Annotated in this window: 54 protein-coding genes and 4 tRNA genes; 2 read left to right on the forward strand and 56 right to left on the reverse strand. The window is 57.6% G+C overall.

Features of this window, described 5'->3' with window-relative positions:
* Positions 1-1,709: DUF5801 repeats-in-toxin domain-containing protein (locus ABM562_RS22185; protein ID WP_460423350.1), on the forward strand; the 1,709-nt coding region annotated here is incomplete at its 5' end.
* 154 nt (positions 1,710-1,863) lie between these two features.
* Here the strand turns inward: ABM562_RS22185 and ABM562_RS22190 are convergent.
* The 6 genes from ABM562_RS22190 to ABM562_RS22215 form a co-directional block, all read right to left on the reverse strand.
* Entirely contained in the window at positions 1,864-2,580 is a 717-nt protein-coding gene (locus tag ABM562_RS22190) for a LuxR C-terminal-related transcriptional regulator (protein ID WP_233674758.1), read from the reverse strand.
* Between the two features lie 488 nt (positions 2,581-3,068).
* A complete protein-coding gene (locus ABM562_RS22195; protein WP_460423352.1) occupies positions 3,069-4,463 on the reverse strand; it encodes a TolC family outer membrane protein in 1,395 nt (464 codons plus the stop codon).
* Positions 4,460-5,773 carry an HlyD family type I secretion periplasmic adaptor subunit gene (locus ABM562_RS22200; RefSeq protein ID WP_115085075.1) on the reverse strand — a complete coding sequence of 438 codons (1,314 nt, stop codon included), beginning with the start codon at positions 5,771-5,773 and terminating at the stop codon, positions 4,460-4,462. Before ABM562_RS22200 ends, ABM562_RS22195 begins: the two co-directional genes overlap by 4 nt.
* The gene (locus tag ABM562_RS22205; RefSeq protein WP_115085074.1) at positions 5,754-7,544 is read right to left on the reverse strand and encodes a type I secretion system permease/ATPase; all 1,791 of its coding nucleotides are present in this window, start codon (positions 7,542-7,544) and stop codon (positions 5,754-5,756) included. Before ABM562_RS22205 ends, ABM562_RS22200 begins: the two co-directional genes overlap by 20 nt.
* Positions 7,545-7,783: 239 nt before the next feature.
* A complete protein-coding gene (locus ABM562_RS22210; RefSeq protein WP_115085073.1) occupies positions 7,784-8,299 on the reverse strand; it encodes a single-stranded DNA-binding protein in 516 nt (171 codons plus the stop codon).
* A 9-nt stretch (positions 8,300-8,308) separates the two neighbouring features.
* On the reverse strand, positions 8,309-9,703 hold the full coding sequence (locus ABM562_RS22215) for an MFS transporter (RefSeq protein WP_115085072.1): 1,395 nt from the start codon (positions 9,701-9,703) through the stop codon (positions 8,309-8,311).
* 129 nt (positions 9,704-9,832) lie between these two features.
* Between ABM562_RS22215 and uvrA the strand changes: the two genes are divergently transcribed.
* Positions 9,833-12,667, forward strand: a complete 2,835-nt coding sequence (gene uvrA / locus ABM562_RS22220; protein ID WP_115085071.1) for an excinuclease ABC subunit UvrA — start codon at positions 9,833-9,835, stop codon at positions 12,665-12,667.
* A 133-nt stretch (positions 12,668-12,800) separates the two neighbouring features.
* Here uvrA and bfr read toward each other — a convergent pair whose 3' ends face one another.
* From bfr to birA, 50 genes are all read right to left on the reverse strand, one after another.
* Positions 12,801-13,265 carry a bacterioferritin gene (gene bfr / locus ABM562_RS22225; protein WP_045200027.1) on the reverse strand — a complete coding sequence of 155 codons (465 nt, stop codon included), beginning with the start codon at positions 13,263-13,265 and terminating at the stop codon, positions 12,801-12,803.
* A gap of 155 nt (positions 13,266-13,420) precedes the next feature.
* On the reverse strand, positions 13,421-14,869 hold the full coding sequence (locus ABM562_RS22230) for a catalase (protein WP_346617864.1): 1,449 nt from the start codon (positions 14,867-14,869) through the stop codon (positions 13,421-13,423).
* Positions 14,870-15,042: 173 nt separating this feature from the next.
* Positions 15,043-15,429, reverse strand: a complete 387-nt coding sequence (gene rplQ, locus ABM562_RS22235; protein ID WP_002555463.1) for a 50S ribosomal protein L17 — start codon at positions 15,427-15,429, stop codon at positions 15,043-15,045.
* Positions 15,430-15,472: 43 nt separating this feature from the next.
* Entirely contained in the window at positions 15,473-16,474 is a 1,002-nt protein-coding gene (locus ABM562_RS22240; RefSeq protein ID WP_003186012.1) for a DNA-directed RNA polymerase subunit alpha, read from the reverse strand.
* Between the two features lie 22 nt (positions 16,475-16,496).
* Positions 16,497-17,117: a 30S ribosomal protein S4 gene (gene rpsD / locus ABM562_RS22245; protein ID WP_010220321.1), complete on the reverse strand. Its 621-nt coding sequence runs from the start codon at positions 17,115-17,117 to the stop codon at positions 16,497-16,499.
* 15 nt (positions 17,118-17,132) lie between these two features.
* Positions 17,133-17,522, reverse strand: a complete 390-nt coding sequence (gene rpsK / locus ABM562_RS22250) for a 30S ribosomal protein S11 (protein ID WP_002555466.1) — start codon at positions 17,520-17,522, stop codon at positions 17,133-17,135.
* Positions 17,523-17,552: 30 nt separating this feature from the next.
* Entirely contained in the window at positions 17,553-17,909 is a 357-nt protein-coding gene (gene rpsM / locus ABM562_RS22255) for a 30S ribosomal protein S13 (protein ID WP_038998488.1), read from the reverse strand.
* 131 nt (positions 17,910-18,040) lie between these two features.
* A complete protein-coding gene (gene rpmJ / locus ABM562_RS22260) occupies positions 18,041-18,157 on the reverse strand; it encodes a 50S ribosomal protein L36 (protein WP_002555468.1) in 117 nt (38 codons plus the stop codon).
* A 28-nt stretch (positions 18,158-18,185) separates the two neighbouring features.
* A complete protein-coding gene (gene secY, locus ABM562_RS22265; protein WP_010220319.1) occupies positions 18,186-19,517 on the reverse strand; it encodes a preprotein translocase subunit SecY in 1,332 nt (443 codons plus the stop codon).
* Complete coding sequence (gene rplO, locus ABM562_RS22270; RefSeq protein ID WP_115085069.1) at positions 19,518-19,952, reverse strand: 50S ribosomal protein L15; 435 nt, start codon at positions 19,950-19,952, stop codon at positions 19,518-19,520.
* Between the two features lie 3 nt (positions 19,953-19,955).
* Positions 19,956-20,132, reverse strand: coding sequence for a 50S ribosomal protein L30 (rpmD, locus tag ABM562_RS22275; protein ID WP_010220317.1), 177 nt, complete (start codon positions 20,130-20,132; stop codon positions 19,956-19,958).
* A gap of 2 nt (positions 20,133-20,134) precedes the next feature.
* Positions 20,135-20,635, reverse strand: coding sequence for a 30S ribosomal protein S5 (rpsE, locus tag ABM562_RS22280; RefSeq protein WP_010220316.1), 501 nt, complete (start codon positions 20,633-20,635; stop codon positions 20,135-20,137).
* Positions 20,636-20,638: 3 nt separating this feature from the next.
* Positions 20,639-20,989: a 50S ribosomal protein L18 gene (gene rplR / locus ABM562_RS22285; RefSeq protein ID WP_009397496.1), complete on the reverse strand. Its 351-nt coding sequence runs from the start codon at positions 20,987-20,989 to the stop codon at positions 20,639-20,641.
* A 10-nt stretch (positions 20,990-20,999) separates the two neighbouring features.
* A complete protein-coding gene (rplF, locus tag ABM562_RS22290) occupies positions 21,000-21,533 on the reverse strand; it encodes a 50S ribosomal protein L6 (protein ID WP_010220314.1) in 534 nt (177 codons plus the stop codon).
* 12 nt (positions 21,534-21,545) lie between these two features.
* Positions 21,546-21,938, reverse strand: a complete 393-nt coding sequence (gene rpsH, locus ABM562_RS22295; protein WP_010220313.1) for a 30S ribosomal protein S8 — start codon at positions 21,936-21,938, stop codon at positions 21,546-21,548.
* 209 nt (positions 21,939-22,147) lie between these two features.
* Positions 22,148-22,453 (reverse strand): 30S ribosomal protein S14, encoded by a 306-nt coding sequence (gene rpsN, locus ABM562_RS22300; protein WP_038998487.1) that lies wholly within the window; start codon positions 22,451-22,453, stop codon positions 22,148-22,150.
* A gap of 13 nt (positions 22,454-22,466) precedes the next feature.
* On the reverse strand, positions 22,467-23,006 hold the full coding sequence (gene rplE, locus ABM562_RS22305) for a 50S ribosomal protein L5 (protein ID WP_010220311.1): 540 nt from the start codon (positions 23,004-23,006) through the stop codon (positions 22,467-22,469).
* Between the two features lie 20 nt (positions 23,007-23,026).
* The gene (gene rplX, locus ABM562_RS22310; protein WP_009397501.1) at positions 23,027-23,341 is read right to left on the reverse strand and encodes a 50S ribosomal protein L24; all 315 of its coding nucleotides are present in this window, start codon (positions 23,339-23,341) and stop codon (positions 23,027-23,029) included.
* Between the two features lie 11 nt (positions 23,342-23,352).
* Positions 23,353-23,721, reverse strand: a complete 369-nt coding sequence (rplN, locus tag ABM562_RS22315; RefSeq protein WP_002555479.1) for a 50S ribosomal protein L14 — start codon at positions 23,719-23,721, stop codon at positions 23,353-23,355.
* Between the two features lie 23 nt (positions 23,722-23,744).
* On the reverse strand, positions 23,745-24,011 hold the full coding sequence (gene rpsQ, locus ABM562_RS22320) for a 30S ribosomal protein S17 (protein ID WP_008374160.1): 267 nt from the start codon (positions 24,009-24,011) through the stop codon (positions 23,745-23,747).
* 2 nt (positions 24,012-24,013) lie between these two features.
* Positions 24,014-24,205, reverse strand: coding sequence for a 50S ribosomal protein L29 (rpmC, locus tag ABM562_RS22325; RefSeq protein ID WP_002555481.1), 192 nt, complete (start codon positions 24,203-24,205; stop codon positions 24,014-24,016).
* Entirely contained in the window at positions 24,205-24,618 is a 414-nt protein-coding gene (gene rplP, locus ABM562_RS22330; protein ID WP_003255479.1) for a 50S ribosomal protein L16, read from the reverse strand. Before rplP ends, rpmC begins: the two co-directional genes overlap by 1 nt.
* 12 nt (positions 24,619-24,630) lie before the next feature.
* The gene (gene rpsC, locus ABM562_RS22335) at positions 24,631-25,317 is read right to left on the reverse strand and encodes a 30S ribosomal protein S3 (protein ID WP_010220308.1); all 687 of its coding nucleotides are present in this window, start codon (positions 25,315-25,317) and stop codon (positions 24,631-24,633) included.
* 13 nt (positions 25,318-25,330) lie between these two features.
* Entirely contained in the window at positions 25,331-25,663 is a 333-nt protein-coding gene (gene rplV, locus ABM562_RS22340; RefSeq protein ID WP_003103908.1) for a 50S ribosomal protein L22, read from the reverse strand.
* A gap of 11 nt (positions 25,664-25,674) precedes the next feature.
* A complete protein-coding gene (gene rpsS, locus ABM562_RS22345; protein WP_002555486.1) occupies positions 25,675-25,950 on the reverse strand; it encodes a 30S ribosomal protein S19 in 276 nt (91 codons plus the stop codon).
* A 16-nt stretch (positions 25,951-25,966) separates the two neighbouring features.
* Positions 25,967-26,791 (reverse strand): 50S ribosomal protein L2, encoded by an 825-nt coding sequence (rplB, locus tag ABM562_RS22350; RefSeq protein ID WP_038606161.1) that lies wholly within the window; start codon positions 26,789-26,791, stop codon positions 25,967-25,969.
* Positions 26,792-26,805: 14 nt separating this feature from the next.
* Positions 26,806-27,105 (reverse strand): 50S ribosomal protein L23, encoded by a 300-nt coding sequence (gene rplW, locus ABM562_RS22355; protein WP_010220306.1) that lies wholly within the window; start codon positions 27,103-27,105, stop codon positions 26,806-26,808.
* On the reverse strand, positions 27,102-27,704 hold the full coding sequence (gene rplD, locus ABM562_RS22360) for a 50S ribosomal protein L4 (protein ID WP_010220305.1): 603 nt from the start codon (positions 27,702-27,704) through the stop codon (positions 27,102-27,104). The genes rplW and rplD overlap by 4 nt, the downstream gene beginning before the upstream one ends.
* 12 nt (positions 27,705-27,716) lie before the next feature.
* The gene (gene rplC / locus ABM562_RS22365) at positions 27,717-28,352 is read right to left on the reverse strand and encodes a 50S ribosomal protein L3 (protein ID WP_010220304.1); all 636 of its coding nucleotides are present in this window, start codon (positions 28,350-28,352) and stop codon (positions 27,717-27,719) included.
* 80 nt (positions 28,353-28,432) lie between these two features.
* Complete coding sequence (gene rpsJ, locus ABM562_RS22370) at positions 28,433-28,744, reverse strand: 30S ribosomal protein S10 (protein ID WP_003186070.1); 312 nt, start codon at positions 28,742-28,744, stop codon at positions 28,433-28,435.
* A gap of 142 nt (positions 28,745-28,886) precedes the next feature.
* Positions 28,887-30,080 carry an elongation factor Tu gene (gene tuf, locus ABM562_RS22375; protein WP_115085064.1) on the reverse strand — a complete coding sequence of 398 codons (1,194 nt, stop codon included), beginning with the start codon at positions 30,078-30,080 and terminating at the stop codon, positions 28,887-28,889.
* Between the two features lie 30 nt (positions 30,081-30,110).
* Entirely contained in the window at positions 30,111-32,258 is a 2,148-nt protein-coding gene (gene fusA, locus ABM562_RS22380) for an elongation factor G (protein WP_115085068.1), read from the reverse strand.
* A gap of 30 nt (positions 32,259-32,288) precedes the next feature.
* Entirely contained in the window at positions 32,289-32,759 is a 471-nt protein-coding gene (gene rpsG, locus ABM562_RS22385; protein ID WP_008089143.1) for a 30S ribosomal protein S7, read from the reverse strand.
* Between the two features lie 120 nt (positions 32,760-32,879).
* A complete protein-coding gene (gene rpsL / locus ABM562_RS22390; protein ID WP_003186084.1) occupies positions 32,880-33,251 on the reverse strand; it encodes a 30S ribosomal protein S12 in 372 nt (123 codons plus the stop codon).
* Between the two features lie 210 nt (positions 33,252-33,461).
* Complete coding sequence (gene rpoC / locus ABM562_RS22395; RefSeq protein WP_115085067.1) at positions 33,462-37,661, reverse strand: DNA-directed RNA polymerase subunit beta'; 4,200 nt, start codon at positions 37,659-37,661, stop codon at positions 33,462-33,464.
* A 64-nt stretch (positions 37,662-37,725) separates the two neighbouring features.
* Entirely contained in the window at positions 37,726-41,799 is a 4,074-nt protein-coding gene (rpoB, locus tag ABM562_RS22400; protein WP_115085066.1) for a DNA-directed RNA polymerase subunit beta, read from the reverse strand.
* Between the two features lie 219 nt (positions 41,800-42,018).
* Positions 42,019-42,384 (reverse strand): 50S ribosomal protein L7/L12, encoded by a 366-nt coding sequence (rplL, locus tag ABM562_RS22405; RefSeq protein ID WP_043861936.1) that lies wholly within the window; start codon positions 42,382-42,384, stop codon positions 42,019-42,021.
* A 78-nt stretch (positions 42,385-42,462) separates the two neighbouring features.
* Complete coding sequence (gene rplJ / locus ABM562_RS22410) at positions 42,463-42,963, reverse strand: 50S ribosomal protein L10 (RefSeq protein WP_045190247.1); 501 nt, start codon at positions 42,961-42,963, stop codon at positions 42,463-42,465.
* Between the two features lie 200 nt (positions 42,964-43,163).
* The gene (gene rplA / locus ABM562_RS22415; RefSeq protein WP_038606147.1) at positions 43,164-43,859 is read right to left on the reverse strand and encodes a 50S ribosomal protein L1; all 696 of its coding nucleotides are present in this window, start codon (positions 43,857-43,859) and stop codon (positions 43,164-43,166) included.
* A complete protein-coding gene (gene rplK / locus ABM562_RS22420) occupies positions 43,859-44,290 on the reverse strand; it encodes a 50S ribosomal protein L11 (RefSeq protein WP_115085065.1) in 432 nt (143 codons plus the stop codon). Before rplK ends, rplA begins: the two co-directional genes overlap by 1 nt.
* 119 nt (positions 44,291-44,409) lie before the next feature.
* Positions 44,410-44,943 carry a transcription termination/antitermination protein NusG gene (gene nusG, locus ABM562_RS22425; RefSeq protein WP_010220294.1) on the reverse strand — a complete coding sequence of 178 codons (534 nt, stop codon included), beginning with the start codon at positions 44,941-44,943 and terminating at the stop codon, positions 44,410-44,412.
* A gap of 9 nt (positions 44,944-44,952) precedes the next feature.
* Positions 44,953-45,321, reverse strand: a complete 369-nt coding sequence (secE, locus tag ABM562_RS22430) for a preprotein translocase subunit SecE (protein WP_045202238.1) — start codon at positions 45,319-45,321, stop codon at positions 44,953-44,955.
* Between the two features lie 45 nt (positions 45,322-45,366).
* Positions 45,367-45,442, reverse strand: a tRNA-Trp gene (locus tag ABM562_RS22435).
* A gap of 53 nt (positions 45,443-45,495) precedes the next feature.
* Positions 45,496-46,689, reverse strand: coding sequence for an elongation factor Tu (gene tuf, locus ABM562_RS22440; protein ID WP_115085064.1), 1,194 nt, complete (start codon positions 46,687-46,689; stop codon positions 45,496-45,498).
* Between the two features lie 86 nt (positions 46,690-46,775).
* Positions 46,776-46,851: transfer RNA gene (locus tag ABM562_RS22445), tRNA-Thr, on the reverse strand.
* Between the two features lie 26 nt (positions 46,852-46,877).
* Positions 46,878-46,951: transfer RNA gene (locus ABM562_RS22450), tRNA-Gly, on the reverse strand.
* Positions 46,952-46,975: 24 nt separating this feature from the next.
* Positions 46,976-47,059, reverse strand: a tRNA-Tyr gene (locus ABM562_RS22455).
* A gap of 152 nt (positions 47,060-47,211) precedes the next feature.
* Positions 47,212-47,640 carry a hypothetical protein gene (locus ABM562_RS22460; protein ID WP_115085063.1) on the reverse strand — a complete coding sequence of 143 codons (429 nt, stop codon included), beginning with the start codon at positions 47,638-47,640 and terminating at the stop codon, positions 47,212-47,214.
* 7 nt (positions 47,641-47,647) lie between these two features.
* The gene (locus ABM562_RS22465) at positions 47,648-48,394 is read right to left on the reverse strand and encodes a pantothenate kinase (RefSeq protein ID WP_115085062.1); all 747 of its coding nucleotides are present in this window, start codon (positions 48,392-48,394) and stop codon (positions 47,648-47,650) included.
* Positions 48,384-49,343 (reverse strand): bifunctional biotin--[acetyl-CoA-carboxylase] ligase/biotin operon repressor BirA, encoded by a 960-nt coding sequence (gene birA / locus ABM562_RS22470; RefSeq protein ID WP_115085061.1) that lies wholly within the window; start codon positions 49,341-49,343, stop codon positions 48,384-48,386. Before birA ends, ABM562_RS22465 begins: the two co-directional genes overlap by 11 nt.
* Between the last annotated feature and the right edge of the window lie 154 nt (positions 49,344-49,497).

The raw sequence follows: 49,497 nt of genomic DNA on the forward strand, positions 1-49,497 counted from the left end.
CCGGCACGTTGACCTATGCGCTGGGCGTGGTAGTCGGGGCCTCCGGGCTGACCGACTCCGCTACCGGTGAGGCGGTGAATCTATCGCTCAACGGCGGCGTGGTGGAAGGTCGCACGGCCACGACCAATCACCTGGTGTTCACCGTCAGCGTTGCCACCAACGGTGACGTCACCCTCGACCAACTGCGCGCCGTGATCCATCCCGACACGACCAATCCGGATGACTCCACCAGCCTTGCCTCAGACAACCTGGTCACCCTGACCGCAACCAAGACCGACAGGGACGGCGACAGCGTCCAGGCCACCCTCAATATCGGGCAGAACCTGGTTATCAAGGACGACGGCCCGGCACTCGCCTTTGGCAACCTGATCGGGACCGGTAGTGTCCTTGCGCAATACGGCTTCTGGAGCATGGCCGCCGGCGCTGATGGACTGGGGACGGCGGGTCTGGACATCTCGTTGGTCAATGGCCAGTTCACCCTTGTCAGGCCAGACAACACTACCACGACCGGGACCGGCACGCTCACCGAACTGGTGCCCTCGCCGGACGTCAATGGTGCGTACCAGTTCGCCGGGACGTTGACCGGCGACTTCGACAACAACGCAGCAACGGCGAACACCACCGTCGACTACACGCTGACCGCCTATGCCAATGGCAGCTATGCACTGGATCTGGTGCAAGGTTTTGCTTCGACGATCGTGCTCAGCAGTGCCGACGGCTCGCTCGGTGCCGGCGGCCCGGACCCCGTGCGCACCTTGTTGATTCCGGCGCAGGATCCGCCGACTATTCCTTCGCCATCTGAGGAGATTGTGTTCTTCGGTGTTAACGCGACCACTAGCGCAAGCGATATATTTTCTGCCATCACCCCGGGAGCGTCCGACCTCACCGAAGCACAGATAGAGGCTGGCGGGTTTGCATTCATCGGCAGCGCGAACATGAACGTCAGCACGTCCGGCATTGGCATTACCAACAACAATCTGGATGGAAACGGGACGGCAGGCATCAATGCCGGTGACGAGAGCTTCGTCATCAATCCCGAGACCCTGTTGACGGGCATGAAGATTTTCATCGACAACTCGGTCCAGGGGTACAACCCGGCAACGGAGGAGCTGTACTACACGATCTTCTACGATGACGGCACGACGTCAGGTTCGCCGACGAAAGTTCTTGCCGCCGATCTGACCTCGGAGGATGGAGGACAGACGTCCTTCGTCATCGAAAGATCGGACTCGAAGCTCATTGACGCGGTCCAGCTCACCATGGGCCTGGGCGTGATCAAAATACCGGTGATCCAGTTCATCCAGGAGAGCGAGAGCCTGGCCAGCGATATCAAGCTGACGTTCAATGCGACACTGACAGACAAGGACGGGGACACGGCGACCAGTGCATTCGACGCCAACCTGTTCGCCAACGACTCGGCCGAGGCAGAATTCGACTTCACCCTGGTCGGCACGGGCGGTGAGCGGGATGCCTTCAACATCGATCTGTCAGTCGCCGAGAACCAGTACCAGGTCATCGGCTTCGATGCGGGCCTCAGCCTGCGCGACACGCTGGTGCTCAACGGCGACCAGAGCGCCGTAGTCCAATCGATCAACAACAGTGGGGCAGACAGCATCGTGACGGTTGCCGAGTCTGGCGGACAGACAACGACCATCACCTTGGTCGGAGTCGATCCTCTCAATAGCGACATTGTGTTTGGCGGCGCCTGAGGCAGCGCAAGCGTGAAAGGATGCGAGGGTGGCGTGACAACCACCCTCGCATTGCTTGTGAAACTACGACAACGTTCTCGCCATCAACCAGGGACCTCGGGGGTGACCTGGCCCCCCCGAAGATCGCTCAGAGCGTGTTGTTTTGACATGAAGCTCAATCCCGCTCCCCCCGAATAGACTCGGGCGGTTCTTCGTTGTTGATGAGCCCGTGTTTCAGTGCATACATCAGCAAATCGATGCGATTGATCAGATCAAGCTTTTGATAGATGTTGCTGAGGTGATTGTGCACGGTGTGCTCGCTGATCCCCAGGCGCCCGGCGATGCTCACGTATTTGGCGGACGGGTCCCCCACGATGGCGCGAATCAGTTCCCTCTCGCGCAACGTCAGCCGCGCCTGTTTCGCCCGTTCCAGATTGCATCTCAAGGGGGTATGCACGCTCGCGGCATAGCCGGAAAGCCCACCGACCCAGGCCCTGTCCAGCCCACTGTTGTGATGATGGGCCTTGATGATGGCCTGGATAATCGATTCCGTCGGGTCTTCCGCCAACACGATGCCGCGTGCGCCCGCTTCTATCGCCTGGACAAAGGGGACGGCTTCGTACAGGCCTTTGAGCACCAGCACTTTCGTTTCAGCGCTGCGAGCCAACCCCGCGACGACCTCCAGCGGGTTCAGCGCATCCGGAAAGAAACTGAAAAGAATGACATTGGGATGCAACTGATCGGCAAGATCCAGCGCATTGGTATAGGTGCTGGCCTCACCGCTCACCTCCATCCGCGGCTTCCTGGCATTGATCAAGTCATGAAGCCCCTTGAGAACCAGGGGACGACAATCGACCAACATCACACGTATCGGCTTTCTGTGGTTAGGCATGATGTTCCTGCCTCCCATGAAAAACGATCTATGACCTGCATCCGTTGACCGTTCTGAGTCAACGACCCTGGGAGCACTTTTACCTGTGGCATCGAAAAGGGTTGCAGACGTTTTCCATCGCTGGAAGACGCCACCGAGACAATACAAATACAAATAACTATCAATAGCTTACGCACGATTCTGTGCTCCCTAGAGCCCTCTACTGAGTCTAGGTCAGCACAACGCGCCGCCTGTACAGCCACCCACCAGCCATTGACTCGAACCTTAGGCGAGTAGCCGGGTTGATGTTTCTGGGAGTTGGCCCTAGTCCTCGGAAATCAAGGTCTTAGGCGGGCCACAGGCGACCTGCAAGCAGCGTTTGACAGCGAGCAGAATCGTCAATTAACAGACGAATGGTGTGTAGTTACATGCCCTAAAAATGCACCTGTCAATTTCTCGTCCAAACCGCTTGGCGATTCATCCGCTGGAATGGCCAGGCACGCTTTCTACTAATAATCGGATCCAACGCCCGCTGCTTGGGACGGGCTGCCGGGGCTCAACCAGTTGTTCACACTGCCTACACTTTCGGCTGGTGGTTTTCCCGCCCAACGGTTGAGGGTAAACACATTGCTGAGGAACTCGTATTGCGTCTTGAGCAGGTCACGCCTGGCGCGGAATTCGTTGCGTACACTGGCCAGAACATCGACGGCATTGACCATTCCATAGGTCAACGCTTTCTCTGCCGCCACCCTGGAAAGTTTTGCCGAGTCCAGGGCCAGACGATTTGCGTCGATTTTCTCGCCGTTCGAATTGGCAGTCAGGTAAGCGCTGGTGATCTCCTTGACCACCCGGCGCCGGATCGCTTCCAGCTCCTGCTCGGCGGCCAACTGATCCTGGTAAAGCCCACGGACTCGCGCCGAAGTCGAGCCGCCGCTGTACAGCGGCACCTGAACGCCGACGCCAGCAACATAGCTGTCAGTTCGCGGCGCCAGGGAGTTGTTGTAGCCCTCGTTGGTTTCTTGTGCACTCAGGTTCAGGCTCACGGTCGGATAGTGCCCACCCTTGCCACTGCGCAACGCTGCACCCGCTGCTTCGACCCCACTTTCGCTGGCCTTGAGGGCCGGGTTTAGCGCTATACCCTCGCGGACCCAGTTTTCCAGACTCTGCGTCGAAACCCGTAGTTGTGCGTCATCGCGAATGCGGTTGAGCTTCTCTTTGACCGGCCGGCCGACGATCTCCGCCAGCGCCTCACGACTGATTCTGGCCTGGTTGCGGGCATCCACTTCCTGCGCCGCAAGTAAATCCACCCGGGCCTTGAGGTCGAGCTGATCCGTCACCAAAGCCATCTGCTTTTCGTACAACGCATTGACTCGATCCAGGCTCTTTTGCGTGGTTCGGCGTTCCGCCCGCACCAACTCCAGCTCATCCTCGGCTGCTAACGCCGTGAAGTAACGCCGCGCCAATTCCACAGCGGCCTCGGCCTGGGCATCCAGCGCTTGCGACTCCGACTGCCTGGCCAGGCTTTTGAATTTTTGGTAGTTCTCCCACGCGGCTTTGTTATAGAGATACTGACGCAGTACCAGGCTATAGCTTTCGCTATCGTAACTCTGCTGTACCAGGTCGTTTTCCTGGTGAATACGGTTCGATCCGGCATTGAGTGACAATTGCGGCAACAGCGCTCCCATGGCCTCGCGCTGATGTTCCTTGCCCGCCTGCGCTTGCGCAAAAGAGGCCAATACCTGCGGGTCCTCCAGGCGCGCTTCGCGATACAACTGCATGAGATCGGTGGAGAACGTAGAGGCGCTGACCCCGGCTGGCGCTTGTGCAGCGGGTTGCCCCAGGGCAGCCGCCACGGCAAGCATGCACACTCCCCCCAGAAGAACCGACGACATGCCCACGGTCATTCCTCGATCATTGATTGAGACATGACATCGCGGGCCGGCTGCATCAAGTACTGCAACAGCGTGCGTTGCCCGGTGATGATCAACACGTCCGCCGGCATCCCCGGCAACAACTTGCGCTCACCCAAGGTGCGCGCGCCCTTTTCGGTTACCCGGACCCGCGCCAGGTAATAGGCTGCCCCGGTCTTTTCATTGGTAAGCCGGTCAGCCGACACGCTGCTGACCTCACCTTCGATCACCGGGGTTGTCGAACTCTTGAACGCACCGAAACGGATATCGGCGCGCTTGCCGATGGCAATGCGATCAATATCCACTGGCGCCACCTGGGCCTCGATGACCAGTTCGGAAACCGATGGAACGATGTCCAGCAACGGCGTCGCTGGCCGCACTACCCCACCAATGGTGTGCACTGTCATGCCAATCACCATGCCCGCATCGGGCGCACGGATGACGATATGGTTGAGCCGGTCTTCCAGGGCCGAGGTTTTCTCTTGCAGGTCATATATCCGGGTCTGGACCTCAGCCAGTTGCTTGGCAACGTCGGCATTAAAATCCTTGTCGACTTGCAGAATCTGCAACTGCGTTTCGTTGATTTGCAGGCGCGTCCGGTTAATAGCGGAACGGTGATCCGCCACCTCCGACCTGAGCATCCCCAGCTTGCGCTCCTGTTCGAGCAGACGTTGTTTGTCGACGAACCCCTGATGCAGCAGATCGCTCAACTCTTTGATTTCACCACTGTAGGATTTCTCCAGGCCAACCTTGGCAGCAATCATCGACTCCAATCCCTTGATCTGTTGATTCAACTGGCCAATGCGCTCGCGCAGCACCGCTATCTGGCCCAGCCGCGAACCCTGCCGGGCATTGAAAACCTGAGTCTCGCCCTGGCGCGCTTCCTCTCCTCGCAGGCTGGCGAGATCGGCGATCTGCCCAAAGCCAATCACCGGGAGCGTGTCGCGCTCGGCGATAAGCCTTGCCTCCATGGCACTGGCCGCAACCAACTGGCCTCTGGCCATCTCGTACTCGAAGCGTAGCTGGGCATCATCGAGAACGATCAACGGGTCATCACGCTTGACGATGTCCCCGTCATGGGCCAGCACGTCTTTGACAATCCCGCCTTCAAGATGCTGGACCGTTTTGCGATAGGCCTGCACGGTGACCACCCCCGGCGCGTAAGCGGCTCCGTCGAGGGGTGCAATTGCCGCCCAGGTGCCGAACAGGCCAAAAGTAATCCCCACAATGCCAAGGCCCAGGCGGCGGATTTTTCGATCTGCTATGGGCAGGTCGGCGAAGCTTTCAATTTGACGGTTGGGCATCGTAGAGGTCATTGCCATTGCCCTTGCTGGTCTCGACCGGGGCTACGCTGGCACCTGCTGGTGCTGGCATGGCGGGCTTTTGTACCGGCGGTTGCTGCGCGTTGAGTTCGGCCAGCACATGGTCGCGTGGCCCATAGAGACTGATAACCCCGGCTCTCATCACCATGAGCCGGTCAAGTTGCGAGACGATGTTGGTTCGGTGAGTAATTACAAAGAGGGTCGCGCCGGTCTGCTTGAGCTGCTGGATGGCTGCAGCCAGGGCGCGATCGCCGACGTCGTCAAGATTGGAGTTGGGCTCGTCGAGAATAATCAGCCGCGGGTTGCCATACAGGGCGCGAGCCAGCCCGATGCGCTGGCGCTGCCCTCCCGACAGCATGACGCCCTCGCTGCCAATGATGGTGTCGTAGCCATCAGGCAACAGCAAAATCATTTCGTGAACGCCAGCCGTCCTGGCAGCTTGAATGACTTTCGCCGAATCGACCTCGGCGAAACGGGCAATGTTCTCGGCGACGCTGCCTTCGAACAGTTCAATATCCTGAGGCAAATAACCAATATGCGGGCCAAGCTCCTGTTTGTCCCAGGCACTGATGTCCGCGCCATCCAGCCGGACCACGCCCTGCTGGGGCGCCCATACACCCATCAGTGCTCTGGCCAGTGTCGACTTGCCCGAGGCGCTTGGACCGATGATTCCCACCACGCAACCGGCAGGTACGCTGAAACTGATATTTTTGATGATCGGAGTTTTCGAGCCAGGTGCCGCAACAATCAGATTCTCGACCTGCACGTGCCCCTGGGGCGCAGGTAAAGACAGACGCTCGGGTTGCGCTTGTTGTTTGTCGAGGATGTCGTTCAGACGGCTGTACTGCGAGCGCGCGGCAATAAAGCCTTTCCAGCCACCGATGATCAGATCGATTGGGGCCAGTGCACGCCCCAGCAGCACAGCTCCCGCGAACACCATACCTGCGCCCACCTGATGATCCACCGCCAGGTAGGCCCCCAGTCCCAGCACCAGTGATTGCACCAGGAGCCGGAACGACCGGGAAAGCGTGCTGAAAAGCGCGGCTCGATCACTGGCCAGGGACTGCAGCAACAGCACGCTCCTCTGCCGACGCCCCCACCGATCCATCAGGGTTTCAAGCATGCCCATGGACTCGATGACCTCGGCGTTGCGCAGGTTCTTGGTGGTGTAGAGCGTCGCGCCGATATGCTCCTTGTTGGCTTGGGCCAGTACCGGTCCGGTCAGCCTCTCATTGATAAATGCGAGCAGTAGCAACAACACGGCGCTGCCCGTCGCGACCCAACCAAACCAGGGGTGAAACGCGAACATCACCGCGATATAGATCGGCAACCAGGGAGCGTCGAAAAAGGCGAACAGACCGTTGCCGGAAAGAAACTGCCTCAAGCCCGTCAAGTCGTTGAGCGACTGCGCCGAAGCATCCATACCGCCACTTTCCAGAGCCCGCTTGAAACTGGCCTTATAAACCTGACGACTCAACAACACATCCAGCCGGGTACTGACCCGAATCATGATGCGCGAACGAACCCACTCCAGAGAGGCGAGCGTGATCAGCAGCCCAGTCATGATCAGCGTAAGCATGGCCAGGGTCGTCAGGCTTCCGCTAGCCATCACTCGGCCATATACCTGAAGCATATAGAAGGTAGGGACGAGCATTAACGCGTTAATGAAAAAACTAAAAAAACCAACAGAAACAAAGCTGTCTCTACAGGTTTTCAACGCGTGTTTCAGACTGTTTTCAGGTGTGCTTCGCATGGAAACCCCTGCTCGAAACCCCCATCCTGCTTGGAGCTTAGATCATGCCAAGGACCGCGTGTAGCAATTGGCCTGATCGTCTCAGGCAAGTCGCCTGCAGCAGGAAAAACCTGGCCTCAATAAGCACCGAGGGGCGTTAGCAGAATTGAGTCAACAGAAAACTTCCCCCCTGAAATGACAAAGCCCCCGCAATGCGGGGGCTTTCAGAAGAAACTTTACGGGAAAGTCTCTACGGCTGGTCAGAACGGAATATCGTCATCAAAGCTGTCGAAGTCCGGAGCCGGCTGCGGTGCGGCCTGCTGTGGTGCTGGACGCTGCTGTTGCGGCGCGGACTGCTGCGGACGCGGAGCCTGCTGGCGTGGCGCCTGGTTGTAGTTGTTGCCGCCTTGCGGGGCGCCGTCCTGATTCTGTGGACGGCCGCCGAGCAGCTGCATGGTGCCCTGCATGTCGACGACGATTTCAGTGGTGTAACGCTTGATGCCGTCTTTTTCCCACTCGCGGGTCTGCAGCTTGCCTTCGATGTAGACTTGCGAACCTTTGCGCAGGTATTCACCGGCGATCTCGGCAACCTTGCCGAACATCGAAACGCGGTGCCATTCGGTGCGCTCGACCTTCTGGCCGGTCTGCTTGTCGGTCCACTGCTCGCTGGTCGCCAGGCTCAGGTTGGTCACGGCGTTACCGTTGGGCAGGTAGCGGACTTCGGGATCCTGGCCGCAGGTACCGACCAGAATGACTTTGTTAACCCCACGGGCCATAACGTTCTCCTAGGCTTCGCACGCGGAGGAAGCCGGGTTTACCAGGCGTTCCAGGGTCGTGCGATCCAAAATTTGTGTATCAAGTTTGATATAGATGGCGGCTTCATCGGCCACCACCACTGCGTCGGTCACACCCGGTACGGCCATCAGCCGCTCGGTCAGCCCCGCTTCCCGTACCGCCTCGGCCGATAACGGCATGCGCAGGCTGGTCACGTACGGCGGTTCACGCATGCTCAGCGCCACGCCCCACCACAGGGCACACAACGCTGCGCAGCCAAGGAACACCGTGCTCAGGCCACCGTGCTGGAACAACCAGCCACCGAGAATTCCTCCCAGCGCGGCGCCAAGGAACTGGCTGGTGGAATACACCCCCATGGCCGTGCCCTTGCCGCCGGCGGGCGACACCTTGCTTACCAGTGAAGGCAAGGATGCCTCCAGCAGGTTGAAGGCGGTGAAGAATATCACGGTGCCGATCACCAGTTCGTGCAAGTTGTCTGCTGACAGCCAGAAGAATAGCTCGGTGAGCATCAACACACTGACCGCGCCCAGCAGGACACGTTTCATCTTGCGCTTTTTTTCGCCGTAGATGATGAACGGGATCATTGCAAAGAATGAAATCAGCAAGGCAATCAGGTACACCCACCAGTGCTCTTCCTTCGGCAGACCGCCACGCTCGACGAAGGCCAGCGGCAACGCGATGAAACTGGCCATCAGAATGGCATGCAGCACAAAGATGCCGACGTCCAGGCGCAGCAGGTCCGGGTGGCGCAGGGTCGGCATCAGCGCCTGCTTGGCGACCCCGGATTCGCGATGCTGCAGGGCGCCGTGGGACGGCGGCACCACAAAGGCAATGATCGCAATACCGACCACGGCCATGGCCGCCGTGGCCAGGAACAGCCCGGACAGGCCGAAGGCACGGGTTACCAGCGGGCCGACGACCATGGCCACGGCGAACGACAAGCCGATGCTCATGCCGATCATGGCCATGGCCTTGGTGCGGTGCTGTTCGCGGGTCAGGTCCGAGAGCAAGGCCATGACCGCGGCAGAAATCGCCCCGGCGCCTTGCAGGATGCGTCCGGCGATCACCCCCCAGATCGAGTCGGCCTGGGCCGCCAGCACGCTGCCCAGGGCAAAGATCACCAGCCCCAGATAAATCACCGGGCGGCGGCCGATGCGATCGGAAATCACCCCGAACGGAATCTGCAGGAAGGCCTGGGTCAGACCGTAGGCACCAATGGCCAGGCCGATCAATGCCGGAGTGGCACCGGCCAGGTCCATGCCATAGGTCGCCAGTACCGGCAGGACCATGAACATGCCCAGCATACGGAAGGCGAACACCAGGGCCAGGCCGCCTGCGGCGCGGGTCTCGCTGCCACTCATGCGTTCGCTGTGGGGATCGTGCATGGATAAACCTCGTGTGAACCGGCGGCGATTCTACCAGTCCCATCGCTTAACGGCATATACGCGACGCTTTGCCGCGTAATGGCATGGAGCCGTATACTCAACCGTTTATGCCCGCCGAGCGAGGCCGCAGTGGACAAGATCCTGATTCGTGGGGCACGAACCCACAACCTGAAGAACATCGACCTGACCCTGCCCCGGGACAAGTTGATCGTCATTACCGGCCTGTCCGGTTCCGGCAAGTCGTCCCTGGCCTTCGATACCCTGTACGCCGAAGGCCAGCGCCGCTATGTCGAATCGCTGTCGGCCTATGCCCGGCAGTTCCTGTCGATGATGGAAAAACCCGACGTCGACACCATCGAAGGTTTGTCGCCGGCGATTTCCATCGAGCAAAAGTCGACCTCGCACAACCCGCGTTCGACCGTCGGCACCATCACTGAAATCTACGACTACCTGCGTTTGCTTTACGCCCGCGTCGGCACCCCGCGCTGCCCGGACCATGACATCCCGCTGGAAGCACAGACCGTCAGCCAGATGGTCGACCTGGTGCTGGCCCAGCCAGAAGGCAGCAAGCTGATGCTGCTGGCGCCGGTGATTCGCGAGCGCAAGGGTGAACACCTGGCGGTCTTCGAAGAACTGCGCGCCCAGGGCTTTGTCCGTGCGCGGGTCAACGGCAAGCTGTTCGAACTCGATGAACTGCCGAAGCTGGACAAGCAGAAAAAGCACACCATCGAAGTGGTGGTCGACCGTTTCAAGGTTCGCGAAGACCTGCAACAGCGCCTGGCCGAGTCATTCGAAACCGCGCTGAAGCTGGCTGACGGCATCGCCCTGGTCGCCTCGATGGATGACGAGCCGTTCGAGGAGATGATCTTCTCCGCCCGCTTCGCCTGCCCGATCTGCGGCCATGCGATCAGCGAGCTGGAACCCAAGCTGTTCTCCTTCAACAATCCGGCCGGCGCCTGCCCGACCTGCGACGGCCTTGGGGTCAAACAGTTCTTTGACACCAAGCGCCTGGTCAATGGCGAGTTGACCCTGGCCGAAGGCGCGATCCGCGGCTGGGACCGGCGCAACGTCTACTACTTCCAGATGCTCGGCTCGCTGGCCGCGCATTATGACTTCAGCCTCGAAATCCCCTTCGGCGAACTGCCGGCCGAGCAGCAGAAAGTCATCCTCCACGGCAGCGGCAAGCAGAACGTCGACTTCAAGTACCTCAACGACCGTGGCGATATCGTCAAGCGCTCGCACCCGTTCGAAGGCATCGTGCCGAACCTGGAGCGGCGCTACCGCGAGACCGAATCGGCGACCGTGCGTGAAGAACTGGCCAAGTTCCTCAGCACCCAGCCCTGCCCGGATTGCCGCGGTACCCGCCTGCGTCGCGAGGCGCGGCATGTATGGGTCGGCGAGAAAACCCTGCCGGCGGTCACCTGCCTGCCGATCGGCGAAGCCAGCGGCTACTTCGGTGGCCTGAAACTGACCGGTCGACGTGGCGAAATTGCCGACAAGATTCTCAAGGAAATCTGCGAACGCCTGCAGTTTCTGGTCAACGTCGGCCTCGACTACCTGACCCTCGACCGCAGCGCTGACACTCTTTCGGGCGGCGAAGCCCAGCGTATCCGCCTGGCCAGCCAGATCGGCGCCGGCCTGGTCGGGGTGATGTACATCCTCGACGAACCGTCCATCGGCCTGCACCAGCGCGACAACGACCGTTTGCTCGGCACCCTCAATCACCTGCGCGACATCGGCAACACGGTGATCGTGGTCGAGCACGACGAGGACGCCATTCGCCTGGCCGACTACGTGGTGGACATCGGGCCGGGCGCCGGCGTGCACGGCGGCCAGATCGTCGCCGAAGGGACGCCGGCCGAGGTCATGGCCCATCCGGATTCGCTGACCGGCAAGTACCTGTCGGGCCGGGTCAAGATTGCCGTACCAGCCAAGCGTACTCCGCGTAACAAGAAGCTTTCGCTCAAGCTCAAGGGCGCGCGCGGCAACAACCTGCAGAACGTCGACCTGGACATCCCGATCGGCCTGCTGACTTGTGTGACTGGCGTGTCCGGTTCGGGCAAGTCGACGCTGATCAACAACACGCTGTTCCCGCTCAGTGCCACCGCCCTCAATGGCGCCAGCACCCTGGAAGCGGCGCCGCACGACAGCTGCGATGGCCTGCAGCACCTGGACAAGGTGGTCGACATTGACCAGAGCCCGATCGGCCGCACCCCGCGCTCGAACCCGGCGACCTACACCGGCCTGTTCACGCCGATCCGCGAACTGTTCTCCGGCGTCCCGGAGTCGCGCTCGCGCGGTTACGGCCCGGGGCGCTTCTCGTTCAACGTCAAGGGTGGGCGCTGCGAGGCCTGCCAGGGCGACGGCCTGATCAAGGTTGAGATGCACTTCCTGCCGGACATCTACGTGCCGTGCGATGTGTGCAAGAGCAAGCGCTACAACCGCGAAACCCTGGAGATCAAGTACAAGGGCAAGAACATCCACGAGGTCCTCGAAATGACCATCGAGGAAGCCCGCGAGTTCTTCGACGCGGTGCCGGCGCTGGCGCGCAAGCTGCAGACGCTGATGGATGTAGGTCTGTCCTACATCAAGCTCGGGCAGTCGGCGACCACGCTGTCAGGTGGCGAGGCGCAGCGGGTCAAGCTGTCACGCGAGCTGTCCAAGCGCGATACCGGCAAGACCCTGTACATCCTCGACGAGCCGACCACCGGCCTGCACTTTGCCGATATCCAGCAGTTGCTCGATGTACTGCACCGCCTGCGCGATCACGGCAACACTGTGGTAGTGATCGAGCACAACCTGGACGTGATCAAGACCGCCGACTGGATCGTCGACCTAGGCCCCGAGGGCGGCTCCAAGGGTGGGCAGATCATCGGCTTTGGTACGCCGGAAGACGTGGCCGAGATGAAGCAGTCGTACACCGGCTACTACCTCAAGCCGCTGCTTGAGCGGGATCGCGCCTGATGTAGGAGCGGCGGTGCGACTTGCCCCTCGATTGCGGTTTGTCTATCGCATCGCGGGGCAAGCCCGCTCCCACCAAGAGATCCCCAGATAACAAAAAGCCCCGCACTGGCGGGGCTTTTTTTGATCGGGAAAATTACATCTGCGATTGCAGGTAGTTTTCCAGGCCGATCGACTTGATCAGGCCCTGCTGCTTTTCCAGCCAGTAGGTGTGATCTTCTTCGGTATCGGCCAGCTGCAGGCGCAGGATGTCGCGGCTGATGTAGTCTTTGTGCAGCTCGCACAACTCGATGCCTTTGCACAGCGCAGCGCGCACCTTGTACTCAAGACGCAGGTCGGCGGCGATCATGTCCGGCACGGTGGTGCCAACGTCCAGGTCGTCAGGACGCATGCGCGGGGTGCCTTCCAGCATGAGGATACGACGCATCAGGGCATCGGCGTGTTGCGCCTCTTCTTCCATTTCGTGGTTGATACGCTCGTAGAGCTTGCTCAAGCCCCAGTCTTCGTACATCCGCGAGTGAATGAAATATTGGTCACGTGCCGCCAGTTCGCCCGTCAGCAACGTGTTGAGATAATCGATTACGTCCGGGTGACCTTGCATCGCCCTGCCTCTCCCTGTGTGAAAGACATAGTTTGAACCAGGATGACCGGAAGGTCACTGAGAATCGGGCATAAAAGTGCAAAAAAGCGGGCAAACGGTAGTGATATTCATTGAAAAACCGCCCAAATGAGGGCGGTTCTTCTTATCACTTCGACTTAGGCGAGATTCAGACCCAAAGCCTTGGCAATTCCTTCGCCATAGGCCGGATCGGCCTTGAAGAAGTGTTGCAGCTGGCGCTGAACCACGTCTTCAGACACCCCGGCCATGGCGCCGGCGATGTTGCTGATCAGCAGGGCCTTCTGCTCCGGATTCATCAGGCGGAACAGCGCCCCGGCGTGACTGTAGTAGTCGGTGTCTTCGCGGTGATCATAACGATCGGCGACACCGTTCAGGGCCAGTGAAGGCTCCGCGTACTGAGGAGCCTGCTTCGGCGCATTGGCGTAGCTGTTCGGCTCGTAGTTCGGTGCCGCACCGCCGTTGCTGCCAAAAGCCATCGAGCCATCACGCTGGTAGCTGTTCACCGGGCTACGTGGGGCGTTGACCGGCAGTTGCTGGTGGTTGGTCCCGACACGGTAGCGATGTGCGTCTGCGTAGGCGAATACGCGGCCCTGAAGCATGCGGTCCGGCGACAGGCCGACACCCGGAACCATGTTGCTCGGGCCGAACGCCGCTTGTTCGACTTCGGCAAAGTAGTTCAGCGGGTTGCGGTTGAGCTCCAGCTCGCCGATCTCGATCAACGGGTAGTCCTTCTGCGACCAGGTCTTGGTCACGTCGAACGGGTTTTCATCGCGGCTGGCCGCCTCTTCCTCGCTCATCACCTGAATGCACACGGCCCATTTCGGGAAGTCGCCACGCTCGATCGCTTCGAACAGGTCGCGTTGGGCGTAGTCCGGGTCGGTGCCAGCCAGGCGCGCGGCATCGGCGGGGGCCAGGTTCTTGATGCCCTGCCTGGTTTTGAAGTGCCATTTGACCCAGGTACGCTGGCCTTGAGCATTGATCAGGCTATAGGTGTGACTGCCGAAGCCGTGCATGTGACGGTAGCCGTCCGGGATCCCACGGTCTGAGAACAGGATGGTGACCTGGTGCAGCGCCTCGGGCGAATGCGACCAGAAGTCCCACATCATCTGCGCGCTTTTCAGGTTGCTTTGCGGCAGGCGCTTCTGGGTGTGGATAAAGTCGGGGAATTTCAGTGGGTCACGGATGAAGAACACTGGAGTGTTGTTGCCAACGATGTCCCAGTTGCCTTCTTCGGTGTAGAACTTCAGGGCGAAACCACGTGGGTCACGCTCGGTATCGGCCGAACCACGCTCGCCACCGACCGTGGAGAAGCGCAGGAAGGTTTCGGTCTGCTTGCCAACGCTGTTGAACAGCCTGGCGCAGCTGTACTGGGTGATATCGCGGGTGACGGTGAAGGTGCCATAGGCACCCGAGCCTTTGGCGTGTACGCGGCGCTCAGGGATGTTCTCGCGGTTGAAGTGCGCGAGTTTCTCGATCAGGTGGAAGTCATCCAGCAACAACGGGCCACGCGGGCCTGCCGAACGCGAATTCTGGTTGTCGGCCACCGGCGCGCCGCTGGCGGTGGTCAGTATTTTGTTCTGGCTCATGCTCTCTCTCCCTATCGGTCTTGAACGGCCGGCTAATCGGCTCGGGATGAGTATCGACCACAACTATGACAACAACAAATTCATTAACTGATTCATATCAATAGATTATTACAATACATGCAGACACAAAAAACCGGGCACTAGGCCCGGCTTCTTGTTACAGACTGTTCGCCTTACTCAGCAGCTTCAACCGAGCCACCGACAGGACGATCAACCAGCTCGACGTACGCCATAGGTGCGTTATCGCCAGCGCGGAAGCCGCACTTGAGGATACGCAGGTAGCCGCCCTGACGGGTGGCATAGCGCTTGCCCAGATCGTTGAACAGCTTACCGACGATTTCTTTCGAACGAGTACGGTCGAAAGCCAGACGACGGTTAGCAACGCTGTCTTCCTTGGCCAGGGTGATCAGCGGCTCGGCAACGCGGCGCAGTTCCTTGGCTTTTGGCAGAGTAGTTTTGATCAGCTCGTGCTCGAACAGCGACACCGCCATGTTTTGGAACATGGCCTTACGGTGAGAGCTGGTACGGCTCAGGTGACGTCCACTTTTACGATGACGCATGGGTTCATTCCTTACCAAACACTACGTTCGGTGATTACGACGATCAGGCAGTCGCCTTGTCGTCCTTCTTAAGACTTGCAGGCGGCCAGTTGTCGAGGCGCATGCCGAGGGACAGACCGCGGGAGGCCAGAACGTCCTTGATTTCAGTCAAGGATTTCTTGCCCAGGTTCGGAGTCTTCAACAGCTCTACTTCGGTACGCTGAATCAGGTCGCCGATGTAGTAGATGTTTTCCGCCTTAAGGCAGTTAGCCGAACGTACAGTCAGTTCCAGATCGTCAACCGGGCGAAGCAGGATCGGATCGATCTCGTCTTCCTGCTCGACAACCACTGGTTCACTGTCACCTTTGAGGTCGACGAACGCAGCCAGCTGCTGTTGCAGGATGGTTGCAGCGCGACGGATAGCCTCTTCAGGATCCAGAGTACCGTTGGTTTCCAGATCAATTACCAGCTTGTCCAGGTTGGTACGCTGCTCGACACGGGCGTTTTCCACCACGTATGCGATACGGCGAACCGGGCTGAACGAAGAGTCGAGCTGCAAGCGACCAATGCTGCGGCTTTCGTCTTCATCGCTCTGACGCGAATCGGCCGGTTCATAACCACGACCACGAGCTACGGTGAGCTTCATGTTCAAGGCGCCGTTGGACGCCAGGTTAGCGATTACGTGATCGGGGTTAACGATCTCGACATCATGATCCAGCTGAATATCGGCAGCGGTAACCACCCCCGAACCCTTCTTCGACAAGGTCAGCGTAACTTCGTCACGACCGTGCAGTTTGATAGCCAGGCCTTTCAGGTTCAACAGGATTTCAATGACATCTTCCTGTACACCTTCGATTGCCGAGTACTCATGGAGTACACCGTCAATCTCGGCCTCGACTACTGCACAGCCAGGCATGGAGGACAACAGGATGCGGCGCAGCGCGTTGCCCAGGGTATGGCCAAAGCCACGCTCGAGAGGCTCGAGCGTGATTTTAGCGCGGGTTGGACTGACGACCTGCACATCGATGTGGCGGGGCGTCAGGAACTCATTTACCGAAATCTGCATGGATGCACCTATTTTCTAGCCCTTACTTGGAGTAGAGCTCGACAATCAGGCTTTCGTTGATGTCGGCGGACAGGTCACTGCGAGCAGGAACGTTCTTGAAAACGCCCGACTTCTTGGCAGCATCCACATCTACCCACTCAACGCGGCCACGCTGGGCGCACAGTTCAAGGGCTTGAACAATGCGCAGCTGGTTCAGCGACTTCTCGCGAACCGCGACCACGTCACCCGGACGAACTTGGTAGGACGGAACGTTTACAGTCTTGCCGTTTACGCTGATCGCTTTGTGCGAAACCAGCTGACGGGATTCGGCACGAGTAGCGCCAAAGCCCATACGATAAACGACGTTATCCAGACGGCACTCGAGCAGTTGCAGCAGGTTCTCACCAGTAGCGCCCTTCTTGGAGGCCGCTTGCTTGTAGTAACCGCTGAATTGACGCTCGAGGACGCCGTAGATACGACGAACTTTTTGTTTCTCACGCAGCTGGGTGCCGTAGTCGGACTGACGACCGCGGCGCTGACCGTGGATACCTGGGGCTGCTTCGATGTTGCACTTCGATTCCAGAGCGCGAACGCCGCTCTTCAGGAACAGATCGGTGCCTTCACGACGAGACAGTTTGCATTTTGGACCAATGTAACGTGCCATTTATCTGTCTCCTGATTACACGCGGCGCTTCTTCGGCGGACGGCACCCGTTATGCGGGATTGGCGTCACGTCGGTGATGCTGGCGATCTTATAGCCACAGCCGTTCAGAGCACGAACAGCGGACTCACGACCTGGACCTGGACCCTTGACGTTGACGTCGAGGTTCTTCAGACCATATTCCAGCGCAGCTTGACCAGCACGTTCAGCAGCTACCTGAGCAGCGAACGGGGTGGACTTGCGGGAACCGCGGAAACCCGAACCGCCGGAGGTAGCCCAGGACAGAGCGTTACCTTGACGATCGGTGATGGTCACGATGGTGTTGTTAAAAGACGCATGGATGTGGGCGATGCCATCAACCACTGTCTTTTTGACTTTTTTACGAGGACGAGCAGCAGGTTTTGCCATTTCTAAATTCCTGTCGATTCGCTGGTGCGATTACTTGCGGATCGGCTTACGCGGGCCCTTACGGGTACGCGCGTTGGTCTTGGTACGCTGACCGCGTACTGGCAGACCCCGACGATGACGCAGGCCGCGGTAGCAACCCAGGTCCATCAACCGCTTGATTTTCATGTTGATGTCACGGCGCAGATCACCTTCGGTGATGTACTTCGCAACTTCAGTACGCAGCGATTCAACCTGCTCGTCGCTCAGATCCTTGATCTTTGCGGCTGGGTTGACCCCAGTGTCTGCACAGATTTTCTGTGCAGTAGTGCGACCAACACCATAGATGTAGGTCAGCGAGATAACAGTGTGCTTGTTATCTGGAATGTTGACGCCTGCAATACGGGCCATTCAGTGGGACTCCAATTGACAGCTACCTACGCCCCGGAAGCCAAGAAATAGGGCGCGAGATAATATCGCTGTAGAAACAAATAATCAACCCAGCAGCGCACTAGCTGCTGGGTTTGAAGCGCAGATCACAATCAGCCTTGGCGCTGCTTGTGACGTGGTTCCGCACTGCAAATTACTCGAACGACACCTTCGCGGCGAATAATTTTGCAGTTACGGCACAGCTTTTTCACCGATGCACGAACTTTCATCACCAACTCCTCGAACCTTAAGGGTCAATCAGCGCAGCAGACCGCTGCCACCGTAGCCTTTCAGGTTGGCTTTCTTCATCAGGGATTCGTACTGGTGCGAAACGAGGTGCGATTGTACTTGGGACATGAAGTCCATCACAACCACTACCACAATCAGCAACGAGGTCCCGCCAAGGTAGAACGGAACGTTTGCCGCGACCACCAGGAACTGGGGAAGCAGACACACGGCCGTCATATAAAGAGCACCGAACATGGTCAAGCGGGTCAGAACGCCATCAATGTAGCGCGCCGACTGCTCGCCCGGACGGATACCCGGAATAAAGGCACCGGACTTCTTCAGGTTTTCCGCTACGTCTTTCGGATTGAACATCAACGCCGTATAGAAGAAGCAGAAGAAAATAATCCCTGCACTAAACAGCAGAATATTCAACGGCTGACCAGGAGCGATCGACTGCGAGATGTCCTGCAACCAGCCCATACCTTCGGACTGACCGAACCAGGCACCCAGCGAAGCCGGGAACAGCAAGATGCTGCTCGCGAAAATGGCAGGAATTACGCCCGCCATGTTCACTTTCAACGGCAAGTGGCTGGTCTGCGCAGCGAAGACCTTGCGGCCCTGCTGACGCTTGGCGTAGTGAACGGCGATACGACGCTGACCACGCTCAATGAACACCACGAAACCGATAATCGCTACTGCCAGCAAACCGATAGCGACCAGGGCGAAAATATTGATATCGCCTGTGCGTGCAGACTCGAAAGACTGCCCGATTGCTCTCGGAAGACCGGCGACGATACCTGCGAAGATCAACATCGAGATACCGTTGCCTACACCGCGCTCGGTGATCTGCTCGCCCAGCCACATCATGAACATCGCGCCGGCCACGAAAGTGGACACCGCAACGAAATGGAAGCCAAAGTCAGCAGAAAACGCCACGCCCTGACCGGCCAGACCAATGGACATGCCAATGGCCTGGACCAGCGCCAGGATAACGGTGCCGTAGCGGGTGTACTGGCTGATCTTGCGACGGCCAGCTTCACCTTCCTTCTTCAACTGCTCCAGCTGCGGGCTAACGGCGGTCATCAGCTGCATGATGATCGATGCCGAAATGTACGGCATGATCCCCAGTGCAAAGATGCTCATCCGTTCCAGCGCGCCGCCGGAAAACATGTTGAACAAGCTAAGAATGGTCCCCTCATTCTGTCGAAACAGTTCCGCCAGCCGGTCCGGGTTGATACCTGGAACTGGGATGTGTGCGCCTATCCGGTAGACGATGATCGCCAGGAACAGAAAACGCAGACGAGCCCAGAGTTCAGACATCCCGCCTTTGCCGAGCGAAGAGAGAGCACCTTGCTTAGCCATTTATTCCTCGAACTTGCCGCCAGCTGCTTCGATAGCCGCACGCGCACCTTTGGTGGCTGCGATACCCTTGATGGTGACCGCGCGAGTAACTTCGCCGGACAGCATGATTTTCACACGCTGTACGCTTTGGTTAATCACGTTGGCATCCTTCAAGGATTGCACGGTGACAACGTCGCCTTCCACTTTGGCCAGCTCGGACAGACGCACTTCTGCGCGGTCCATGGCTTTCAGGGAAACGAAGCCGAATTTCGGCAGACGACGGTGCAGCGGCTGTTGACCGCCTTCAAAGCCTGGAGCAATGGTGCCACCGGAACGGGAGGTTTGACCTTTGTGGCCGCGGCCACCAGTCTTACCCAAACCGCTACCGATACCACGGCCCGGACGATGCTTCTCGCGACGGGAACCCGGCGCTGGACTCAGATCATTGAGTTTCATCGATTAACCCTCGACGCGCAGCATGTAGTAAGCCTTGTTGATCATCCCGCGATTCTCGGGAGTATCCAGGACTTCTACAGTGTGACCGATGCGGCGCAGACCCAGACCCTTAACACACAGTTTGTGGTTAGGGAGACGGCCGGCGGTGCTTTTGATCAGCGTTACTTTAACGGTAGCCATGATCAGCGGATCTCCTCAACGCTCTTGCCGCGCTTGGCAGCAATGGACTCAGGAGATTGCATAGCCTTCAGACCCTTGAAAGTGGCATGAACCACGTTCACTGGGTTGGTCGAGCCATAGCACTTGGCCAGGACGTTCTGAACGCCAGCAACTTCCAGGACGGCACGCATTGCGCCACCGGCGATGATACCGGTACCTTCCGAGGCAGGCTGCATGTACACCTTCGACGCGCCATGGGCGGACTTGGTGGCGTACTGCAGAGTAGTGCCGTTCAGGTCTACCTGAATCATGTTGCGACGAGCAGCTTCCATGGCTTTCTGGATCGCAGCAGGTACTTCGCGCGACTTGCCACGGCCGAAGCCAACACGACCTTTACCATCACCAACCACGGTCAACGCGGTGAAAGTGAAGATACGGCCGCCTTTGACGGTTTTAGCAACGCGGTTAACTTGAACCAGCTTCTCGATGTAGCCTTCGTCGCGCTTTTGATCGTTATTTGCCATAACTTAGAACTCCAGCCCGCCTTCACGAGCAGCATCAGCCAGCGCTTTGACGCGGCCATGGTACTTGAAGCCGGAACGGTCAAAGGCAACTTGAGATACACCGGCGGCTTTCGCGCGCTCAGCTACCAGCTTGCCAACCTTAGTGGCCGCGTCGATGTTGCCGGTGGCACCATCACGCAGTTCTTTGTCCAAGGTCGAGGCACTGGCCAAAACCTTGCTGCCGTCGGCCGAAATGACCTGGGCGTAGATGTGCTGCGAGGAGCGGAACACGCAGAGACGCACGACTTCGAGTTCGTGCATTTTCAGGCGTGCTTTGCGAGCGCGACGCAGTCGAGTAACTTTTTTGTCGGTCATTTGCTAGGCCCTACTTCTTCTTGGCTTCTTTACGACGGACGACTTCGTCCGCGTAACGCACACCCTTGCCTTTGTACGGCTCTGGTGGACGGAAGTCGCGGATTTCAGCGGCCACCTGACCTACCAGCTGCTTGTCGATACCCTTGATCAGGATATCGGTCTGGCTTGGGGTCTCTGCGGTGATACCGGCCGGCAGTTCGTAATCCACTGGATGCGAGAAGCCGAGTGCCAGGTTCAGCACGGTGCCTTTGGCTTGTGCTTTGTAACCAACACCGACCAGCTGGAGCTTGCGCTCGAAGCCTTGGCTTACGCCCTGGACCATGTTGTTCACCAGGGCGCGGGTAGTACCGGCCATAGCGCGAGTTTGTTGATCGCCATTGCGAGCAGCGAAACGCAGCTCACCAGCTTCTTCAACAATTTCAACCGACGAGTGAACGTTCAGTTCGAGAGTGCCCTTGGCACCCTTCACCGAAAGCTGTTGGCCGACGAATTTGACTTCGACACCGGCTGGCAGCTTAACGGGGTTCTTAGCGACGCGAGACATGCTTATCCCCCCTTAGAACACTGTGCAGAGAACTTCGCCGCCGACACCGGCAGCGCGCGCAGCACGATCAGTCATCACACCTTTGTTGGTGGAGACGATAGACACGCCCAGACCGCCACGTACTTTCGGCAGTTCTTCGACGGACTTGTACTGACGCAGGCCTGGACGACTTACGCGCTTGACTTCCTCGATGACCGGACGGCCTTCGAAGTATTTCAGCTCGATGGAAAGCGATGGTTTTACTTCGCTGCTGACTTGGTAGCCAGCGATGTAACCTTCGTCTTTCAGAACTTTGGCTACCGCAACCTTCAGAGTCGACGAAGGCATGCTTACGACGGACTTTTCAGCCATCTGGGCATTACGGATGCGAGTTAGCATGTCCGCTAACGGGTCCTGCATACTCATGGGCTAGACGCTCCTGATACAAGAAAAATTAGCCTCTCGGCTACTACAGTCCCCTGAAATCGCCGGGCGTAAAAACCCGGGCTCAGGAGAGCCGGTCATTCTAGACAGTTCCCAGAAACGAAACAAGCCCCAGAAGGGGCTTGTTTCGTTGCAAGGTCACCGGTGGTCGGAAGATTGCTCCCCCGCCACCTGGACGCTGCCGGTACGTCTTACCAGCTGGCTTTAACCAGACCTGGAACGTCACCGCGCATTGCTGCTTCACGCAGCTTGTTACGGCCGAGGCCGAACTTGCGGTAAACGCCGTGTGGACGACCGGTGATGCGGCAACGGTTACGCAGGCGCGCAGCGCTAGCGTCACGTGGTTGCTTCTGCAGAGCTACGACGGCGGCAAAACGCTCTTCTGGAGTTGCTTCCAGGTTCACGATGGTCGCTTTCAGCTCGGCACGCTTCTTGGCGTACTTGGCAACGGTGAGCTGACGCTTCAGCTCACGGTTCTTCATGCTCTTCTTGGCCATTTTCCTACTCCAATCAGTTGCGGAACGGGAATTTGAAAGCACGCATCAGAGCGCGGCCTTCATCATCGTTCTTGGCAGTGGTGGTCAGGGTAATGTCCAGACCGCGCAGAGCATCGATCTTGTCGTAGTCGATTTCCGGGAAGATGATCTGCTCTTTCACGCCCATGCTGTAGTTGCCACGACCATCGAAGGACTTGGCATTCAGGCCGCGGAAGTCGCGAACCCGAGGCAGGGAGATCGCCAGCAGGCGGTCCAGGAATTCGTACATACGATCACGGCGCAGGGTAACTTTAACGCCGATCGGCCAGCCTTCACGGACTTTGAAGCCCGCGATGGATTTCCGAGCGAAAGTCACAACGGCTTTCTGACCGGTGATCTTCTCCAGGTCAGCAACAGCGTGTTCGATGACTTTTTTGTCGCCGACAGCTTCGCCCAGACCCATGTTCAGGGTGATCTTGGTAACGCGCGGAACTTCCATCACGTTCGCCAGCTTAAGTTCTTCCTTAAGCTTGGGAGCAATCTCGTTCCGGTAAATCTCTTTCAGTCGTGCCATGGTCTTCTACCTAGCAGTGTTCAAGCATCAACCGCTTTTTGGGTCGACTTGAAGACACGAATTTTTTTGCCGTCTTCTACTTTGAAACCAACGCGGTCAGCCTTGTTGGTTTCGCCGTTGAAAATGGCGACGTTGGAAGCGTGCAGTGGCGCTTCTTTCTCGACGATACCGCCCTGTACGCCCGACATCGGGTTAGGCTTGGTATGACGCTTCACCAGGTTGATCCCACCAACGACCAGACGGTCGTCAGCGAGAACCTTGAGCACCTTACCGCGCTTACCTTTGTCTTTGCCGGCGATCACGATGATCTCGTCGTCACGACGAATCTTTTGCATGTCGGATCTCCTTACAGCACTTCTGGGGCGAGCGAGACGATCTTCATGAACTTCTCAGTACGAAGTTCACGGGTCACTGGCCCAAAGATACGGGTGCCGATCGGCTCTTGCTTGTTGTTCAGCAGAACAGCAGCATTGCCATCAAAGCGGATGATGGAGCCGTCAGCACGACGGACACCGTGGCGAGTGCGGACTACAACAGCAGTCATCACTTGGCCTTTCTTCACTTTACCGCGAGGAATTGCTTCCTTGACGGTTACCTTGATGATGTCACCGATGCCGGCGTAACGGCGGTGCGAACCGCCGAGAACCTTGATGCACATGACGCGACGAGCGCCGCTGTTATCGGCCACATCGAGCATGGATTGAGTCTGAATCATAAAATTTCTCCGACCCTTAGCCCTTAGACTTCAACAGCGCGTTCGAGAACTTCAACCAGTGCCCAGGACTTGGTCTTGGCCAGCGGACGGGTCTCGCGGATGGAGACCTTGTCGCCGATATGGCACTGGTTGGTTTCGTCGTGCGCGTGCAGCTTAGTCGAACGCTTAACGTATTTACCGTAGATCGGGTGCTTTACGCGACGCTCGATCAGTACGGTGATGGTTTTGTCCATCTTGTCGCTGACGACACGGCCAGTCAGCGTACGGACGGTTTTTTCAGCTTCAGCCATGATCACTTACCTGCCTGCTGGTTGAGCACAGTTTTCACGCGAGCGATGTCACGCTTAACTTGCGAGAGCAGGTGCGACTGCCCCAACTGGCCAGTTGCTTTCTGCATACGCAGATTGAACTGGTCGCGCAGCAAGCCGAGCAGTTGCTCGTTCAGCTGCTGTGCTGATTTTTCACGAAGTTCATTCGCTTTCATCACATCACCGTCCGCTTAACAAAGGAGGTGGCGAGAGGCAGCTTTGCAGCCGCCAGGGCGAAAGCCTCACGCGCCAACTCTTCAGAAACACCCTCGATCTCGTACAGGACTTTGCCTGGCTGGATCTGGGCAACCCAGTACTCCACGGAACCTTTACCTTTACCCATCCGCACTTCGAGAGGCTTCTTGGAGATCGGCTTGTCCGGGAACACACGGATCCAGATTTTACCGCCACGTTTTACGTGACGGGTCAGAGCACGACGTGCCGACTCAATCTGGCGGGCGGTGAGACGACCGCGAGCAACAGCTTTCAGAGCAAATTCGCCGAAGCTGACTTTGCTACCGCGCAGTGCCAGACCACGGTTGTGGCCAGTCATCTGCTTGCGGAATTTTGTACGCTTTGGTTGCAACATTTGGCGTACCCCTTACTTAGCAGCTTTTTTACGAGGCGCTGGTGCTTGTGGTTTCAGTTCTTCTTGGCGACCACCAATTACTTCGCCTTTGAAAATCCAAACCTTCACACCGATCACACCGTAAGTGGTGTGAGCTTCGTAGGTGGCATAGTCGATATCGGCACGCAGGGTGTGCAGCGGCACACGACCTTCGCGATACCATTCAGTACGTGCGATTTCAGCACCGCCGAGACGACCGCTCACTTGGATCTTGATGCCTTTGGCACCAATGCGCATGGCGTTCTGTACGGCGCGCTTCATGGCGCGACGGAACATCACACGACGCTCCAGCTGCTGAGCTACGCTCTGAGCTACCAGCATACCGTCGAGTTCCGGCTTGCGGATCTCTTCGATGTTGATGTGCACAGGCACACCCATTTGCTTGGTCAGGTCCTGACGCAGTTTCTCAACATCTTCACCTTTCTTCCCGATAACGATACCTGGACGAGCGGTGTGGATGGTGATGCGTGCAGTTTGGGCCGGACGATGGATATCGATACGGCTAACGGACGCGCTTTTTAGTTTGTCTTGGAGGTACTCACGCACATTCAGATCTGCGAGCAAATAGTCCGCATAAGTCCGACCGTCTGCGTACCAGACGGAGGTGTGCTCCTTGACGATTCCCAGGCGAATGCCAGTGGGATGTACTTTCTGACCCATCTGATCGACTCCGTTACTTGTCCGCAACCTTGACAGTGATATGGCAAGACCGCTTGACGATGCGATCAGCGCGGCCTTTGGCACGCGGCATGATGCGCTTCAGCGAACGCCCTTCGTTGACGAAAACGGTGGAGACCTTCAGGTCATCAACGTCTGCGCCTTCGTTATGCTCGGCGTTGGCTACGGCCGACTCGAGGACTTTCTTCATGATTTCAGCGGCTTTTTTGCTGCTGAAAGCCAACAGGTTGAGCGCTTCGCCCACCTTCTTCCCGCGGATCTGGTCGGCGACCAAGCGGGCTTTCTGGGCGGAGATTCGAGCGCCCGACAACTTAGCGGCTACTTCCATTTCCTTACCCCTTAACGCTTGGCTTTCTTGTCAGCCACGTGCCCACGATAAGTGCGGGTACCGGCAAACTCGCCCAGTTTATGGCCGACCATGTCTTCGTTCACGAGAACTGGGACGTGTTGGCGACCGTTGTGTACCGCGATGGTCAGACCGACCATTTGTGGCAGGATCATGGAACGGCGCGACCAGGTCTTAACTGGTTTGCGATCGTTCTTTTCCGCCGCCACTTCGATCTTCTTCAGTAGGTGAAGATCGATAAAAGGACCTTTTTTCAGAGAACGTGGCACTGTCGTATCCCTCTATTTACTTGCGACGACGGACGATCATGTTGTCGGTACGCTTATTACCACGAGTCTTCGCGCCCTTAGTCGGGAAGCCCCATGGCGATACCGGATGACGACCACCGGAGGTACGACCTTCACCACCACCATGTGGGTGGTCAACCGGGTTCATGGCAACACCACGAACGGTTGGGCGAACGCCACGCCAGCGTTTGGCACCGGCTTTACCCAGCGAACGCAGGCTGTGCTCGGAGTTCGAGACTTCACCCAGGGTCGCACGGCATTCAGCCAGGACTTTACGCATTTCACCAGAGCGCAGACGCAGGGTCACATAGACACCTTCGCGAGCGATCAGCTGAGCCGAAGCACCAGCGGAACGAGCGATCTGTGCACCTTTGCCCGGCTTCAGTTCGATGCCGTGAATGGTGCTACCCACTGGGATGTTGCGCAGTTGCAGGGAGTTGCCTGGCTTGATTGGAGCCAGAGCGCCTGCGATCAGCTGGTCGCCAGCAGCAACGCCTTTAGGGGCGATGATGTAGCGGCGCTCGCCGTCTGCGTAGCACAGCAGTGCGATGTGAGCAGTACGGTTTGGATCGTATTCGATACGCTCGACAGTGGCGACGATGCCATCTTTGTCGTTGCGACGGAAATCGACCATACGGTAATGCTGCTTATGACCACCACCTACGTGACGAGTAGTGATACGGCCATTGTTGTTACGACCACCAGACTTCGATTTCTTCTCGAGCAGCGGTGCGTGAGGAGCGCCTTTATGCAGCTCCTTGTTGACCACCTTGACCACGAAACGGCGGCCAGGGGAAGTCGGTTTGCATTTAACGATTGCCATGATGCACCCCTTCCTTACTCAGCACTGCTGCTGAAATCGAGATCTTGGCCTGGCTGAAGCGAAACGATCGCTTTCTTCCAGTCATTGCGCTTGCCCAGACCACGTGCGGTACGCTTGGTTTTACCCAGAACGTTTACAGTCGACACGTTTTCGACTTTTACGCCGAACAGGCCTTCGACAGCTTTCTTGATTTCCAGCTTGGTTGCGTCAGTAGCAACCTTGAATACGAACTGGCCTTTTTTCTCAGCCAGAACGGTAGCCTTCTCGGAAACATGCGGGCCAAGGAGGACTTTAAATACGCGTTCCTGGTTCATCCCAGCAGCTCCTCGAATTTCTTCACGGCCGACACAGTGATCAACACTTTGTCGTATGCGATCAGACTGACCGGATCGGAACCCTGTACGTCACGTACGTCGACGTGCGGCAGGTTACGAGCAGCCAGGTACAGGTTCTGATCAACAGCGTCCGAAACGATCAGTACGTCGCTCAGACCCATGCCGTTCAGCTTGTTCAGCAGATCTTTGGTTTTCGGTGCTTCAACAGCGAAGTCCTGAACCACGACCAGACGGTCGGTACGCACCAGCTCAGCGAGGATGGAACGCATTGCTGCGCGGTACATCTTCTTGTTGAGCTTCTGCGAGTGATCCTGAGGACGAGCTGCGAAAGTGGTACCACCGCCACGCCAGATTGGGCTACGGATAGTACCGGCACGAGCACGGCCAGTGCCTTTCTGACGCCATGGGCGCTTACCGCCACCAGCAACGTCGGAACGGGTTTTCTGCTGCTTGGTGCCTTGACGGCCGCCGGCCATATAGGCCACGACTGCTTGGTGTACCAGCGTCTCGTTGAATTCGCCGCCGAAAGTCAGTTCGGAAACTTCGATCGCTTGAGCGTCATTTACATTTAGTTGCATGTCAGCTTCCCCTTAACCGCGAGCCTTGGCAGCCGGACGCACAACCAGATCGCTGCCAGTTGCGCCTGGAACGGCACCCTTGACCAGCAACAGATTGCGTTCAGCGTCGACGCGCACTACTTCGAGGGACTGAACGGTCACGCGCTCGGCGCCCATGTGACCGGACATTTTCTTGCCCTTGAATACACGACCAGGAGTCTGGCACTGGCCGATAGAGCCCGGGACGCGGTGGGAGACGGAGTTACCGTGGGTGTTATCTTGACCGCGGAAATTCCAACGCTTGATGGTACCGGCAAAGCCTTTACCCTTGGACTGGCCGGTAACGTCTACCAGCTGACCTGCAGCGAAGATTTCAGCGTTGATCGAATCACCGGCCTGGAACTCACCTTCTTCAAGGCGGAATTCCCAGACACCGCGACCCGCGGCAACGTTCGCCTTGGCGAAGTGACCAGCTTGAGCAGCAGTCACACGCGAAGCGCGACGCTCACCGACAGTGACTTGCACTGCACGATAGCCATCGGTTTCTTCAGTTTTGAACTGGGTGACGCGATTCGGCTCGATCTCAATGACCGTGACCGGAATGGAGACACCTTCTTCGGTGAAAATACGGGTCATACCGCATTTACGACCGACTACACCAATAGTCATGTTGTAAACCTCATGAGTGTACGGGGCTTTCACCCGCTATGGCCGCCCATTTCAGAGCGTTACACGACTAAGACCGTGTCTTAGCCGAGGCTGATCTGCACTTCCACACCGGCCGCAAGATCAAGCTTCATAAGAGCATCAACGGTTTTATCCGTTGGCTGGACGATGTCCAGAACGCGCTTATGAGTACGGATCTCGTACTGGTCACGCGCGTCTTTGTTGACGTGCGGGGAGACCAGAACGGTGAACCGCTCTTTACGGGTAGGCAGTGGAATTGGACCACGCACTTGAGCACCAGTACGTTTCGCGGTTTCCACGATTTCCTGGGTGGATTGGTCGATCAGGCGATGGTCAAAAGCCTTCAACCTGATACGGATTTGCTGATTTTGCATTGGATTTCAGACTCCAGGCTGCTATTCCCACCGGGCGCACTACGCCCGTTAAAAGGAGGCGTGATTCTATAGAGGGCCCCACTGAGTGTCAACCCAATAAAAAAGCCCCCGCTGAGCGGGGGCCTTTTTAAGCGATCAACGATTACTCGATGATTTTGGCTACGACGCCGGCGCCGACGGTACGACCGCCTTCACGGATAGCGAAACGCAGACCGTCTTCCATCGCGATGGTCTTGATCAGGGTAACAGTCATTTGAATGTTGTCACCTGGCATTACCATTTCAACGCCTTCTGGCAGCTCGCAGTTACCAGTCACGTCAGTAGTACGGAAGTAGAACTGTGGACGGTAGCCTTTGAAGAACGGAGTATGACGGCCGCCTTCTTCCTTGCTCAGAACGTAAACTTCTGCGGTGAACTTGGTGTGCGGCTTGACCGAACCTGGCTTGACCAGAACCTGGCCACGCTCAACGTCGTCACGCTTGGTGCCGCGCAGCAGCACGCCGCAGTTCTCGCCAGCACGACCTTCGTCCAGCAGCTTGCGGAACATCTCAACACCGGTGCAGGTGGTGGTGGTGGTGTCACGCAGACCAACGATTTCCAAGGCGTCTTGAACGCGGACGATACCACGCTCGATACGACCGGTAACAACGGTACCACGACCCGAGATCGAGAATACGTCTTCGATTGGCATCAGGAACGGCTTGTCGATAGCGCGCTCAGGCTCTGGGATGTAGGCATCCAGAGTCTCAACCAGCTTCTTGACAGCGGTGGTGCCCATTTCGTTGTCGTCTTTGCCTTCCAGCGCCATACGAGCCGAACCGATGATGATCGGAGTGTCGTCGCCCGGGAAGTCATAGGTGGACAGCAGGTCGCGAACTTCCATCTCGACCAGTTCCAGCAGCTCAGCGTCGTCTACCAGGTCAGCCTTGTTCAGGAAGACCACGATGTACGGAACGCCAACCTGACGGGACAGCAGGATGTGCTCACGGGTTTGTGGCATCGGACCATCGGCGGCCGAGCAAACCAGGATCGCGCCGTCCATCTGGGCAGCACCGGTGATCATGTTCTTCACGTAGTCAGCGTGACCTGGGCAGTCGACGTGAGCGTAGTGACGAATCTTCGAGTTGTACTCGACGTGCGCGGTGTTGATGGTGATACCGCGAGCTTTCTCTTCTGGAGCGCTGTCGATCTTGTCGAAGTCAACAACGGCCGAACCGAAAACTTCGGAGCAGACGCGAGTCAGAGCTGCGGTCAGAGTGGTTTTACCGTGGTCAACGTGACCGATGGTGCCAACGTTGACGTGCGGAAGGGAACGATCAAATTTTTCTTTAGCCACGACAGTGAACCTCTTGCCTAAAGGGCTGGATTAGCCTTGTTTTTTAACGAGTGCTTCGACGATATTCGACGGAGCTTCGGCGTATTTGGAGAATTCCATGGAGTAGCTCGCGCGACCCTGAGACATGGAACGAACGTCGGTCGCATAACCGAACATTTCTCCGAGCGGAACTTCAGCACGGACAACCTTGCCGGACACCGAATCTTCCATACCCTGGATCAGACCACGACGACGGTTCAGGTCACCCATCACGTCACCCATGTAGTCCTCAGGGGTCACAACTTCTACCTTCATGATCGGCTCAAGCACTTTACCGCCGCCTTTGGCAGCCAGTTGCTTGGTCGCCATGGAGGCCGCCACCTTGAACGCCATCTCGTTGGAGTCGACGTCGTGGTAGGAACCATCAAACACGGTTGCCTTCAGGCCGATCAGCGGATAGCCGGCAACAATGCCGTTCTTCATCTGCTCTTCGATACCCTTCTGGATCGCCGGGATGTATTCCTTAGGAACCACACCACCTACAACCTCGTTGGTGAATTCCAGGCCTTCGGTGATGTTGCCTTGTGCGTCCACTGTTGGCTGCGAGAAGCGAATCCAGCAGTGACCGAACTGACCGCGACCACCGGACTGACGAACGAACTTACCTTCGATCTCGACGTTGTCCTTGGTGATCTGCTCGCGGTACGAAACCTGCGGCTTACCGATGTTGGCTTCGACGTTGAACTCGCGCTTCATGCGGTCAACGAGGATGTCCAGGTGAAGCTCGCCCATACCGGAGATGATGGTCTGGCCGGTTTCTTCGTCGGTCTTGACGCGGAACGACGGGTCTTCCTGAGCCAGCTTGCCCAGTGCGATACCCATCTTTTCCTGGTCTTGCTTGGTCTTCGGCTCAACAGCAACCGAGATCACAGGCTCCGGGAAGTCCATACGCTCGAGGATGATCGGCTTGTCGGCGTTGCACAGGGTGTCACCAGTGGTGACGTCCTTCATGCCGATCAGAGCAGCGATGTCGCCTGCCAGTACTTCTTTGATCTCTTCACGCTGGTTGGCGTGCATCTGCACCATACGACCAACGCGCTCTTTCTTGCCCTTGACCGAGTTGATCACGGAGTCGCCAGACTGCAGCATGCCCGAGTAAACGCGCACGAAAGTCAGGGTACCCACGAACGGGTCGGTAGCAATCTTGAACGCCAGAGCCGAGAACGGCTCGTTGTCGTCGGCGTGACGCTCGTCGTAGTCAGCCTCGACCAGCTCGTCCTTCGGCTTCTCGATCAGGTCAGGGTGAATACCCTTGATCGCAGGAATCTCGGTCGGAGCAGGCAGGAAGTCGATAACGGCGTCGAGAACCAGGGGAACACCCTTGTTCTTGAACGACGAACCGCAGACGGCCGGAACGATCTCGCTGGCCAGGGTGCGCGCACGCAGACCGGCTTTGATCTCTTCGACCGACAGCTCACCTTCTTCAAGGTACTTGTTCATCAGCTCTTCGTTGGCTTCGGCAGCAGCTTCTACCATGTTCGCGCGCCATTCTTCGGCCAGCTCGAGCATGTCCGCAGGAATCTCTTCCTCACGGTAGGTAGTGCCTTTGTCGTCGTCGTTCCAGTAGATAGCCTTCATCTTGATCAGGTCGACCTGACCCTGGAAGTTATCTTCCGAACCGATGGCCAGCTGAACAGGAACCGGGGTGTGACCCAGACGGTTCTTGATCTGACCTACGACGCGCAGGAAGTTGGCGCCAGCACGGTCCATCTTGTTCACGTAAACAACACGTGGAACGCCGTATTTGTTGGCTTGACGCCATACGGTTTCGGACTGAGGCTCAACACCGGAGGTGCCGCAGAAAACAACGACCGCGCCGTCGAGTACGCGCAGCGAACGTTCTACTTCAATGGTGAAGTCAACGTGGCCGGGGGTATCGATGACGTTTACGCGATAGTTGTCATACTGACCTTTGGAGCCCTTCCAGAAGGTGGTGACAGCAGCGGAGGTAATGGTAATACCCCGCTCCTGCTCCTGCACCATCCAGTCGGTGGTCGCGGCGCCGTCATGCACCTCGCCCATCTTGTGGCTCAGGCCTGTGTAGAACAGGATCCGCTCGGTAGTGGTAGTTTTGCCCGCGTCAACGTGCGCGCAAATACCAATGTTACGGTAGCGGTTGATTGGTGTAGTACGAGCCATAGAGCCCTCGCAAAAATAGTGATGCCTGAATTAGAAGCGGTAGTGCGAGAACGCTTTGTTGGCTTCGGCCATACGGTGTACGTCTTCACGCTTCTTGACTGCAGCACCCTTGCCTTCAGCAGCATCCAGCAGCTCGCCGGCCAGGCGCAGAGCCATGGACTTCTCGCCACGCTTGCGGGCGTAGTCTACCAACCAGCGCATTGCCAGGGCGTTACGACGGGATGGACGAACTTCAACAGGAACCTGGTAAGTGGCACCGCCAACACGGCGCGACTTAACTTCGACCAGCGGAGCGATGGCGTCGAGAGCTTTCTCGAAGATTTCCAGGGGATCGCTGTTCTTGCGTTCTTTGACCTTGTCCAGCGCACCGTAAACGATACGCTCGGCAACGGCCTTCTTGCCGCTTTCCATCACGTGGTTCATGAACTTGGCGAGGATCTGGCTTCCGTATTTTGGATCGTCCAGAATCTCACGCTTGGCTGCTACACGACGTCTTGGCATTGATAAGCCCTCAAACGGTCTTCAGGTTAGCCCGGGACAGTGCCCCCTAAGGGTGCGTGCCCGACCTTACTCTTATCGACTCAATAAAATGAATAACTGCAAACTGCTGCAAACGGCCGATTACTTCGGACGCTTGGTACCGTACTTCGAACGACCTTGGTTACGACCTTTGACGCCGGAGGTATCCAGGGAGCCGCGAACGGTGTGGTAACGAACACCTGGCAAGTCTTTTACACGGCCGCCACGAATCAGGACGACGCTGTGCTCTTGCAGGTTGTGGCCTTCACCGCCGATGTACGAGGAAACCTCGAAACCGTTGGTCAGACGCACACGGCAAACTTTACGCAGTGCCGAGTTAGGTTTTTTCGGCGTGGTGGTGTACACACGGGTGCACACGCCACGACGTTGCGGGCAGTTCTGCAGCGCAGGAACGTCGGATTTCTCGACGATACGCTTACGCGGCTGACGTACCAGCTGGTTGATAGTTGCCATCTACTAGCTCCACTGTTGTCTTGCGACGCTATTGTCTTGCAAGAAAAGCAAAAATTGGCAGGACGGAGTCCCACCAAATTTAGGGGTACAAGAGTCTAAAGAGGATCTTGCCCCCAGTCAAGACAAGGCCCCGGCCCTCCCCTTCCGGTCATCGGCAACAAATTATGTCGCCGATGACCAAAACAGGTTTGCCGGGGCCCTATCCTACTTTCAGTTACCGCTGGAATTCAGCGCTTCGGTCAGTGCGGCTTCCACCTCACTGGCACTTACGCGCAGCGGTTTGTCGGCATCACGGCGACGCTTGCGCTCGCTGTGGTAGGCCAGACCGGTACCGGCCGGGATCAGACGACCCACGACCACGTTTTCTTTCAGGCCGCGCAGGTAATCGCGCTTGCCGGTTACCGCCGCTTCGGTCAGTACTCGAGTGGTTTCCTGGAAGGAAGCCGCCGAGATGAACGATTCGGTGGACAGCGAGGCCTTGGTGATACCCAGCAGTACGCGAGTGAACTTGGAGACAAACTTGTCTTCCGCGCCAAGGCGCTCGTTCTCTACCAGTACATGGGTCAGTTCCATCTGGTCGCCCTTGATGAAGCTGGAGTCACCCGACTCGGCAATCTCGACCTTGCGCAGCATCTGACGCAGGATGGTTTCGATGTGCTTGTCGTTGATCTTAACGCCTTGCAGACGGTAAACGTCCTGAATCTCGTTGACGATGTACTTGGCCAGCGCGCTGACACCCAGCAGACGCAGGATGTCGTGCGGATCGCTCGGACCGTCGGAGATAACTTCGCCGCGGTTCACTTGCTCGCCTTCGAAGACGTTCAGGTGACGCCACTTTGGAATCAGCTCTTCGTACGGATCGCTACCGTCGTTCGGGGTGATGACCAGACGGCGCTTGCCCTTGGTCTCTTTACCGAAGGCGATGGTGCCGCTGACTTCAGCCAGAATCGAGGCTTCTTTCGGACGACGGGCTTCGAACAAGTCGGCAACCCGCGGCAGACCACCGGTGATGTCACGGGTCTTCGACGTTTCTTGCGGGATACGCGCGATAACGTCACCGACGCCGATCTGGGCACCGTCAGCCACACCGACCAGGGCGTTGGCCGGCAGGAAGTACTGAGCCGGTACGTCGGTACCTGGCAGCAGCAGATCCTTGCCATTGGCGTCGACCATCTTGATTGCAGGACGGATTTCCTTGCCTGCAGCCGGACGGTCTTTGACGTCCAGAACTTCAATGTTGGTCAAACCAGTCAATTCGTCAGTCTGACGCTTGATGGTGATGCCTTCTTCCATGCCCACGAAGGTCACGGTACCTTTCATCTCGGTAACGATCGGGTGGGTGTGCGGGTCCCACTTGGCGACGATTGCGCCAGCGTCGACCTTGTCGCCTTCCTTCACCGAAATGACCGCACCGTAAGGCAGCTTGTAACGCTCGCGCTCACGACCGAATTCGTCGGCAATCGCCAACTCACCGGAACGCGATACGGCGACCAGGTTACGGTCGGCACGCTCAACGTGCTTCAGGTTATGCAGGCGAACCATACCGCCGTTCTTCACCTGGACGCTGTCGGCAGCCGAGGTCCGGCTTGCAGCACCACCGATGTGGAATGTACGCATGGTCAGCTGGGTACCCGGCTCACCGATCGACTGGGCAGCGATAACGCCGACCGCTTCACCGATGTTCACCTGGTGACCACGCGCCAGGTCACGACCGTAGCACTTGGCGCAGATGCCGTAGCGGGTTTCGCAGCTGATCGGCGAACGCACGATTACTTCGTCGATGCTGTTCAGCTCGATGAACTCGACCCACTTCTCGTCGACCAGGGTACCGGCCGGAACGATAACGTCGTCGGTGCCTGGCTTGAACACGTCACGGGCGATAACACGACCCAGTACACGCTCACCCAGCGGCTCTACAACGTCGCCGCCTTCAATGTGCGGCGTCATCAGCAGGCCTTGCTCGGTGCCGCAGTCGATCTCGGTCACGACCAGATCCTGGGCAACGTCTACCAGACGACGAGTCAGGTAACCGGAGTTCGCGGTTTTCAACGCGGTATCCGCAAGACCCTTACGAGCACCGTGAGTCGAGATGAAGTACTGGAGTACGCTCAGACCTTCACGGAAGTTCGCGGTGATCGGCGTCTCGATGATCGAGCCGTCCGGCTTGGCCATCAGACCACGCATACCGGCCAGCTGACGAATCTGAGCTGCCGAACCCCGGGCACCGGAGTCAGCCATCATGTACATCGAGTTGAAGGACTCTTGCTCGACTTCGTCGCCATTGCGGTCGATGACCTTCTCTTTCGAGAGGTTGGCCATCATCGCCTTGGAAACTTCGTCGTTCGCCTTGGACCACAAGTCGATGACTTTGTTGTACTTCTCGCCCTGGGTTACCAGGCCGGAGGCGTACTGGCTCTCGATCTCTTTCACTTCGTCGGTGGCAGCACCGATGATGCGGGCTTTTTCATCCGGGATAACGAAGTCGTTAACACCGATGGAAACGCCGGAGATGGTCGAGTAGGCAAAACCGGTATACATCAGCTGGTCAGCGAAGATCACGGTCTCTTTCAGACCAACCACGCGGTAGCACTGGTTGATCAGCTTGGAGATCGCCTTTTTCTTCATTGGCTGGTTGACCACGTCGTACGACAGACCTGGTGGAACAACCTGGAACAGCAGTGCACGGCCGACAGTGGTGTCGACGATACGGGTGTTCTTGACGCTGCCGCCATCACGATCGTTTACGGTTTCGTTGATACGAACCTTGATCTTGGCGTGCAGGGCAGCTTCGCCGGCGCGGAATACCCGGTCGACTTCCTGCAGGTCAGCGAATACGCGACCTTCGCCCTTGGCGTTGATGGCTTCACGGGTCATGTAGTACAGACCCAGTACAACGTCCTGCGACGGAACGATGATTGGCTCACCGTTGGCTGGCGACAGGATGTTGTTGGTCGACATCATCAGCGCGCGCGCTTCGAGCTGGGCTTCCAGCGTCAGCGGCACGTGAACGGCCATCTGGTCACCGTCGAAGTCGGCGTTGTACGCAGCACAGACCAACGGGTGCAGCTGGATAGCCTTACCTTCGATCAGTACCGGTTCAAACGCCTGGATGCCCAGACGGTGAAGGGTCGGTGCACGGTTGAGCAGTACGGGGTGTTCGCGAATCACTTCGGCGAGAACGTCCCAAACCTCTGGCAGCTCACGCTCGACCATTTTCTTGGCGGCCTTGATGGTGGTCGCCAGACCACGCATTTCCAGCTTGCCGAAAATGAACGGCTTGAACAGCTCGAGAGCCATCTTCTTCGGCAGACCGCATTGGTGCAGACGCAGGGTCGGACCTACGGTAATTACCGAACGGCCGGAGTAGTCAACACGCTTACCGAGCAAGTTCTGACGGAAACGACCTTGCTTACCCTTGATCATGTCGGCCAGGGACTTCAGAGGACGCTTGTTCGAGCCGGTGATGGCACGACCGCGACGGCCGTTATCCAGCAAGGCGTCGACCGCCTCCTGCAGCATGCGCTTTTCGTTGCGCACGATGATGTCCGGCGCGGACAGGTCGAGCAGGCGCTTCAGACGGTTGTTACGGTTGATCACCCGACGATACAGGTCGTTCAGGTCGGAAGTCGCGAAGCGACCGCCATCCAGCGGAACCAATGGACGCAGGTCTGGCGGCAGAACCGGCAGAACGGTCAGGACCATCCACTCAGGCAGGTTGCCCGAGCCCTGGAAGGCCTCCATCAGTTTCAGACGCTTGGACAGCTTCTTGATCTTGGTTTCCGAGTTGGTCTGCGGAATCTCTTCGCGCAGGCGACCGATCTCGTGCTCCAGGTCGATAGCGTGCAGCAGCTCGCGGACAGCCTCGGCACCCATGCGGGCGTCGAAGTCGTCACCGAACTCTTCCAGCGCTTCGAAGTACTGCTCGTCGTTGAGCAGCTGGCCTTTTTCCAGGGTGGTCATGCCCGGGTCGATAACGACATAGCTCTCGAAGTAGAGAACGCGCTCGATATCACGCAGGGTCATGTCCATCAGCAGGCCGATACGCGACGGCAGCGATTTCAGGAACCAGATGTGGGCAACCGGCGAAGCCAGTTCGATGTGCGCCATGCGCTCACGACGAACCTTGGCCAGGGCGACTTCAACGCCGCACTTCTCGCAGATCACGCCGCGGTGTTTCAGGCGCTTGTACTTACCGCACAGGCACTCGTAGTCCTTGACTGGGCCAAAGATCTTGGCGCAGAACAGGCCGTCACGCTCAGGCTTGAACGTACGGTAGTTGATGGTTTCCGGTTTTTTAACTTCACCGAACGACCACGAACGGATCATCTCAGGCGAGGCCAATCCGATACGGATGGCGTCGAACTCTTCGACTTGACCCTGGTTTTTCAGCAAATTCAGTAGGTCTTTCAAGGCCTTTCCTCCTGGCGGAGCAGGGAGCGGGCTTTTCAGCCACGCTCCCGATTCGCGTCACGTGTTATTCGGTTTCCAGATCGATATCGATACCGAGCGAACGAATCTCTTTGATCAACACGTTGAAGGACTCGGGCATGCCCGGCTCCATACGGTGATCGCCGTCCACGATGTTTTTGTACATCTTGGTCCGACCGTTCACATCGTCCGACTTCACTGTGAGCATTTCTTGCAGGGTGTATGCCGCGCCGTATGCTTCCAGCGCCCACACTTCCATCTCCCCGAAACGCTGACCACCGAACTGCGCCTTACCACCCAGCGGCTGCTGGGTAACCAGGCTGTAAGAACCAGTGGAACGCGCGTGCATCTTGTCGTCCACCAAGTGGTTCAGCTTGAGCATGTACATGTAACCAACGGTCACATGACGCTCGAACTTGTTACCAGTACGACCGTCGAACAGCTGCATCTGACCGCTTTCTGGCATGTCTGCCAGTTTCAGCATGGCCTTGATCTCGCTTTCCTTGGCACCGTCGAAGACTGGAGTGGCCATTGGCACACCGCCTTTGAGGTTCTTCGCCAGGTCCAGGATCTCCTGGTCGGAGAAAGTCTCCAGCTCTTCCTGACGACCACCGATCTCGTTGTAGATCTCGGTGAGGAACTTGCGCAGCTCGATGACCTTGCGCTGCTCTTCGAGCATGCGGTTGATCTTCTCGCCCAGACCTTTGGCCGCCAGGCCCAGGTGGGTTTCGAGGATCTGACCAACGTTCATACGCGATGGTACACCCAGCGGGTTGAGTACCACGTCGACCGGAGTACCGTTGGCGTCGTGCGGCATGTCTTCGACCGGCATGATCACCGAGACCACACCTTTGTTACCGTGACGACCGGCCATCTTGTCGCCCGGCTGGATGCGACGACGGATTGCCAGGTAGACCTTGACGATCTTCAGTACGCCCGGTGCCAGGTCATCGCCCTGCTGCAGCTTGCGCTTCTTGTCTTCGAACTTGTCGTCCAGCAGACGGCGACGATCAACGATGTAGGCCTGGGCCTTCTCGAGCTGCTCGTTCAGCGCGTCTTCGGCCATGCGCAGTTTGAACCACTGGCCGTGCTCCAGACCGTCCAGGACTTCGTTGGTGATCACAGTGCCTTTCTTCAGGCCTGCACCACCGTCGACAACCTGGCCGTTCAGGGCCGAACGCAGACGCTCGAAGGTTGCGCCTTCGACGATGCGGAACTCTTCGTTGAGGTCCTTGCGGATCTCGTCCAGCTGCATCTTCTCGATGGACAGCGCACGGCTGTCGCGCTCGACGCCATCACGGGTGAAGACCTGTACGTCGATGACAGTACCTTTGGTGCCGGTAGGCACGCGCAGGGAGGTGTCTTTAACGTCGCTGGCCTTCTCACCGAAGATCGCGCGCAGCAGTTTTTCTTCCGGAGTCAGCTGGGTTTCGCCTTTTGGCGTGACCTTGCCGACCAGGATGTCGCCAGCGCCAACTTCAGCACCAACATAGACGATACCGGCTTCGTCCAGCTTGTTCAGCGCAGCTTCACCGACGTTCGGGATGTCCGCGGTGATTTCCTCTGGGCCAAGCTTGGTGTCACGGGCCACACAGGTCAGTTCCTGGATGTGGATCGTGGTGAAGCGGTCTTCCTGAACCACACGCTCGGACAGGCAGATGGAGTCTTCGAAGTTGAAGCCGTTCCACGCCATGAACGCGATGCGCATGTTCTGACCCAGTGCCAGTTCACCCATATCGGTGGACGGGCCGTCGGCCATGATGTCGCCACGCTGAACCGCGTCACCCTTGTTCACCAGCGGACGCTGGTTGATGCAGGTGTTCTGGTTCGAACGGGTGTACTTGGTCAGGTTGTAGATGTCGACACCGGCTTCACCGGTTTCAACTTCGTCATCGGCAACGCGAACAACGATACGGCTGGCATCGACGGAGTCGATCACGCCACCACGACGGGCCACGACGCAAACGCCGGAGTCACGGGCAACGTTGCGCTCCATGCCGGTACCGACCAGCGGCTTGTCGGCGCGCAGGGTTGGTACAGCCTGACGCTGCATGTTCGAACCCATCAACGCACGGTTGGCGTCGTCGTGCTCGAGGAACGGAATCAGCGACGCTGCAACCGAAACTACCTGCTTCGGCGAAACGTCCATCAGGGTGACGTCTTCCGGCGCCTTGACGGTGAATTCGTTCAGGTGACGAACAGCTACCAGCTCGTCGATCAGGTGCTTCTTCTCGTTCATCGTGGCCGAAGCCTGGGCGATGACGTGATCAGCTTCTTCGATCGCCGACAGGAACACGATGTCGTCGGTAACCACGCCTTCTTTCACCACGCGGTACGGGCTTTCCAGGAAGCCGTACTGGTTGGTGCGAGCGTACGCAGCCAGGGAGTTGATCAGACCGATGTTCGGACCTTCAGGGGTCTCGATCGGGCACACACGGCCGTAGTGGGTCGGGTGTACGTCACGGACTTCGAAGCCTGCGCGCTCACGGGTCAGACCACCAGGGCCGAGTGCGGAGACACGACGCTTGTGGGTGATCTCGGACAGCGGGTTGTTCTGGTCCATGAACTGCGAGAGCTGGCTGGAGCCGAAGAACTCTTTCACCGCCGCCGCAACCGGCTTGGCGTTGATCAGGTCCTGAGGCATCAGGCCTTCGCTTTCAGCCATCGACAGACGCTCTTTGACCGCGCGCTCTACACGCACCAGGCCAACGCGGAACTGGTTCTCGGCCATCTCGCCGACACAACGGACGCGACGGTTACCCAGATGGTCGATGTCGTCGACGATACCTTTGCCGTTACGGATGTCGACCAGGGTCTTGAGGACCTCGACGATATCTTCCTTGCTCAGCACGCCCGAACCTTCGATCTCGGTACGACCGATACGACGGTTGAACTTCATGCGGCCAACGGCCGACAGGTCGTAACGTTCGGCGCTGAAGAACAGGTTGTTGAACAGGGTCTCGGCGGCATCCTTGGTTGGCGGCTCGCCAGGACGCATCATGCGATAGATCTCGACCAGCGCTTCCAGTTGGTTGCTGGTGGAGTCGATCTTCAGGGTATCCGAGATGAACGGACCGCAGTCGATGTCGTTGGTGTACAGGGTCTCGATGCGAACAACCTGAGCCTTGGCGATCTTCACCAGGGCGTCGGTGGTCAGCTCGGTGTTGCACTCAGCCAGGATCTCGCCGGTAGCCGGGTGCACGATCGCCTTGGCGGTAGTGCGGCCCAGGACGTATTCCAGCGGAACGTCCAGCTGCTTGACGCCAGCTTTTTCCAGCTGGTTGATGTGGCGAGCGGTGATACGACGACCTTGCTCGACAATGACCTTGCCGGTTTCGTCATGAATATCCATGACCGCAACTTCACCACGCAGGCGCTGAGGCACCAGCTCCAGGCTGAGCTTCTCGCCCGACACGTGGAACACGTTGGTGGTGTAGAAAGCATCCAGCACTTCTTCAGTGCTGTAGCCCAGCGCGCGCAGCAGAACCGACGCAGGCAGTTTACGACGACGGTCGATACGGACGAATACACAGTCTTTCGGATCGAACTCGAAGTCCAGCCACGAACCGCGGTAAGGAATGATCCGCGCCGAGTACAGCAGTTTGCCAGAGCTGTGCGTCTTGCCGCGGTCGTGATCGAAGAACACGCCCGGCGAACGGTGCAGCTGGGAAACGATAACACGCTCGGTACCGTTGATTACGAAGGTACCGTTTTCAGTCATCAGGGGAATTTCACCCATGTAGACTTCTTGCTCTTTGATGTCCTTGATCGCTTTGTTCGACGACTCTTTGTCGAAAATGATCAGGCGGACTTTTACCCGCAGCGGAACCGCATAGGTCACGCCACGCAGTACGCATTCTTTGACATCAAAAGCCGGTTCGCCCAGACGATAGCCAACGTACTCCAGGGCAGCATTGCCGGAGTAGCTGATGATCGGGAAAACCGATTTGAAGGCCGCATGCAGGCCCACGTCGCGGAACTGATCTTTGGTCGCTCCCGCTTGCAAGAATTCACGATACGAATCCAGCTGGATGGCCAGGAGGTAAGGCACATCCATGACGTCCGGCAACTTGCTAAAGTCCTTGCGGATACGTTTTTTCTCAGTGTATGAGTAAGCCATCAGCGTTCCCCAGCTTGGTCACCTGCTTGTTTGGCTTCTCCCGACGGGAGCAGCCAGAAAATCGTGCAAACCCCATGGTTTGCGCCACCATCATTGGTGGTTGCAGCTCGTTATCGGCGCCGACCTGGTCAGCTGCCAATAACGGAAAAAGGCCGGTGGCAAGAGCCACCAGCCATCAGCCTTTCGCTTATCGCTCGGGCTGGAGACGCACAGTCGAAATTACTTCAGTTCGACGGTAGCGCCTGCTGCTTCCAGGTCAGCTTTAGCTTTGTCAGCGGCTTCTTTCGAAACGCCTTCAGCAACAACCTGAGGAGCGGTATCAACCTTTTCCTTGGCTTCTTTCAGGCCCAGGCCGGTCAGTTCACGAACAGCCTTGATCACGTTTACTTTCTTGTCGCCAGCGGCAACCAGAACAACGTTGAACTCGGTTTGTTCTTCAACAACGGCAGCGGCAGCAGCTGGGCCGGCAGCGGCAACAGCAGCGGTAACACCGAAGGTTTCTTCCATTGCTTTGATCAGCTCAACAACTTCCAGAACGGTTTTCTGGCCGATTGCTTCGATGATTTGCTCGTTAGTCAGAGACATGACTTAAATCCTGTATTGGGGTGACAGCCTACGCAGCCATCAAATTAAACGTATGATTTCGAAAGTGCTTTCTGCGCCTTAGGCTGCAGCAGCTTCTTTCTGGTCGCGAACGGCTGCCAAAGTACGAGCCAGCTTGCTGGTAGCGCCTTGGATCACGCTCATCAGCTTCGCAATGGCCTCGTCGCGGGTCGGCAGGGAAGCCAACACGTCGATCTGGTTTGCGGCAAGGAACTTGCCGTCGAACGCAGCTGCCTTGATCTCGAACTTGCTCTGACCCTTGGCGAATTCTGCGAACAGACGGGCAGCAGCGCCCGGGTGTTCGTTGGAGAATGCGATCAGGGTAGGGCCAGTGAAGGCGTCGTTGAGGACACTGAATTCAGTGTCAGCAACAGCGCGCTTGAGCAGGGTGTTACGTACAACACGTACGTAAACGCCAGCTTCACGAGCCTCTTTACGGAGTCCGGTCATTGCGCCTACAGTCACGCCACGGGCATCAGCCACGACAGCAGACAGAGCGACTTTGGCAGCCTCGTTGACTTCAGCGACGATGGCCTTCTTGTCTTCGAGTTTAATTGCCACGGGTAAAACTCCTGCTTGTTACCGTTTCATCCAGCCGGAGCCGGATGTCGTTTTGGTGTCTGATTCGGTAAGGAACCAGGGGCACCATCTGCGTAGGCTTGTGGTTTAAGACTTGCGTCGCCTACGGTCTTGGATAGCCCCCGCCAGGCAGGGACCCCAATTTTTTCAACCTGATGCGATCGCTCGCACCGGGTTTTGTCTTACGCGTTCAGCGAGCTCTGGTCGATGACCAGACCTGGGCCCATGGTGGTGCTCAGGGTAACGCGCTTGACGTAGATACCTTTCGAGGAAGCTGGCTTGATGCGCTTCAGATCAGCGATCAGGGCTTCAACGTTTTCCTTCAGCTTGCCAGCTTCAAAGCCGACTTTGCCAACGGAGGTGTGGATGATGCCGTTTTTGTCGGTGCGATAACGAACCTGACCAGCCTTGGCGTTTTTAACCGCGGTGGCTACGTCTGGAGTTACGGTACCGACTTTCGGGTTAGGCATCAGGCCGCGAGGACCCAGAACCTGACCCAGCTGACCTACAACACGCATTGCGTCCGGGGAAGCAATAACGACGTCATAGTTCAGGTCGCCGCCTTTCATTTCGGCAGCCAGATCGTCCATACCAACGCGGTCAGCGCCGGCAGCCAGAGCGGCTTCAGCAGCAGGACCCTGGGTGAAGACAGCTACACGTACGGTCTTGCCAGTGCCGTGTGGCAGCACGGTAGCGCTACGAACGACCTGGTCGGATTTACGTGGGTCAACACCGAGGTTGACAGCAACGTCGAAGGATTCGCTGAACTTCACGGTGGACAGTTCGGCCAGCAGCACTGCTGCGTCTTCGAAGTTGTAGACTTTGCCTGCTTCGATTTTCGAAGCAATGGCCTTTTGGCGCTTGGTCAGCTTAGCCATTACACACCCTCCACGTTGAGGCCCATGCTGCGAGCAGAACCGGCGATGGTTCGCACGGCTGCATCCATGTCAGCAGCAGTCAGATCAGCCTGTTTGGTCTTGGCGATCTCTTCCAGCTGAGCACGGGTCACAGTACCGACTTTAACGGTGTTCGGACGTGCAGAACCGCTGGTCAGGCCAGCTGCTTTCTTCAGCAGAACCGAAGCAGGGGTGCTTTTGGTTTCGAAGGTGAAGCTGCGGTCACTGTAAACAGTGATGATCACAGGAGTCGGCAGACCGGCTTCTTGACCCTGAGTACGGGCGTTGAAGGCCTTGCAGAATTCCATGATGTTCACACCGTGTTGACCCAGTGCTGGACCAACGGGTGGGCTTGGGTTGGCCTGGCCGGCCTTTACTTGCAGCTTGATGTAAGCCTGAATCTTCTTAGCCATGAGCTACTCCAATATCGGGTACGAACGCCTGAAGGCTCCCCGGATTACTTGCGTTTTATCCCAGTGACGACAAAACCCCGCAGCACATAGGGCTGCGGGGTATGGGATGCTTTGTTCGGCTAGACCTTCTCGACCTGGCTGAACTCGAGCTCTACCGGGGTAGAGCGACCGAAAATAAGCACGGCCACTTGGATCCGGCTCTTCTCGTAGTTAACTTCTTCAACGGTACCGTTGAAATCAGCGAACGGACCGTCGATAACGCGGACCACTTCGCCCGGCTCGAACAGAGTCTTCGGCTTCGGCTTATCGCTGCCATCGGCAACGCGACGCAGAATGGCTTCAGCTTCTTTGTCGGTGATGGGTGCAGGCTTGTCTGCAGTACCACCGATGAAGCCCATGACACGAGGAGTATCCTTGACCAAGTGCCAAGTCCCTTCGTTCATGTCCATTTGGACCAGCACATAACCTGGGAAGAACTTACGCTCGCTTTTGCGCTTCTGGCCATTGCGCATCTCAACCACTTCTTCAGTGGGGACCAGAATCTCGCCGAAGCCATCTTCCATGCCAGCCAGCTTTACGCGCTCGATCAGCGAGCGCATTACATGCTTCTCGTAACCCGAGTAAGCATGCACAACGTACCAACGCTTAGCCACGGGACACCCTTAGCCAACAATCAAGGAAATCAACCAACCCAGCAGGGAGTCGAGACCCCACAGCAGCAACGCCATAACCAGGACAACCGCCACTACGATGAGCGTGGTCTGCGTGGTTTCTTGGCGGGTTGGCCATACGACTTTACGAATCTCGGTGCGAGCTTCCTTTGCCAGCGCAAAGAACGACTTGCCTTTGGCAGTCTGCAGGGCAACGAAGCCAGCTACAGCAGCAAGAGCAAGCAGTGCAAGTACGCGATACAGAATCGGCGAGGCGGAGTAATACTGGTTACCCACAACACCAACGACTACCAAAGCGACAACAGCCAGCCACTTGAGCAGATCAAAACGAGAGTCTTGGGCTTCAGCCTTGGGAGTCATCTAGGAAAATCCTGTGAAAAGAAAGCCAGACACACGAGGTGAATCTGGCAGGTCAGGAGGGAATCGAACCCCCAACCTACGGTTTTGGAGACCGTCGCTCTGCCAATTGAGCTACTGACCTAAAAGCTTATCAGGCCGACCATTATGTCGGCCTGATCGAGAGAAATCAACTACTTATTCGATAATCTTTGCTACGACACCAGCACCGACGGTACGACCGCCTTCACGGATAGCGAAACGCAGACCGTCTTCCATCGCGATGGTCTTGATCAGGGTAACAGTCATTTGAATGTTGTCACCTGGCATTACCATTTCAACGCCTTCTGGCAGCTCGCAGTTACCAGTCACGTCAGTAGTACGGAAGTAGAACTGTGGACGGTAGCCTTTGAAGAACGGAGTATGACGGCCGCCTTCTTCCTTGCTCAGAACGTAAACTTCTGCGGTGAACTTGGTGTGCGGCTTGACCGAACCTGGCTTGACCAGAACCTGGCCACGCTCAACGTCGTCACGCTTGGTGCCGCGCAGCAGCACGCCGCAGTTCTCGCCAGCACGACCTTCGTCCAGCAGCTTGCGGAACATCTCAACACCGGTGCAGGTGGTGGTGGTGGTGTCACGCAGACCAACGATTTCCAAGGCGTCTTGAACGCGGACGATACCACGCTCGATACGACCGGTAACAACGGTACCACGACCCGAGATCGAGAATACGTCTTCGATTGGCATCAGGAACGGCTTGTCGATAGCGCGCTCAGGCTCTGGGATGTAGGCATCCAGAGTCTCAACCAGCTTCTTGACAGCGGTGGTGCCCATTTCGTTGTCGTCTTTGCCTTCCAGCGCCATACGAGCCGAACCGATGATGATCGGAGTGTCGTCGCCCGGGAAGTCATAGGTGGACAGCAGGTCGCGAACTTCCATCTCGACCAGTTCCAGCAGCTCAGCGTCGTCTACCAGGTCAGCCTTGTTCAGGAAGACCACGATGTACGGAACGCCAACCTGACGGGACAGCAGGATGTGCTCACGGGTTTGTGGCATCGGACCATCGGCGGCCGAGCAAACCAGGATCGCGCCGTCCATCTGGGCAGCACCGGTGATCATGTTCTTCACGTAGTCAGCGTGACCTGGGCAGTCGACGTGAGCGTAGTGACGAATCTTCGAGTTGTACTCGACGTGCGCGGTGTTGATGGTGATACCGCGAGCTTTCTCTTCTGGAGCGCTGTCGATCTTGTCGAAGTCAACAACGGCCGAACCGAAAACTTCGGAGCAGACGCGGGTCAGCGCTGCGGTCAGCGTGGTCTTGCCATGGTCGACGTGACCAATGGTGCCGACGTTCACGTGCGGCAGACTACGATCGAACTTTTCCTTAGCCATCGAGACAATCCTCAGCAAGAAGAAATAAGCAAGTCAATACGACCATTAAAACAAAGGCAGATATTTTCATATCTGCCTTAGTTATATGGAGCTCTTGAGCGGATTTGAACCGCTGACCTCACCCTTACCAAGGGTGTGCTCTACCAACTGAGCTACAAGAGCGTAACACTGTGCAACAACCGTAAACTTGGAGCGGGTAGCGGGAATCGAACCCGCATCATCAGCTTGGAAGGCTGAGGTTCTACCACTAAACTATACCCGCGGAGCTTGCGGCTCTCGCTAAAACTGGTGGAGGGAGAAGGATTCGAACCTTCGAAGCTCTCGCAACGGATTTACAGTCCGTCCCCTTTGACCGCTCGGGAATCCCTCCAGATTTGGCCGGCATTCTATGCAGAAGCCGATCCAGTGTCAAGCGCTTTTTCAAATTTTTTCAATCAAATCTGAAACTTAGCTGCTTTGACACCGCCTCCAGCTCTACCACCTGAGTGGTGTTCCCTGTGAAGCGGGCGCCATTCTATCAAGCTATTCGCCAGTTGCAATACCCTCGCACAACATTATTTTATGTTTTAAGTCTTTGAAATCATGGGAAAGTGTCCCAAGCACGGTTTGGTCCAGCAAACGCTGGCTCTGGGGCGCGATCTGCAGCCACAAACCAGTGCTGTCACCCAGGCGGCCGGTCACCGGAACAGCAGCAATATCCAGAGTCAGCAAGCGCTGACGCAGTGCCTTTACCTGATCCTGGCCCGCCAGGCCGCCTACGTAGAGGCATTCCTGGCCACGCTCGGGCGCCGTTTTACCCTTGCTCGACTCGCTCAGCAGACGAATATCCTGCTGATTTCCCTTATACAGCGACAACGGCGCCACTTCCTTGGCCTTCAACGGCGCTTCCTGCTGGTGCCAGACGTAATAAAAGACATTGAGCACCACCAACAACAGAAACAACCAACGCATAGGCACCTCAATCCAGGGGACAAGCCATGGCCAGACCAACGAACACCAGGTCCGGCACCACCCGGGCCTGTGGCGCGGTCTCCTGCACCAGGAGCGCATCGCCCCCGGTTAGCAGCACGGTGAAATCATCACCCCACAGTCCCTGAGCGTATTCGAGCTGCGAGCGAACAAAGCCCTGCAGCATATGCACGCAACCACGCTCCACCGCCTCGACAGTAGAACGCCCAGGCGCCAGGCTCGACAATGCCCGTTCAGCCGAAGCATCGTCATAGCGGATACGCCGGGTGTGGGTACGCAGCTGACTGCGCATCAACGGCATGCCCGGGCAAATGAAACCACCCAGATGCTCGCCGTCGGCAGATACGAAGTCGGCCTTGGCCGCCGTACCAAAATCCATGACCAGGCAAGCGCCGCCCGCCAAGTGATACCCCCCCAGGAGCGCAAGCCAACGATCCAGGCCAAGGCGCTGGAAGTCTTCGTAACCATTACGCACGCCACAGACCTCTTTGGCCGGCTGCGCCACCACAACATTCAGGCCAAAGTGCTGAGCGAGCAGCGCCGAAAGACCGGCAGTCTCCTCTTCACTTCTGACACTGACCAGGCGGCAGCGCCTGGGCGCCTCAGGGAGCGCCATGACAGCCGCTACCAGGGCCTGATCGGAGTCCACTATGCCGCCGGCAGCCACAGCACCCTGTGCAGCATGGATTACCCGCCACTTGATAAAGCTGTTGCCACAATCGAGCTCAAGAATCATCACGCAACCTCAAACTGAGCTCACCACCGCTAAAGCTCTTCTCAACACCATCAACCTCGAGGCGCAACGCCCCTTGCCGGTCAATGCCTAGAACAATTCCGTCAATCCGGTTGACTCCGGCAATCAGGGACACCGCAGCCCCCTGCCACAGATGGGATTGTTCCCATTCGGCCTGGAACGCGGCGAAACCGGATTGCCGATGGCGCTGCAGATCCTGCTGCAGGTTCTGACTGAGCGCAGCCACCAGCTTATTACGATCGACTGCCACCCCTGTCTCACGACGCACAGACGTCCACAGCTGATCGATCTGCTCGTTGACCTGCATGTTGACGTTGATACCAATCCCCAGCACGACGTGACAGACGTCCGCGGGATCTCCAACCAGCTCCAGGAGGATGCCAGCGATTTTCTGATTGTTTACCAGAACATCATTCGGCCATTTCAGTCCCGCGCTGGCAACACCAAAGGCCTGCAGCGTACGCATTACCGCCAGGCCAACCACAAGGCTCAAACCTTCCAGCTGGCGCATGCCGCCTTCAATACGTAGCACCAGGCTGTAGTAGAGGTTTTCCGCGAATGGGCTGACCCACTGCCGGCCACGCCGGCCACGCCCGGCCGCCTGACGCTCAGCCAGCACCAGGAACGGCGCAGCCTGGCCTTCGCTGATCGAGCGCAGGGCCTGGGCGTTGGTCGAGTCGATGGATTCGAATATCAACACTGGCCACTGTTCACCTTGGGAAAGCTCGGCTAATGCCGACTCTTCCAGCAACGACAACGGCGTGGCCAACTGATAGCCGCGGCCACGGACTTTATGAATGGGCAGGTTCAGCTCAGCCTCAAGAAGCTGCAATTGCTTCCAGACAGCGGCGCGACTGACGCCCAAGGCTGCGCCCAGGTCTTGCCCGGAATGGAACCGGCCATCCTTGAGGAGCTTCAACAACTTCAGCATGCCAATCTCGACTCACAATGAGGAGGGCATGATAGCCATGCAGGTGGGGATTGCATAGAAAACTGAGTTGTGGGAGCGGCAGTAGGAGCGCACAGAGGAAAATGCCAGAAAGACAAAACCCCTACCTGCATACGCAGATAGGGGTTTCGGAATT

It is taken from the genome of Pseudomonas sp. ZL2, assembly GCF_054788455.1.

Coding starts and splice junctions, on each gene's coding strand:
- ABM562_RS22190 (WP_233674758.1), bottom strand. CDS start 2,580: ATGCCTAACCACAGAAAGCCGATACGTGTGATGTTGGTCGATTGTCGT.
- ABM562_RS22195 (WP_460423352.1), bottom strand. CDS start 4,463: ATGACCGTGGGCATGTCGTCGGTTCTTCTGGGGGGAGTGTGCATGCTT.
- ABM562_RS22200 (WP_115085075.1), bottom strand. CDS start 5,773: ATGCCCAACCGTCAAATTGAAAGCTTCGCCGACCTGCCCATAGCAGAT.
- ABM562_RS22205 (WP_115085074.1), bottom strand. CDS start 7,544: ATGCGAAGCACACCTGAAAACAGTCTGAAACACGCGTTGAAAACCTGT.
- ABM562_RS22210 (WP_115085073.1), bottom strand. CDS start 8,299: ATGGCCCGTGGGGTTAACAAAGTCATTCTGGTCGGTACCTGCGGCCAG.
- ABM562_RS22215 (WP_115085072.1), bottom strand. CDS start 9,703: ATGCACGATCCCCACAGCGAACGCATGAGTGGCAGCGAGACCCGCGCC.
- bfr (WP_045200027.1), bottom strand. CDS start 13,265: ATGCAAGGTCACCCGGACGTAATCGATTATCTCAACACGTTGCTGACG.
- ABM562_RS22230 (WP_346617864.1), bottom strand. CDS start 14,869: ATGAGCCAGAACAAAATACTGACCACCGCCAGCGGCGCGCCGGTGGCC.
- rplQ (WP_002555463.1), bottom strand. CDS start 15,429: ATGCGTCATCGTAAAAGTGGACGTCACCTGAGCCGTACCAGCTCTCAC.
- ABM562_RS22240 (WP_003186012.1), bottom strand. CDS start 16,474: ATGCAGATTTCGGTAAATGAGTTCCTGACGCCCCGCCACATCGATGTG.
- rpsD (WP_010220321.1), bottom strand. CDS start 17,117: ATGGCACGTTACATTGGTCCAAAATGCAAACTGTCTCGTCGTGAAGGC.
- rpsK (WP_002555466.1), bottom strand. CDS start 17,522: ATGGCAAAACCTGCTGCTCGTCCTCGTAAAAAAGTCAAAAAGACAGTG.
- rpsM (WP_038998488.1), bottom strand. CDS start 17,909: ATGGCCCGTATTGCAGGCGTCAACATTCCAGATAACAAGCACACTGTT.
- rpmJ (WP_002555468.1), bottom strand. CDS start 18,157: ATGAAAGTTCGTGCATCGGTGAAAAAGCTGTGCCGTAACTGCAAAATT.
- secY (WP_010220319.1), bottom strand. CDS start 19,517: ATGGCTAAGCAAGGTGCTCTCTCTTCGCTCGGCAAAGGCGGGATGTCT.
- rplO (WP_115085069.1), bottom strand. CDS start 19,952: ATGAAACTCAATGATCTGAGTCCAGCGCCGGGTTCCCGTCGCGAGAAG.
- rpmD (WP_010220317.1), bottom strand. CDS start 20,132: ATGGCTACCGTTAAAGTAACGCTGATCAAAAGCACCGCCGGCCGTCTC.
- rpsE (WP_010220316.1), bottom strand. CDS start 20,635: ATGGCAAATAACGATCAAAAGCGCGACGAAGGCTACATCGAGAAGCTG.
- rplR (WP_009397496.1), bottom strand. CDS start 20,989: ATGACCGACAAAAAAGTTACTCGACTGCGTCGCGCTCGCAAAGCACGC.
- rplF (WP_010220314.1), bottom strand. CDS start 21,533: ATGTCTCGCGTCGCTAAGAACCCCGTTAAGCTGCCAGCCGGTGTCGAA.
- rpsH (WP_010220313.1), bottom strand. CDS start 21,938: ATGAGTATGCAGGACCCGTTAGCGGACATGCTAACTCGCATCCGTAAT.
- rpsN (WP_038998487.1), bottom strand. CDS start 22,453: ATGGCCAAGAAGAGCATGAAGAACCGTGAGCTGAAGCGTCAGCTCACC.
- rplE (WP_010220311.1), bottom strand. CDS start 23,006: ATGGCACGACTGAAAGAGATTTACCGGAACGAGATTGCTCCCAAGCTT.
- rplX (WP_009397501.1), bottom strand. CDS start 23,341: ATGCAAAAGATTCGTCGTGACGACGAGATCATCGTGATCGCCGGCAAA.
- rplN (WP_002555479.1), bottom strand. CDS start 23,721: ATGATTCAGACTCAATCCATGCTCGATGTGGCCGATAACAGCGGCGCT.
- rpsQ (WP_008374160.1), bottom strand. CDS start 24,011: ATGGCTGAAGCTGAAAAAACCGTCCGTACGCTGACTGGCCGTGTCGTC.
- rpmC (WP_002555481.1), bottom strand. CDS start 24,205: ATGAAAGCGAATGAACTTCGTGAAAAATCAGCACAGCAGCTGAACGAG.
- rplP (WP_003255479.1), bottom strand. CDS start 24,618: ATGTTGCAACCAAAGCGTACAAAATTCCGCAAGCAGATGACTGGCCAC.
- rpsC (WP_010220308.1), bottom strand. CDS start 25,317: ATGGGTCAGAAAGTACATCCCACTGGCATTCGCCTGGGAATCGTCAAG.
- rplV (WP_003103908.1), bottom strand. CDS start 25,663: ATGGAAGTAGCCGCTAAGTTGTCGGGCGCTCGAATCTCCGCCCAGAAA.
- rplB (WP_038606161.1), bottom strand. CDS start 26,791: ATGGCAATCGTTAAATGCAAACCGACTTCCCCTGGCCGCCGTTTCGTG.
- rplW (WP_010220306.1), bottom strand. CDS start 27,105: ATGAACCAGGAACGCGTATTTAAAGTCCTCCTTGGCCCGCATGTTTCC.
- rplD (WP_010220305.1), bottom strand. CDS start 27,704: ATGCAACTAAATGTAAATGACGCTCAAGCGATCGAAGTTTCCGAACTG.
- rplC (WP_010220304.1), bottom strand. CDS start 28,352: ATGACTATTGGTGTAGTCGGTCGTAAATGCGGTATGACCCGTATTTTC.
- rpsJ (WP_003186070.1), bottom strand. CDS start 28,744: ATGCAAAATCAGCAAATCCGTATCAGGTTGAAGGCTTTTGACCATCGC.
- fusA (WP_115085068.1), bottom strand. CDS start 32,258: ATGGCTCGTACTACACCAATCAACCGCTACCGTAACATTGGTATTTGC.
- rpsG (WP_008089143.1), bottom strand. CDS start 32,759: ATGCCAAGACGTCGTGTAGCAGCCAAGCGTGAGATTCTGGACGATCCA.
- rpsL (WP_003186084.1), bottom strand. CDS start 33,251: ATGGCAACTATCAACCAGCTGGTACGTCAGCCGCGTAAGCGTATCGTC.
- rpoB (WP_115085066.1), bottom strand. CDS start 41,799: ATGGCTTACTCATACACTGAGAAAAAACGTATCCGCAAGGACTTTAGC.
- rplL (WP_043861936.1), bottom strand. CDS start 42,384: ATGTCTCTGACTAACGAGCAAATCATCGAAGCAATCGGCCAGAAAACC.
- rplA (WP_038606147.1), bottom strand. CDS start 43,859: ATGGCTAAGCTGACCAAGCGCCAAAAGGCCATTGCTTCGAAAATCGAA.
- rplK (WP_115085065.1), bottom strand. CDS start 44,290: ATGGCTAAGAAGATTCAGGCTTACATCAAGCTGCAAGTAAAGGCCGGC.
- secE (WP_045202238.1), bottom strand. CDS start 45,321: ATGACTCCCAAGGCTGAAGCCCAAGACTCTCGTTTTGATCTGCTCAAG.
- tuf (WP_115085064.1), bottom strand. CDS start 46,689: ATGGCTAAGGAAAAGTTCGATCGTAGTCTGCCGCACGTGAACGTCGGC.
- ABM562_RS22460 (WP_115085063.1), bottom strand. CDS start 47,640: ATGCGTTGGTTGTTTCTGTTGTTGGTGGTGCTCAATGTCTTTTATTAC.
- ABM562_RS22465 (WP_115085062.1), bottom strand. CDS start 48,394: ATGATTCTTGAGCTCGATTGTGGCAACAGCTTTATCAAGTGGCGGGTA.
- birA (WP_115085061.1), bottom strand. CDS start 49,343: ATGCTGAAGTTGTTGAAGCTCCTCAAGGATGGCCGGTTCCATTCCGGG.